The following is a 48,618-nucleotide window of genomic DNA, read 5'->3' on the forward strand; positions in this document are numbered from 1 at the left end:
GTTCCGTCGCGTCGTGCTGCTCGGTCACGTCGTGCTGTTCCGTCGCGTCGTGCTGTTCCGTCGCGTCATGCTGCTCGGAAGCGTCCTGCTTCCCAGCGCTCAGCATATAGTCCCACTGCGACGGAGCAGCCGGGGCGCCGCCATCAACCGGGTCATGCATTTCGTTGGCGTCGTGCGGTTCCTCGGGATCGTGCATTTCCGAGGCGTCGGCGCGGACGGGCTTCAGCGGCGTGACGGCGATTTCGCGCGGCGGGGCCTGATCGCCGGGCATGCCGGGGCGCACGATCTGAAGCGAAACGGCGTGCAGGGCCGGCGCCTTGCGGCCAACCAGGGCCGCCTTTTCATCCTCCGTCAGGCCCGCGAACAGGCTGACATAGGTCTTGGGATCGCGGCGGAAAGCATCGGCAGCACCGGGGTTTCCGGCCATCTGCGAGAGGATGCGGTACAGCGCCTTGGAGGTCTGACGCTCCCGCCCACCCAGCGGCTCGCGGCCAAGACGGGCGATGGCATCCATTTCGAACGGGCCGTAATCGCCGGTCGGGCTGACCGGAAGCGGGTCACCGGTCCGGGTGCGGTCAGCAGGACGTTCGATGCCCAGCTGTTCGGCCATATCCGGATCGATGGGCAGAATGTCCTTGGGCGGCAGATAGAAGCTGCAGGCCTGATGAACCGACGCGCGGACAGCCGGGTCACGATAGGCCTTCAGCGGGCGGCGGATGATCTGGCTGTCCAGGCCGGGGAAGGTGGCGCCGACATAATGATAGGTGGGGTGGTTCTCGCCATAGATCTCGATCAGGCGCTCGAACAGGATGGCGCGCTTGTTGTTCTTGAAGCCCTTCACCGAATAATAGCTGTCACCGACGGAGCCGACCTGCAACAGCACGACATGGCTGGAGGTCACGACAGGCCGGTTGCGCAGCAGCAGGTCACCGGCATCCAGGATCTGGCAGCCATTGACCGACGGATCGATGCGCAGATCGGCAAACAGATAGTCGGTGGAGGAAATGCCGGGCAGCATCTCCGTCCGGTGGCCTTCCTTGCGCGCGATGTTCAGGGCGCGGCGGGCGGGCGACACGAAGAAACCCGGATGGCCGTAGAACACGGCGGTCACGCGCTTACCCTCGCGCACGGCACGCAGGATCAGTTCGGCCATCTGCACATAGGTGATCAGGCGGCGCTTGTCCTCGCCATAATGCAGGGCCAGATTATAGGAATTGGGGTTCAGCTCCCGGATGAAGCTGGCCGTGACACCATCGGGAACACCAAAGAACACGACATCGGCATCACGGATATGGCCGATGGCCTCCTGCGTGAAATGCGAGATCGACCGGATACCCGTGCCGACGACGGTCAGGCTGCCATGGGTCTGGCCGGTCACAATCGGCTTGGACAGATCGAAGGAATTGGGCATCGTCCTTGGTCCCCCTGGGTACGTATCTAAGGTTGGTCAATTTCCAAACGGGCTACGCCGAAGGCGCCATGACCCTAACGCATTCGAGGCATGAATGCATGCCGCAAAATTAGAGCGAGTTGCAATGCGATACATCTCAGATTTGTTACCAGTCATGGGGTTAGACCCCATGTATGCGCGCGCACCAGTAAAAGTCATTCCATGATGAGTAGCATGGTGCAATCAACACACAGCGACCCACCCCCGGTGGCGATCATCCTGGCGGGTGGTCTGTCCAGCCGCATGGGCGGTGGGGACAAGGGGCTGCGGCTGCTGGCGGGTGTCCCGCTGCTGGGCCGGATCACGGGGCATGTCCGGCGGTGGAGTGATATTGTCCTGCTGTCCGCCAATGATGATGCGGGGCGTTTCGACCATGTGCTGGTGTTGGCCCCCCTGACGGTGGTGGCCGACACGGTACCGGACCGGCCGGGGCCGCTGGCAGGATTACTGGCGGCCATGGACTGGACCGCCACTCACAGGCCGGACCGTACCCATATCCTGTGCGTGCCCTGCGACACGCCATTCCTGCCCGCCGATCTTTATCCGGCACTGGCGGCTGCGTTGACCGGCGGCGGGGCAGTGGCCATGGCCGTGGGGCCGGATGGCATCCGACACCCGACTGTCGCCCTGTGGCCCGTCAGCCTGCGCGAGGAGCTGCGCATTGCCCTGCGGGACGAGGGGCTGCGCAAGGTTGGGGTCTTTGCCGCCCGGCATGGGCGGGTCGATGTCCCCTTCCCCGCCGGTCCGGACGGCATCGACCCATTTTTCAACATCAACGGCCCGGACGATCTGGTCCAGGCCGAAGAACTTATACGAATGGCATCGCATTTTCATCGTCATCCCGGCGAAAGCCGGGACCCAGCGTGAGGCGCGGTTAGCGCCGATATGACTCATGTCGCAGCGGACGCCGCTCTACGCTGGGTCCCGGCTTCCGCCGGGATGACGACAGGGTGCTTCCAGTCAACGTAAACCTGATCTAATTATGACCCTGGATATCATTCGTAGCGCAGGGCCTTGACCGGCTTTTCCACGGCCACGCGTGCCGCATGTCCGGCCACGGTGGCCCAGGCGATCACCATGGCCCCCAGGCCAGCAACCAGGAACAGCAGCGGGTCCAGGTCCACACGATAGGCGAAGCCCTGCAGCCAGCGGTTCAGCCCGTACCAGGCGACGGGCCAGGCGATCAGGTTGGCGATCAGCACGGGGCGGGAGAACTGCCACACCAGCAGCCGCACCAATTGCAGGACCGATGCGCCCAGCACCTTGCGGATGCCAATCTCCTTCGTCCGCCGTTCCGCCGTGAAGCTGGCCAGACCGAACAGGCCCAGACAGGCGATGATGACGGCCAGCCCCGCGAAGGCCGCGAACAGCTTGCCCTGGCGGATATCGTCGGCATAGAGCAGTTCCACGCGTTCATCCAGGAAATGACGGCGCGCCGGCACATCGGGCACCATCTCCCGCCACAGGCTGTCGATACGGTTCAAGGTGGCCGACACCTCACCCGGACGGATGCGGACCATCAGCACCCGCGTTTCCAGCGGCTCCGGGTGATAGATGGTAGCAACCGTGCTGTTGCGCGCGGATTTATACTGAAGGTCGGTGACGACGCCGACCACCTGCAAGGTGATGTCGCCTTCATCCTGGGGAAAATTGATGGTGCGACCGATGGCCTCTGCCGGGCTGCCCCAGCCGAACTGCTGTACCGCCGTCGCGGAGATGATGGTGGCGGCGGTCCGCCCCTCCAGCTTGCTGCCTTCGGGCACGAATTTCGCCTCATCGGCGCCGCGCGCCTTGTCGAAGCTGCGGCCCGCCAGCATGGTGGCGCCCAGCGTTTCGAAATAGCCGAAATCCACCGGTTCGGTGCGAACCGTCATCGTCTCGTTCCGGTCGCCGGTAATGACGCCGTAGGTGGAGGTGCGTTCGGACGGGTCGGACGGGGCCCAGGGCGCGCCCGCCACCGACACCACCGCCGGATCGGCCAACAGCCGCGCCTTGAAAGTGTCCAGCTTGGACCGCGCGGCGTCATACTCAAATCCGCGCAGCAGAACGACATTCTCCTTGTCGAAGCCCAGTTCCTGGCTGCTGGCATAGCGGGTCTGTTGCAGCACGACCAGCGTGCCCACCGTCAGGCCGATGGCCACCGCGAACTGTGCCACCACCAGGGCGGCACGCAGCCGCCCGCCGCCGGCACCGGCGGATTTGTTGGAGCGTAGAACCTGTGCCGGACGGAAACCCGATAGGACGAAGGCCGGATAAAGCCCGCCCAGCAGGCCCAGCAGCACCGACAGGCCCAGCGTGATGGCCCCCAGCAGGCCCATGGCATGGAAGGCCGGGTCCATCTTGATGCCCAGGGCCGACTGGAACGGGTCCAGACCCAATTCCACCACGGCCATGGCCAGCAGACCGGCCAGCAGGGTCAACAGCAGGCTTTCGCCCAGGAACTGTAGAATGATCAGGCGGCGGGGTGCGCCCAGCGTCTTGCGCAAGGCCACTTCCCGCGCCCGCATGGTGGCCCGCGCGGTCGCAAGATTGATGAAATTGATGGCCGCGATGGCCATGATCAGCGCGGCCAGGGCGATCAGGCCGGAGATCACCGCCATGCTGGTGCCGATGCCGCCGGGCAGCGGATGGGTGCGGATGTCCAGCAGCGGCTGCAGGCTGAGTTCAGCGCGGTAACCGCCATCATCCTGCGGGTTCGCGCTGGGGCGGACGCGACCCATGAAGCCCTTCAGATCGGTCTTCAACCGCTCCATATCGGCACCGGGCGCCAGCCGCAGATAGACTTGCAGCCAGTTGCTGCCCCAATTTTCCCGCTGCCGTTCCAGGAAGGGCAGCGGCGTGGCGATGGAGACCAGCGCCTCCACCTCATCCGTCACGTTGGAGGGCGGGTCCTTGATGACGCCCGTCACCGTCAGCGTGCGGCCATCGATCAGGGTGACGGTGCGGCCCAGCGCCTCCTGCTCCCCGAATATCTTGGTCGCCAGCGTTTTGGTCAGGACGGTGCTGTTGGGCTGCGACAGGGCCGTGCGCGGATCACCCGACAGGAACGGCCAGTCGAACAGAAGCAGATAATCGACATCCACGGCATGGAAGCTGACATACAGGCTTTCATCCCCCCGGCGCACGATCTCCCGCATGCGGCCAAAGCGGACGACCGTTTCGATCTCCGAGAATTCCTGCTTCAGGGCCGCCGCGGTGGGCATGGACATGGCGGCATAGGTCGCGGGCGCACGGCCCGGCAGATATTCGGTCCGGACAATGCGCAGGGTCTTGTCCGCGTCGGTGAACATGCTGTTGTAAGACAGTTCATGCCACACGAAGACCGTGATCAGCAGGGCCGCCGCCAGACCGGCGGCCAGCCCCAGCACATTGATGCTGGTATAAAGCTTGTGACGCAGCAGGTTGCGCAGCGCCACCATGATCCAGTTCTTCAGCATTCCCCTGCTCCCCCTTATTCATACCGCAAGGCGCGAACCGGCTTTTCCGCCGCCACCCGCGCCGCATGGCCCGCGACCGTGGCCCAGGCAATGATCAAGGCACCCAGCCCCGCCGCCACGAACAGCAGCGGGTCGAGTGCCACACGATAGGCAAACCCCTCCAGCCAGCGGCTGAGCCCGAACCAGGCCAGCGGCCAGGCGACCAGATTGGCGATCAGCACGGGGCGCGAGAATTGCCAGACCAGCAGGCGCACAAGATCCCCGACACTGGCGCCCAGCACCTTGCGGATGCCGATCTCCTTGGTCCGGCGTTCGGCGGTGAAACTGGCCAGACCGAACAGGCCCAGGCAGGCGATGATCACGGCCAGCCCCGCAAAGGCCGCGAACAATTTCCCCTGCCGGACATCCAGCGCGTAAAGCTGCTCGATCCGTTCATCCAGGAACTGCTGGCGCACCGGCACCTCGGGCACCATCTCCCGCCACAGGGCGTCGATGCGGTTCAGCACGGCGGGCGCGGCATCGGGCCTGATCCGCACCATCAGGGTGCCAATCTGGCCCTGGTCGATCTGATAGACAGACGCCACGGTGCGGTCGCGCGCCGTGCGGTATTGCAGATCGTCAACGACGCCGACGATGGTCAAGGTCACGTCGCCCTCATCCTGCGGATACATCAGCGTGTGGCCAATGGCATCCTGCGGGCTGGCCCAGCCCAGCTGCCGCACCGCCGACAGCGAGAGCAGCGCGGACGCGGTGCGGCCCTCCATCTGCTGTCCTGACGGTACATCGGCGGCGGCTTCGGCCCCGTATTTCTCATCAAAGGTGCGACCGGCCAGCAGGCGGGCACCCAGCGCTTCGAAATAGCCGTAATCGACATTGTCGGTGCGGATGGTGACGCTGGCATTCTGGCCGTCATCGGTGCGGCGATAGGCGCTGGTGGTTTCGGCACCGTCGGACGGAACCCAGGGGGCACCCGCCACCGCGATGACACCGGGATCGGCCAGCAGCCGCTGTTTCAGGGCGGCCAGCTTGGGCTTGGCCGCCTTGTTGTCGGCACCGCGCAGCAGCACGACATTATCCTTGTCGAAACCCAGCTGCTGGCTGCTGGCATACCGCGCCTGTTGCAGCACGACCAGGGTGCCGACGGTCAGCGCGATGGCCACCGCGAACTGCGCCACCACCAGAATGGTGCGCAGCCGCCCGCTGCCGGCATTGCCCTTGCTGTTGCCGCGCAGCACATGGGCGGGCCGGAAGCCAGACAGGACCAGGGCCGGATAGAGGCCGCCCAGCACACCCAGCACGAAGGACAGGCCCGCCACGATGATCGCCATGGCCCAAAGCTCACGATAGGCGGGATCGATGGCGACCGACATGGCATCCTGGAACAAAGGCAGCGTCACCTCCACCAGGGCCAGGGCCATCAGGCCCGACAGGAAGGTCAGCAGCAGGCTTTCCCCCAGGAATTGCAGCACCAGCAGCCGGCGCGGCGCGCCCAGCGCCTTGCGCATCGCCACCTCACGCGCCCGCATGCTGGCCCGCGCCGTCGCCAGATTGACGAAATTCACCGCCGCGATGGCCAGGATGACGGCGGCCAGCGCCGTCAGGCCGGAAATGACGGCCATGCTGGTCCCCTCATCATCGGACAGGGGTGCCGTATGGACATCGCGCAGCTTCTGAAGCGTCAGGACATTACGGTCGCCCTGGCCTTCATCCTCCACCGCGTTGGGATTGTTCCGGCGCACGAAGTCGGGCAATGCCGCCGTCAGCCGCGCCACATCGGTGCCGGGGGCCAAGCGGACATAAGTGTCGATCCAGTTCCAGTTCCAATGCTCCCGCGCCCGGTCGATGGAAGGCAGCGGCGTCGATAGGGCGATCAGCGCCTCTGGCCGGTGGGTGACATTGACGGGCGGGTTTTCAATCACACCCGTGACACGCAGGGTGATGCCGGACCCCAGCTCGATGGTCCGGTCCAGGACATTGGTGGTGCCGAACAGCTTTTCCGCCGTCGCCACCGTCAGAACCGCGCTGTTGGGCTGCGTCAGGGCGGATGCCGGGTCGCCGGACAGGAAGCGCCAGTCGAAAATCTCGAAATAGTCGGGGTCCACGGCGGAAAACAGCTGGTAAAGGCTGTCCCCGTCACGGCGCACCACCTCCCGCACGCGGGCCACCCGCACAGCCTGCACCACCTCCGGGAAGCTCTGTTTCAGGGCGGGGGCCAGGGGGATGGCCTGTGACGCCGTCGGCTCCGGCGCCCGACCATTGATCATCAGGATGCGGTTGAGCCGCCAGGTGCTGTCGACAGTGGCGAACCGGTCATTGAACGACAGCTCATGCCGGACGAACACGGCAATCAGCAACGCCGCCGCCAGCCCCGCCGTCAGGCCCAGGACATTGATCGCCGTATAGAGCCTGTGGCGCATGAGGTTGCGCACCGCCACCATCAGCCAGTTCCTCAACATGCCCCAACTCCTATTCATAGCGCAGGGCCCGGACGGGCTTTTCCGCCGCCACCCGCGCCGCATGCCCCGCGACAGTGACCCAGGCAATGACCAGGGCCGCCAGACCGACACCGACGAAAATCAATGGATTGATGGAAACCCGGCTGGCGAACCCTTCCAGCCACAGGCTGACCCCGTACCAGGCCAGTGGCCACGCGATCAGGGTGGCCAGCAGCACGGGCCGTGAGAATTGCCAAACCAGCAGGCGCACGATATCGGCCACGCTGGCGCCCAGCACCTTGCGGATGCCGATCTCCTTCGTCCGCCGCTCCGCCGTGAAGGCGGCCAGACCGTAAAGACCCATGCAGGCAATGATGACGGCCAGACCGGCGAAGGTAGCGATCACTGTCCCCTGACGCGCCTCCGCCTCGTACAGGCGGTCGATCGTCTCGTCCAGGAACCCACGGTAAAGAGGGATGTTCGGCGCCAGTTGCCGCCAGACATCGCCCACCGCTGCCAGGGTCGCCTTCTGATCACCGGGCAGCAGCCGCAGCAGCATCGCCCCGAACTGCGACTGGTCGATCACGAACAGGGCGGCTTCGGCTTCGACGCGCGCGGAGCTGAACCGGAAATCCTCCACCACGCCGATAATCGTCAATATCTGCTGACGCGCGGGGGCACCAACCATACCACCGCGCAACTGCTGCCCCAATGCCGCCGCGGGGTCACGGACACCCAGCTTCGGCAGCATGGCCCGCGTCACGACAATATTGGCCTCTGCCCTTTCGTGCGGTTCATTGGCCAGCCGCATGATGTCAGGCCCATGTGCCCGGTCGAACAGGCGTCCGGCCAGCAGGGTCGCCCCCATGGTTTCCAGATAACCGAAATCAATGGCTTCCGTTCGCAGATGCAGTGTCGCCGTCTGACCCGGCAGCCGGAAGCCCATGCTTGCCTTCGATCCGCCTGCCGGCGCCCAGGCGGAAAGGGCGACCGACTTCACACCGGGAAGACGGCCCAATGCATCCCCCAATGCCTCAAAACGACCGGCCCCGCCGTCGCTGGGCAGCTGGTTGATGATCAGAACATTCTCACGGTCGAAGCCCAATTGCTGCGTCGCTGCAAACCGGGTCTGATGCAGGATAAACAGCGCGCCGATGGCCAGCACGATGGCGATGACGAATTGCGACACGACTAGGGCCGTGCGCAGCCCGCCCCCCGCCGCCGGCGGGCCTTTCGCCCCCGTGGCCACGCCTGTGCGTGACAGGACCAGGGCGGGGTAAAGGCCCGCGACAAGACCCACCAGCGGCGGCAACAGCAGCAGACCGGTCAGCAGCGCCCGATCCGCGAACGGATCGGCTGGCACCTCGATCTTCAGCAGCCGCAGAAACGGCAGGATCAGTTCGGTGGCCGGCAGCGCCAGGACGCCCGCCAGACTGGCCAGCACAGTGGATTCCGTCAGGAACTGCATGGCCAACCCGGCACGTTTGGCACCCAGCGTACGGCGGATGCCAATCTCCCGCAGGCGCAGCCCAGACCGTGCCGTTGTCAGATTGATGAAATTGATCCCGGCGACAAACAGGACCAGCATGCCGGTTAGCAGCGTCCCCTGGATGACCGGCATCGGCGTTCCCGCCTCTCCCGCCACCGGGTTGGTGCGGATGTCGGTCAGGGGCTGCAGCGAAAGGCTGAAAGTGTAGATACCTTTGGCGTCGTCGGGTGACCGGTAGTCAGGCACCAGGGACGGCAACAACGTATCAATCTGCCTTTCCAAAGCCGCCGCATCCACACCGGGACGCAGCAGCAGATAGGTGGCGAGCCAGGAACTGTTCCACTGCCCTTCCCGTTCGCGAAACTCCCGATCCGCCTGATCGCTGACGCTGGTCGTAATCGGGGTCAGGAGGCCGGCCCGCAGGCTGGAATTCATGGGCGGCTCCGCGATGACGCCTGTTACCGTCAAGGTGCGACCGGACTTCAGCGTCAGCACCTGCCCCATCGCCTCGGCATCGCCGAAATATTTCCGGGCGGTGCTTTCGGTCAGGACGGCATCACCGGGCCGGGCCAGCGCCAAGGTCGGATCACCCTTCAAGAAAACCAGATCGAAGACCTGGGGATAGTTCGGATCGACCCGCAAGGCGGCCTGGGTGAACACCTGCCCATCGGCCCGTTCGACAGAGGTCAGGAACGGGATGGTGCGGACAACCTGTTCCACGTCGGGCAGACGCTCCGCCAGGGCGGGACCCACCGGCAAACCGGTGACACTTCCGAACCAGGGGGCCTGCCCGGACATGTATCCGGTGCGGTTCACCCGTACGATGCGGTCGGCCTTTTCGTGATAGCCGTCGAAACTGGTTTCAAACCGGACAAGGGTGCCGATGATCATGCAGACGGACAGGCCCACGGCCAGGCCCACCACGTTGATCGCGGTATAGAGCTTGTGCCGCAGCAGATGACGCCACGCGATCAGAAGCCAGTTCCACAGCATACGCCACCCCCTTCCCGATCCCCGCCAACGTGCCCTTATTCGTGCCGCAGCGCCTTGATGGGGGGGGCCATGGCGGTGGTGGCGGCGTGGCCGGCGACGGTGATCCAGGCGATGATCAGGGCCGTCAGGCCGGCGGCCACGAAATAGGCCGGCGACAGGTCCACGCGCTGTTCGAAACCGTCCAGCCAGCCGCGCAGCAGCCACCAGGCGATGGGCCAGGCGACGAGGTTGGCGATCATGACGGGACGGGAGAATTGCCAGACCAGCAGGGCCACGATCTGCGCGACCGTGGCGCCGAACACCTTGCGCAGGCCGATCTCCTTGGTCCGACGCCGGGCCGCAAAGCCGGACAGGCCATAAAGACCCAGGCAGGCCACCAGGATGGCGAGGCCGGAGAAGGAGGCAAAGACGGTGGCCTGCACCCGCTCCTCATTATACTGGGCGGTGATCATGTCCTCCACGAAGGCGGCATTGAGGGGCCGGTCATTAATCATGCGGGCCCAGAGCGACTGCACCTGCGACAGCAGCGCCGACGGGTCACGCCCGTCGAAACGGATGGACAACGTGTCGAACTGGCGTTCGGCCTGGAACATCACGGTCGGCTGTATCCCGTATTTCAGGGACCGGAACCGGATATCCGGAATGACGCCGACAATGGTCAGATCGAAGGGCGCATTGCCCAGCGTCTTGGTCTTCAAGGTCCGTCCCACCGCCTCGGCATTGGTGGCAAAGCCCAGCAGGCGGGCCGCCGCCTCATTGATCATGGCGGACGCCTGCCCCGTCTCCCCATCCGCCGGCGGGCGGACAAGGTCGGTGCCGAAGGAAGGGTTGAAGGCGCGGCCAGCCACGGGGGCAACCTTGTACAGTTCCATGAACCCGTCACCCAGGCTCTGGTAATTCAACACCTGCCCCTTCTCGCCGGAGCCTTCCAACGTGAAGATCATGTTGTTTTCGTTATTGTCGGTGGGCACGTCGGAGGACAGGGCAACCTCCGTCACGCCGGGCAGGCGGCGCACCTGTTCCATCACGGCATCACGCGTCGACTGGAACCCCGCCCCACCCAGGTTGCGCAAGGCCAGCACATGCTGCCGGTCAAACCCCAGTTCGGCATTGGTCGCGAACAGGGTCTGGCGATAGACGACCAGGGTGATGATCGACAGGCCGATGGCCACTGCGAACTGCATCACCACCAGCAGCTGCCGCAGCCGCGCGCCACCGCCATCGGCGGCATCTTCACCCTTCAGGATGCGGGCCGGCTGGAACCCCGACAGATAGAGCGCCGGATAGGCCCCACCCAGCAGGGTGACCAGCAGCGACAGGCCCAGCAGCGCCGACAGGAACAGCGGGTCCAGCAGCGGGATCGACAAGTCCTTGCCCGTCACGCCATTGAAGGCCGGCAGCGCCAGTTCCATGAGGCCCAGCGCCACCAGGATGGACAGCACGACCATCACCGACCCTTCGGTCAGGAACTGTGCCACCAGGGAGCGGCGGCGCGCACCCAGCACCTTGCGCACCGCCACCTCCCGCCCGCGCAGGGAGGAGCGGGCGATGGCCATGTTGGTGAAATTCACGCAGCCCAGCGCCAGGATCAGCAAGGCCACCATGGACAGGGCCGTCACCAGCCCGGCATCGCCCGCCGGCTTCATATCGCCGATATCGCCGGCCTGCTGCTTGGCATGCAGGCGGATATCGCGGATGGGCATGAAATGCTGGCGCGTGCTGTCGGAGGTGCGGACATTGTTGTTCTTGTTGGGGATCATCCGGTCGATGAAGGCGGCATTGTCATCGGCCAGCCGGGCGATGTCATCGGCGCGGCGCAGCTTCAGATAAGTGAAGACATTGACCGAGGTCCAGGTGTCCAGGATGTTGGGAAAGCCCGCCAGACGCTGCGGCACGACCGGGGCCAGCATCTCCACCTTCAGATGCGTGTTGAGCGGCAGGTCGGCGATGACCGCCGTGACGCGGTGGTCATACCGGTCGGGACCGATACAGCAGATGGTCAGGGTGCGACCGATGGGATCGGCATCGCCGAAATATTTGCGCGCCGCACTTTGCGTCAGCACCAGCGATGACGGGTCCGACAGGGCCGTTGCCGCATCACCTTCCAGGAATGTCAGGCCGAAAATGGCAAGGGCCGCCGGGTCCGTATAGGTCACGGTCTGCGGAATGGCGGTGCCGTCGCGCAGGATGGAGGTATCATAGGGGAACATGCGGGCCGCCACCTCCACCTGTTCGGGATAGGCGGTGATGAGGGCGTCCATCATCCGGCCCGCCGAACGGACAGTGTTGAAGGGCGCGCGTCCCGGGATCTCATAGCTGGTATGGACGCGCACGATGCGGTCGGCATCGGGCACCCAGGCGTCATAGGACAGTTCGTCCCGGACATGCAGCATGATCATCAGGCAACTGGCCAGACCCACGGCCAGACCGGTGACATTGATGGCCGTGTACAGCTTGTGCCGCAGCAGAGTGCGGATGGCCACCAGGACCCAATTCTTCAGCATGATATCCCTCCCCCTCTATCCCTTTAACCGTCACTCGTACCGCAGTGCCTTCACCGGCTTTGCCTGTGCCACGCGGGCCGCATGCACACCGACCGTCACCCAGGCGATGGCGAGCGCCACCGATCCGGCGCCCAGGAACAGCAGCGGGTTCAGGTCGATCCGGTAGGTGAAATCCGACAGCCAGCGATCCATGCAGAACCAGGCCACGGGCCAGGCGATCAGGTTCGCCACCAGCACCGGCTTGGAGAACTGCCAGACCAGCAGGCGGACAATGTCGGGCACGCTGGCGCCCAGCACCTTGCGCAGGCCGATCTCCCTGGTCCGGCGTTCGGCGGTGAAGCTGGCCAGACCATAGAGGCCCAGGCAGGAGATGAAGATCGCCAGACCCGCAAAGGTCGCGAACATCTGCGAGGTCTTCTGTTCGCGCTGATACTGGTTGGCGATGTTCACATCGAAGAAGCTGCGCTCAATCGGACGGTCGGGGATCAGTTCGGCCCAGGTGCGGTCGATCTTGTCCACCACCGCCTGCAACTGCCCGGCCTTGGCCCGTATGGCCATGGCATGGTGACGGCCCTCATCGCTGATATACATCACGGCACGGATGGGCTCATGAACGGAGCGGTAGTGGAAATCCGCCACCACGCCGATGACAGTGCCCATCAGATAGGTGGTCATGTTGTCCATGATCTTCACCTGCTGACCCAGGGCCGCGCCCGTGCTTTCATAGCCCAGGGTCTTGACGGCGGTTTCGTTCAGTACGACGCCGACCGGCAGAAGGATTTCCTTGGTGCCTTCCGGCGGCGGCTTGTTCTCTTTCATCCAGTCGGGACGCTGGACCAGATCGGTGGCACGGGTTCGGTCGAAGGTGCGACCGGCAAGCATGTGCATGCCCAGCGCTTCGAAGAAGCCGGGTCCGACACTGTCCTGACGCATCACATGCTGTTCAGGCTTGGTCCCGGTCAGCGGCTCGATCACGGTGTTGTTTTCCCCGCCATCGCCGGGGATATGGGCCGCCACACCCACACCGGCAACATTGGGATCGGCGCGCAGCATGTCCATGAAGGTCTCGCGCTTTTCCCGCACGCCTTCATCCAGGAAATGGCCGACGATCACGACATTCTCCGTGTCGTAGCCAAGGTTCTTGTGCTGGGCATAGATGAACTGGCCATAGACGACCGAGGTGGCGACCATCAGGGTGATAGAAATGGCGAACTGCACCACCACCAGCACCGTGCGCAGCCGACCGGAACCGCCACTGGTGCCGGACCCGGCACTTTTCATGGTCTGGGCCGGGTTGAAGGATGACAGAAGGAAAGCCGGATAGGCGCCGCCGCCGATACCGACCAGCAGCACCAGCCCCAGCAGCATAGGCAGCAGCAGCGGGTCCTGGCTGAAATCCAGCACCAGTTCCTTGCCCAGGAACGTGCTGAACCCCGGCAGGGAAACTTCCACCAGCGCAATGGCGATCAGCAGGGCGAACAGGGTCATCAGCACGCTTTCGCCCAGGAACTGCGACACCAGCTGTGCCCGGCTAGCGCCCACCACCTTGCGCACGCTGACCTCCCGCGCGCGCTGGGTGGCACGGGCGGTCGCCAGGTTCATGAAATTGATGCAGGCGATGATCAGCACCAGAAAGGCGACCGCCGTGAAGATGGTCAGCTCTGTCTGGCTGATCCCCGGCGTCACATCGCCGCCCATCGGTTCGGTATGGATGCTGGTCAGCGGACGCAGGCCGGGAAAGGCCAGGGCGGACAGATCAATGGGGCCCTGCGGCGTCTGCAACGGCGTGAAAGTGCGCTTGACCCATTCCTGCATGCCGGCGCGCAGCGGCTCCACCGACGCACCCGGCTTCAGCCGCAGATAGGTCTGGCCCTGCGTATTGCCCCAGTTCTTTTCCTGTTCGATCATCCAGGTGCCGGCGGGATGGCCCATGGGCAGCAGCACGCCGAAATCCAGATGCGTGTTGCGCGGCAGGCTGGCCACGACCGCCGTCACCTTCAGTTCATACTTGTGATCCAGCGTCAGGGTCTGGCCCAGGGCCGGCGCATCGCCGAAATATTTCCGGGCCATTTCTTCGGTCAGGACCACGGAATAGGGATCGGTCAGCGCGGTCGCTGCATCACCGGCCAGCAGCGGAAAATCAAAGATCCGCAGGAAGGTGGGATCGACCGTGAAGGTCCATTCATAGAATTGCCGGTCACCGACCGATATGATGGCCCGGCTTTGAAGGAAGCGGGTGAAATCCTCCACCTCCGGATGGGCATTCTTGAAGGCGGGGCCGAAGCCCATCTGGGTATAGGCGTTGCGCTCCGGCTTGCGGCCCGGCACATGCCATTCGATGGTCGCCTGATAGATACGATCCGCATCCGTGAAGAACCGGTCGTAACCGGTCTCATTGCGCACGAACAGCAGGATCAGAAGACAGGCGGCCAGCCCCACGGCCAGGCCCGACAGGTTCAACAGGGCGTGCAGACGGTGGCGCAGCAGGTTCCGCAGGGCCACCATGATCCAGTTACGCAGCATTTCCCCCCCCTCTTGGTAGCCCCATCCCTAAATCAGGAAACCCTTGCGGATCCGGTCCCCACCGGACCCGCAAGGGCCAGTCGCTCACTCGTAGCGCAATGCCGTCACCGGCTTGGCCTGGGCCACGCGGGCCGCATGCAGGCCGACGGTGGCCCAGGCGATCAGCAGCGCCACCGCACCCGCCGACACGAACAGCAGCGGGTTCAGGTCGATGCGGAAGCTGAAGCCGTTCAGCCACTGATCCATGCAGTACCAGGCCACGGGCCAGGCGATCAGGTTGGCGATCAGAACCGGCTTGGAGAACTGCCAGACCAGCAGGCGGACAATGTCCATCACGCTGGCGCCCAGCACCTTGCGCAGGCCGATTTCCTTGGTCCGGCGCTCAGCCGTGAAGCTGGCCAGACCGAACAGGCCCAGGCAGGCAATCAGGATGGCAAGACCCGAGAAGGCGGCGAACATCTGCGAGGTCTTGGCCTCACGGACATACTGGGCCTGGATACGGTCATCCAGGAATTCGCGGTTCAGCGGACGGTTGGGGAACATGTCGCGCCACACCCGCTCGATCTCCACCAGGGTCTTCTGCACGTTGCCGGGCTTCAGACGGACCAGAACGTCAGAGAAGCGTTCACGGTCGATGATGAACATGGCCGGCGGGATCGGGTCATGGATGGAGCGGAAGTGGAAATCCGCCACGACACCGATGACGGTCAGCTTGTTGGTGCCATCATCATTCGCCCCGGCTTCGAACTGCTTGCCAATCGCATCCTCATTGCTGGCGAAGCCCAGACGCTTCACGGCAGCCTCGTTGATCATGACGGCACCGGCATAGGTGCGGGCAGCCGTATCGCCTGCCGGCACCTGGGCCGGGTCGGCCAGGGGTGGCAACTGATCGGCGGGGCGGTTGCGGTCGAACTCACGGCCAGCCACCAGTTGCAGGCCCAGCGCCTTCACAAAGTCCCAATCCACACCACCCTGACGCAGGACCAGCATCTGATCCGGGTTTGCACCCGGCAGGCGAACATTGGTGTTGTTCTCGCTGCCATCACCTGGGGTGCTGCTGCTGCCGGCGGCGGCGGACACGCCGTCCAGCTTGGACAGTGCCTCCACCAGCGTCTGCTGGCGGGCCTGATCGACGGAACGCGGGAAGCCGCGCAGCACCAGGGTGTTTTCCTTCTCAAAGCCCAGATTCTTGTTCTGGGCATAGAGAAGCTGACCATAGACCACGGAGGTGGCGACCATCAGGGAGATGGAGATGGCGAACTGCACCACCACCAGCGCCATGCGCAGCCGGCCCGAACCGCCGCCCACACCCGACGACGCCCCCTTCAGCACACGGGCCGGATTGAAGCCCGACAGGAAGAAGGCCGGATAGGCGCCGCCCGCCACACCCACCACCAGCGCCAGCCCCAGCAGGGCCGGACCCAGCAGCGGATCGGTGAACAGGTTGAAGCTCAGCTTCTTGTCCAGGAAGGCGGAATAGGCCGGCAGGGCCAGTTCGACCAGGGCGATGGACAGGACAAGGCCGATCACGGTCAGCAGCAGCGATTCACCGATGAACTGCATGATGATCTGGCCACGGCTGGCCCCCACCACCTTGCGCACGCTGACCTCACGGGCGCGCTGGGTGGCGCGGGCCGTGGCCAGGTTCATGAAGTTGATCGAGGCAATCGCCAGAACCAGGGCCGCCACCGCCGCAAACGTAATGATCTCCGCATAAGACGTCGCCGGACGCATGGAGGTCATCACCGGGTCGGTATGGATGTCCTTCAGGTTGCGCAGGCGCGGCGTGAAGATCTCACCCAGCACGACATTGCCGGTGGGGGAATTCAGCGTCGGGGCAACATTCTTGAACCAGGCAGGCATCCGGTCGCTCAAGCCCTTGCCATCCACGCCCGGCTTCAGCCGGACATAGGTTTCGCAGCAGACGGCGCCCCAGTTGGTCTCGATGCCGCGCATGGCCTGGGCCACCGCCGCATAGGGACGGATGATTTCCAGGTCGAAATGCGTGTTGGACGGCATGTCAGGGATGACACCCGTCACCTTGGCCGGTGCCGAACCGTCAATATCCAGGGTCTGGCCCAGCGCGTCCTGATCCTTGAAATATTTGCGCGCCATGCTTTCGGTCAGGACGATGCTGTTGGGATTATCCAGGGCCGTCATGCGGTCCCCGCGCAGGAACGCGAAATCGAAAATCCGGAAAAAGTCGGGATCGACGGCACGGGCGGTTTCAGAGAAGCTTTCGCTGCCCTGCTTGATGACCACGTTATTCTGTATCACCCGGACCGTCATCTCCACCTCCGGCAGCCCTTCCTTCATGGCGGCGGCCAGGGGCAGCATGGAGGCGGCGAAATGATCCACCTGACGGCCCGGCAGCTGCGCCTTGAAGGCCACCTGATAGATGCGGTCATTGTCGGTGAAGAAACGGTCGTAGGACGTCTCGTTGCGCACGAACAGCAGGATCAGGACGCAGGTCGCCAGACCCACGGCCAGACCCGTGACGTTGATCGCCGAATAAAGCTTGTGTTTCAGAAGGTTGCGCAGGGCAACCATCAGGTAGTTCTTCAACATGGCAGATCCCCCCGGATGCCGTGGGACGCGATCATCAGGCAGCGCGCAGGTTCTCGGCCACGACCTGTCCATCGAACAGGTTGATGATGCGCGTCGCATACTGGGCGTGCGGCATGGAGTGGGTGACCATGACGATGGTGGTGCCTTCGGCATTCAGTTCGGTCAGCATGCGCATGACCTCGTCGCCATTGGCGCTGTCCAGGTTACCGGTCGGCTCGTCGGCCAGCAGCATCTTGGGCTTGGCAACGACGGCGCGGGCGATGGCCACGCGCTGCTGCTGACCACCCGACAGCTGCTGCGGCAGGTGGCTTTCGCGGTGCCCGATATTCACCTTCGCCAGGGCGGCCTTGACGCGTTCCTTGCGTTCACGCGCCGGGATGTCGTGATAAAGCAGGGCCAGTTCGACATTCTCGAACACGGTCAGCTCGTCGATCAGGTTGAAGCTCTGGAAGATGAAACCGATATTCTTCTTGCGGATATCGGCCAGCTTGCGCTCCCCGTATTTCGACACTTCCTCGCCATTAAACCAGTATTGGCCGCTGCTGGGCGTATCCAGCATGCCGACAATGTTCAGCAGCGAGGACTTGCCGCAGCCCGAGGGGCCCATGATGGCGACGAATTCGCCGTCACGGACATGGATGTTCACCGAATTCAGCGCCGTGGTTTCGACTTCCTCGGTGCGGTAGGCCTTGACCAGATCAACCAGCTTCAACATTCGACTGTTCCTTCCTGCTGTTGGTATCGTAGGTCGGGTCGAGCCACAGGCGAGCCCCGACATTTATTTTGGCAACCGCCACTTGTCGGGGCTCGCTTTGCTCGACCCGACCTACGGCCTCATCCCTCAATTCAACTGGATACGGTCCATGCGGATCATGTCGCCATAGGCCGAGGTGACCACCCGTTCACCCTTGTCCAGACCACTTTTCACCTCGATCACCTGGGCATTGCGGCGGCCCAGCTGGACCGAGCGCTTGGTGGCATATTTGCCGTCAGAGCCGACGACGAACAGCCATGCCCCGCCCGTATCCTGATAGAAGGCGCCGTTGGGGATCAGCAGCGCCGTGGTCGTGTCACCCAGCTTCAGACGCAGTTGCAGGCTCTGGCCAGGACGGATGTCCTTGGGCGCCTCGCTGGCGAATTCCAGTTCGACCTTGAACTGGCCATCGCGCACCTGCGGGAATATCTTGGCGACGCGCAGCATGTAAGTGCCGGACCCGATGGCGGCTTCCGCCGTCTGGCCCGTGGCCAGACGCGGCAGGTAGAATTCATCCACCTGCGCCACCACCTTGAACCCGTCCATCCGGTCGATACGGCCCAGACGCTCACCGCGCGTCTTGTTCTGGCCAACCTCGGCTTCCAGCGAGGTCAACTGACCATCGACCGGGGCCTTGACGATCAGATTGTCCAGGTTGCGGCGGGCAAATTCCAGGTTCTCCTGCAATTTGCCCGTGCTCTCCTTCAGCTTGCCGAACTGTTCGTCGCGCAGGCGGTCTGTGACGGTCTGCGTGTCCTTCAGGACGTCGCGGCGGCGCTGGAGATAGGTGTATTCGTCCTGGGCCTCGTCATACTGCGCCTGACTGATGGCCTTGGTCTTGATCAGTTCGGCACGGCGGTCCAGCGTGCGCTTCAGCTGCACCAGCTTGTACTCCACCTCCACTAGGTTCTGGCGGTTGTTCAGGCGTGTGACCTCCAGGTTCAGCTCCACCGTGCGCAGCTGGTTCAGCTGTTCGATCACCTGCGCTTCACGGCTGATCACCTCCAGCTGCAAGTCGGTATTGGTCAGTTCCAGCAGGGGCTGGCCCGCCTTCACGAACTGCCCCGCCTCGGCGAAGCGGCGTTCCACACGCCCCCCCTCGACACTGTCCAGGAAGATGCTGGTCAGCGGTTCAACCGAACCACGCACGGGGATGAAATCCTCGAACTGGCCCTGATTGACGGTGGAAACGATCAGACGGTCCTCCGCCATGCGCACCGTCTGCCCACCGGTACCGCCGAACGCCATGTAAAGGCCGCCGGCCCCCACCAGCAGGGCGATGGCCGCCCCGGCAATGGCCTTCTTGTGCTTCTGGAAACCCGTCTTCTCGATCCGGCGATCCATCGCCATGATGCCCACTCCCTACCCTTGTTTGGTGCCGGTCAGGCCAGCCAGTTGATCAGCACGGCCAGCATCAGGCCGGCGAGCCAGAGGTCCGGATGGACATTGAGGACGGCGTCCTCCACCCGGTCCATCAGGTCCGTTCCTTCGGTGATCATTTCCAACTGCTGCTGCGCCTGACGCATGATCAATCCCCATCCCTTGCCGTCGGTCCCGTCGCCGGCGTTCCGGGTCTCTACTGGCAAGGGGCGTGCCAATAGGAATTTCATTTGTTTTCAAAGCATTGGTCTCTTGGCGCGATTGTTCGGAAACGAACAGTGTCCGATTTCGGACAGGGCGCGGCCCAAAGGCGGACACTGGACGAATTACTACTTTTTAGGTAAGACTATGTGGTTAACGTCGATGGGAAAAAGTCTCACGCCGTTGACACCGGTTTTCAGCACCAATGAAGGCCGGAGGGGCAAAAAGTCGGCCAAAGGCGGGCACGGAAGATGGGGCAAATGTCGGTCAATCTGCCGGCATCTTTGCGCAGCACGACATCGATGCTGCGAACCCTTACGGCTGACCGTGAAACGGCCCTTTCCCGCCTGACCAGCGGACTTAAAATCAACACCGCCATCCAGGGGCCGCAGCAGTTTTTCGCCTCGCGCGGGCTCACGCAACGCGCGGGCGATCTGGACGGGCTGAAATCCGGAATGGCGCAGGCCATTTCCACCGTGCAGGCGGCCAGTGCCGGCGTCGCCTCCGTCAAGGGTCTGCTGGATCAGGCGCGGGGCCTGACCACGGTGACGCTGGCCACCCTGGATAACACCCCGTCCGCCATATCCATGCGCCGGGAACTGGCCCAGCAGTTTGACGGCATCCTGCGGCAGATCGACAAGTTCGTCTCCGACAGTTCCTATGGCGGCAAAAACCTGCTGATGTCCCGCCCCCCCAGCTTTGCCGCAACCGACAAGAGCGTGCGCAATGTCGGCGACATTACCGGCATTGATAAGGCCGCGATCAGCAGCGTCACATCCGCCGACAGCTATCGCGTGGCCGTCACCGGCAATGGCGCGATTTCCACTGATGCGACGGACCTGTTGCGGGCGCAGGACACACTGGGTCTGGCGCAGTTGAATCTCAGCGGGTTCAACAGTTCGACCCAAGGCCGATTTGACGACATCAAGTTCGAACTGCACGGCAAGCCCGGACGGGATGCAAAGCTGGTCGTGCTGGACGGGGACGAAAGCTGGACAACCAGTTACAGCCAGTCTGAACTGAAGGCTCTGGCAGTTTCCGGCGATAAACTGGCCGTCAGCCACAGCTTCAATTCCGGGGCGCAGATCAACCTTCAGATTGACGGCAGGTTGATGGCGGAGGCGCTGGATACAAGCGGGGTCGTAAAGGCCAGTCTTGCCCGCGATGTCAACCTGACCATCAGCGTCACCAACAACCAGGGTGTGACGCAGGAACGCAGCGCCGCGACACAGGACACCTCGATCCGTCTTCAGGAGGGGGAGAACAGCTTTCGGTTTCCGGCCGGCACCGTGCGACTTGAGGTCGATCCGAAGACCATCCAGGGTGCGGCAGAAACAGCAGGCGGGATCACCGGTGATCTGGGATCCTTGACCGGTGCCATCATGCCGGGCCGCCCCACAACCGAAGATCTGGCGGACACCGCCGTCAAGCTGGAGGTAGCACGATCGGGCTTTGGCGCCGGCGCCGTGGTTTTGAACCAATATGCCGGCATCAGCGGCGGCGATCAGGTCTGGTCGCAGATCAATGGCAATCAAAGCCTTGGGTCGATCGGGGGCAATAATCCGCTGACCAGCAAAGGCGAAATCATCATCACGCCCAGCGCCCTGGCCGGAAAGACATCGAATGCGGTGTTTCTTTATAATCGCAGCGCCGGCGGCGGGGGCCTGACCACCGTCGCCGATGGCGATTTCGACGCTGGAGAGTTCGCCAACCCCTACACCCAGGGATGGCAGCAAAGTGCCCAACTATCCCTGACCTACGGCGCGGTATCGAATGGACGCCGGACGGTCAGCATCAGCGACGGGCTGGGCGGCAGCTTCAACGGCTCTGTGGAGGACAAGGGCGATGGTCAGCCCGTGACTATCCGCCTCAGTGGCGGCGTCAATGACGGCGCCACCATCGGCCTGTTCCATAAAGATGGCAGCGCCGGCAGCCGTACGATTGATGTCCATCTGGGACTGGACAGCTACGCCGTCGCCGATGATGCCGCCACCGCCGCTGCCAGCAGCTTCATCAGCCTGGAAGGATGGTCGGGGATCAGCACCGACAGCAATATCAGCGTTGCCATCGGTGCCAGCAACAGTGCAGGCCTGGGCCTGCGGACCGTCTCAGTCACCCATACCGCCATGGATGGCAGTATTGGCGTGACCGACAATCTGACCATGGGCAATGCGGCGGGGCCGACCGGCTTCACATTGTCGAGCGGTGCCCAAATCCAGTTCGATGCCGCTGCTGGTGCCAACAATTATTCCTGGCGTGTCGCCGCCATGAGCAGCACGGCCAGTCGCGCCGCAGAGTTGACGGTCCGAAGCACGTCCTTGGGGGAGAAAGCCACCATGACGACAGATCAGGTCAGTGTTGGCACCGCGGAGAACGATCTTACGGTCAACCTGAACGCCAATGGCAGCAGCGCGTTGGAAATCAAGGCCGTCAATCTTGGCAGCGGGCCGCTGGGTCTGGGTATCGACAATGCGGCCAATGGCTGGCGTGATCGCAGTGACGTGAACCTGGCCATCGACGACCTGGAACGCGCCAATATCCGTCTGATGTCTTCCTTGCGCAGCCTGGATGTGAACATGGACATCCTGAACACCCGGGCCGACTTCACCAGTGAGTTTTCCGAGGTGCTGCGGGATGGGTCCCGAAAGCTGGTCGTTGCCGATGAGAATAATGAAAGCGTTAAAGTCCTGACCGCAGACGTCCGCCTCCAACTGGCTACGACCATGGTCAGCCTGATGACGCAGCAGCAGCAACGAATCCTCAGCTTGTTCTGATATCACACAGCCGCCAGGGTTACGGCGGGTTTCCCGGATCAGCCGACGGGGTGGTCAGGACGGCGGGAGGCGGGCCAAGGCTCCCCCTGGTCCTCGATCCGGCACTCGATTGCGCCACCCTCCAGCCGGATATCGGCGCCCCCCGACAGGCGCAGCAAAACCGCCCCCTCCAACGGCTCCAGGGCCAGCAGCGACAGGAATTGTCCGCGCCGGGTCAGGTCCACGCCGCGCCGTTTCACCTTCTCAACGCCCGTAAAGCGCACGGCGCAGCGGATGCGCGTCGGCCCCTCCCCACCTTCATCGGGCGTGGGGCCGCCATCGGGCGCCGGGCCTTCCCATTGGTACCGGCTGGCCAGCAGGATGAACAGCCGGTCATCGGGCAGAAAGGCCAGATCGGCGATGGGGATGATCGCGTCCTGCAACAGGGCGGAAACCACCCGCAGATCGTCCGCATCCACCGCCCGAAGCCGTACCGCCGCGTTCATCATCATCTCTCCACCAGCATCAGCCGACAAAATACGGGGGTACCGGGCGCTTGCCAAGGACAAGCCCTTGATGATGGTCCCGGCTTTTGTCAGAATCCCCATCGCCGCCCACCCATGCGCGCAACAGGGACCGCCCAGGCTGGCGACGGGGGCGGGATATTGGTAGTTTCCCGCGCATGTTCGGGCGTGCGGCCCGGACGCCCCTTTCATCGCCCGTCAGGACCCGCTCCCATGAAGTTCTTCGTCGATACCGCCGACCTCGCCGAAATCCGCGATCTGGCCGATACCGGCCTGCTGGATGGCGTCACCACCAACCCGTCGCTGGTCGCCAAGGCCGGTCGCAACTTCGTGGAACTGATCGCCGAGATCTGCGACGTCGTCGAAGGCCCGGTCAGCGCCGAAGTGGCCGCCACCGATTTCGACACGATGCTGAAGGAAGGCCGCTATCTGGCCCAGATCGCCCCGAATGTGGCCGTCAAGGTGCCGCTGACCCCCGCCGGCCTGAAGGTCTGCCGCACGCTGGCCAATGAAGGCACCATGGTCAATGTGACCCTGTGCTTCTCCGCCGCGCAGGCCATCCTGGCCGCCAAGGCCGGTGCCGCCTTCATCTCCCCCTTCGTGGGCCGGCTGGATGATATCGGCCAGAACGGCCTGAACCTGATCCAGGAAATCGTCGAGATCTATTCCAACTATTCGGCCTTCACGACGGAAGTGCTGGTCGCGTCGGTGCGCAACCCGATCCATGTCGTGGAATCGGCCCGCATGGGCGCCCATGTCGCCACCATGCCGCCCAGCGTCATCCGTCAGCTGGGCAACCATGTGCTGACCGACAAGGGTCTGGCCACCTTCGTGTCCGACTGGGCCAAGACCGGCCAGTCCATCCTGGACCAGCCCCTGCCCAAGCGCGGCTGATCCGGCACGCAAGGTCGGGCTTCGACAATAATAATAAGAATGGAGGAAAGGCCGCATGACCACCGGACCCGGACAGATCACCACCAACCCGATGGATGAACTGACGGCCGAGGATGTGGCGGCCTTTCTGATGGACCATCCTGATTTCCTGGCGCGGCGGCCCGACCTGCTGCGCCATCTGCTGGCCCCCACCGCCCCGGAATTGGGCCAGGGTATCGTCGATATCCGCGAACGCATCCTGGAAAAGCTACGGGGTGAGGTGGGGCGGCTTTCTGATCAGCAGCAATTGCTGGTCGATACGACCCGCGCCAACATGATGAACCTGCGGCGCGTCCATGCCGCCGTCCTGCACCTGCTGTCCTGCCGGGGGCTGGAGGCGATGGTGCAGGCCATCACCAGCGATCTGGCGGTCCTGCTGGACCTGGATGGGGCGGCCCTGGTGGTGGAACAGCCCGAAGGCCCCATCGCCAGCATCGGCCCCGCAGGCCTGGGCATGGCCCATCATGGCACCATCACCCGCGTCATGGGCCGCGCCGATGTGGCCCTGCAATCCGATATCCTTGGTTCGGTCGAAGTCTGGGGCCATCAGGCCGGCCTGATCCGCAGCCAGGCCCTGGTCCGCCTGCGCCTGGGCGACGGGGAAGAAGCCACCCCCGCCCTGCTGGCCTTCGGCTCCGCCGAACCGGAAACCTTCCATCCCGGACAGGCGACCGACCTGCTGCTGTTCCTGTCGGGCGTGGTGGAACGCGTCATCGCAGCCTATCTGGACCCGGCACCGGCATGGTGAGCGTCAGCCTGGGCTTTGCGGCGCAGGCCGATCTGCAGGATGCCATAGCACGGTGGCAGCGCTGGCTGAGCACGGAAAAGGGCGCCAGCCCGGCGACCATCCGCGCCTATAATACCGACCTTGCCGAGTTTCTGGCCTTCATGGCCGATTATCGGGAACGCAAGCCGGGCCTGAATGATCTGGGCAATATCTCCTTGATGGAATTCCGCGCCTGGCTATCCGCGCGCGCCATGGAAGGGGCGCAGGCCGTCACACGGGCACGCGGCATCTCCGGCGTGCGCAATCTTTTCAAATGGCTGGACCGTCACGGCATCGTCCACAATCCCCATATCGGGGCGCTGAAGGCGCCGAAGCTGAAATCATCGCTGCCCCGCCCGCTGCATGAGAAGGATATGGGGGCTTTGCTGGATGAGGCGGCCAGCCTGCCCGATGCCCCCTGGGTCGGGTTGCGCGACCGGGCCTTGTTCACCCTGCTCTATGGCTGCGGCCTGCGTATTTCAGAGGCGCTGGCTCTGAACCGCAACGACCTGCCGCCGGGGGCGGCCACGGTGCGCGTGCTGGGCAAAGGGTCAAAGGAACGGCAGGTGCCGGTGCTGCCCGCCGTGAATGAGGCCGTGGCAACCTATCTGGAGGCCTGCCCCTGGCAGGGAACGGACGCCATCTTCGTGGGCAGCCGGGGCGACCGGTTGAACGCGTCGGTGGCGCGCAAGCAGATGCAGGCCCTGCGTGGTGCCCTGCAATTGCCCGACAGCGCCACGCCCCACGCGCTGCGCCACAGTTTCGCGACCCATCTGCTGGGCGGTGGTGCCGACCTGCGCGCCATTCAGGATTTGCTGGGCCATGCCAGCCTGTCCACCACCCAGCGCTATACCGATGTCGATACGGAAAAGCTGCTGGCCGTCTATGCCGACGCGCATCCACGGGCGCGGGGGTGAAGAAGTCATAGGCTCTGCATCAAACTTACAAACTGTGCCATATTCAGGGGACACCAGAGCGGGGTGCAGCCATGAGCACGGAACCGATCGATCTTGTCCTGGAAATGCTGCGCGCGATGCGTGGCGACATCACGGCGATCCGGCAGACGCAGGGCGAACATGGTCAGCGGCTGAATGAACTGGCGCGCGGCATTGCGATTATCCGGCGGGATCAGGGGGGCGACGCCGAAACCGTCGCCCATCTTCAGGCGCAGGTGGACCGTCTGCGCGAACAGATTGACCGCATCAACCGCCGCCTTGATCTGGTGGATTAACCCATCGCCCAGTCCGCAATCGCCGCCGCATGGATGGCGGTCGTATCGAACAAGGGCAGGTCGGTATCTGGCGGCCCGATCAGCATCGTGATCTCGGTACAGCCCAGGATCACCCCCCGCGCGCCCGCCGCCCGCAGTCCCGTGATGATGCGTCTGTAGCTGTCGCGGGAACTGTCCTTCACCTCGCCCCGGCACAGTTCCTCATAAATGACGCGGTGAACCTCCGCCCGGTCGGCCTCGTCCGGGGTCAGGATATTCAGGCCGCCGGCGGACAGGCGGGCGCGGTAGAAATCCTGTTCCATGGTGAAACGGGTGGCCAGCAGCGCCACGCGTGACAGGCCGGCGGCGCGGATGGAAGCCGCCGTCACGTCGGCAATGTGGATCAGGGGCAGGCCGGTGGCAGCCACCACCTCTTCCGCCATCTTGTGCATGGTGTTGGTGGCGATGGCCAGCGCCTCTGCCCCCGCCGCCTTCAGGTCGCGGGCGGCGCCCACCATCATGGCGGTCAGGCCCTGCCAGTCGCCCGCCGCCTGCATGGCCGCGACGGGAGCGAAATCAACCGAATGGATCAGCAGCGGGGCCGAGGACAGGCCACCCTGTACCGCGCGCACCCGTTCATTGATCAGCCGATAGTAAAGCTGGGTGGATTCCCAGCTCATGCCGCCGATAATACCGATGCGCCGCATGGGGACTGCCTTGCAGAAAGGATGGATAGCTTCTGCTTGGCCTGGATACGCCCCCGCCGCAATGGCGAACTTGTCCTGACGACAAGCTCAATCCAGATCCATTTCCAGGGTCAGGGGCTTGTCGGTGACCTCCACCTTGGCGTCCTCAAAGACGGGCGGCCCCATGCGGCCCTTGGCATCCCGGCTGACGGCCCAGGGTTCGCTGGGTGCGCCGAACATGCCCCGGTCCAGCTTGGCATTGTCGTTCACGTCCTGAAAGGCCGTGGCGGCATAGGCACCCGGCGGCACATCCTTGAAGACGAAGCGGACGGTATCGTCCTTCGCCGCCGCCTTGTCGCGCAGGGTGCAGCGTTTCAGGAATTCCTCCTGCGTGCAGAGCTGCACGAAGACGCCACGGCCATTGGGCTCCGCGTCGGTGACAATGACCGTAACATCGGCTGCCATCGCCGCCGGGGCCGTGGCGGCAGCGAGAAGGGAAAGGGCGAAAGCGGAAAGCACGACGCAGCGCATCTGTGAAGGTCCCGTGGCTGGTATGGATGGACATCCCATCCCCCAGCCGAAGGTGACCGGTAAACAGAGGCTTCGTGCAACCGGCGACGCGTTTCGTGAAATCCGTTTCGCGAAGCGTGAAATGCGCGCGGGTCAGGCGGCGCGCGGCAATCCCGCCGGTTCCAGCATCATGGTCAGGGCCGACCCGCCCCGGTCCATCGCCTCCAGCGCCAGGGAGAAGGCGTCGGCGGGCGCCAGCTGGAAGTCGCAATGCACCTCCCCGCCATCGAAGCTGACCAGGGCCGAGAGGCGGCCCGCGATGCGCAGCATGCGGTGATTATTGCCCAGGCAGTAGAATTCCACCCCGCGCAGGGCCCGGTTGCGGGCCATGGTGAAGGCCCGGCGGACCAGCATGCCGCCCAGGCCGTGATTCTGCCAGTCAGCCTCGATGGAGATGGCCAGTTCGGTACGGCTGCCGCCATGGCGCAGTTCCACGGCCCCCCGTATCTCCCCCCCCACGATGGCGGCAAGCACGATGGCCTTGTGCCAGTCGATCCGGCCCACATGCGCTCGCACGGCATCATCGCTCAACCCGCCCATGAAACGGGCGCGGCGGTCGGATGCGGACAGGCGCAGCAGATGGGCGGTGTAACGGGCGGCCTCGGCGGGCAGCAGGGGGCGAAATAATGTCATGACGGAACAAACCTCGGGACAAACGGCCAATGCGCCCCTTCCGCGTCCCCTCCCCCTGGGATCCGTCCCCCGCCAACCCTATGAGGGGCGGGATTGTTCTTGTGCAGCGCAATATAGGGGGTGAATACGCGGCTGTGAAGATTTGGGCTGCTATGCCAGAATTGCAGCACCGGCGCTGGTGGCACCAACATCGTTGCATCCTTTCCCGCCGCCGCTATCCTGCGGACGGACATCGGCGACAGGCGGATATCATGAGCATCTGGGGCAAAATCATCGGTGGGGCGGCGGGTTTCGCGATGGGGGGGCCGCTGGGCGGCCTGCTCGGTGCCCTGGCCGGCCACGCCGTGGACGGGTTCCGGGGTGCCGAACAGACGCCGCGCGGCAGCGATGATCAGGGCCGCCCGGATCAGACGCAGACCATCGCCTTCACCGTCGGCGTCATCGTCCTGTCGGCCAAGATGGCCAAGGCCGATGGCGTGGTTCACCGGGTGGAGATCGAGGCGTTCAAACGCATCTTCCATGTGCCCGACCATGAGCTGCGCAATGTCGGCCGGCTGTTCGACGCGGCCAAGCGCGACAGCGCCGGGTTCGAGACCTACGCCAAACAGTTGGCGCAGATGTTCCAGGACAGGCCGGAGGTTCTGGAGGAGTTGCTGGCCGGCCTGTTCCACATCGCGGTGGCCGACGATATCGTGCATCTGGCCGAACTGGCCTTTCTGCGCCGCGTGGCCGAGATATTCGGCTTTCCGCCCGACGAGTTCGAACAGGTCTGGCGCCAGCATGGCACCCGCATCGAGGGGGCAAACGCCCCGGAGGATGATCCCCATGCCATCCTGGGCGTGGCGCGGGACGCGGATTTCGACACGATCAAGGCAGCCTATCGCAAGCTGATGCGCGAAAACCACCCCGACGCGCTGATCGCCAAGGGCATGCCCCAGGAATTTATCGATCTGGCGCATGAAAAAACGGCGGCGCTGAACACCGCCTATGAAAAGCTGGAGCGGGAGATGCGGGGGAAGTGATCCCCCGGCCCTTCACCATTGTCCATACCAAGGGTCATTTCCCATGACCCTTGGAGGCCAGCGACCGCTGGCCCGCGCACACGTGTGCGCGAAAGCCAAGCTGCCGGAGGCAGCGCCCGGCGCTTGAGGAAACAGGTGAAGACCAAGAGCCCTGATCCAGGGCTCTTGGTATCAGTCGCGAAAATTAATATATTGCAGCGGCTGTTCGATCTTCAGCCCCTTGACCAGGGCGATGCAGGCCTGCAGGTCGTCGATCTTTTTGCCCTGCACGCGCAACTCATCACCCTGGATGGAGGCCTGGACCTTCATCTTGGCATCCTTGATGGCCTTGTTGATCTGCTTGGCCAGGGTCTGGTCAATACCCTGCTTGACCTTCACGGTCTGACGCAGGGTGCCGCCGGCGGCGTTTTCTTCCTTGCCCCAATCCAGGCAGCCGGGGTCCAGCTTGCGCCGCACGAAATAGCCTTTCAGCATTTCCGTCAGCTGCGCCAGCTTGGTGCTGTCCTCGGTATGGATGTGGATTTCATTCTCCTTCTCCTTCAGCTCCATCGTGGATTTGGAGCCTTTGAAGTCGAAACGCGTCTGCAATTCGCGCAGCACACCCTGCACGGCATTGTTCACTTCGTCGATGTCGGTCTTGGAGACGATATCAAAGGTGGGCATGGGTAAAGGGTCCCGGGTACGGTTTGAAAAGCTGCCCGCACTTTAGCACCAGCCATCCGCACCCGTCACCCTTCCCGGAAAACGGGTCAGCCCTTCGCTATACCGACCTGATTATGCGCCATGGTCGCCCCATCGCCGGCATGGGCCTGTTCCCCGGCGGACATGGCCGCCACCACGAACAGACCGGCCAGGACCAGGGCTTGCAGGACCATGGCGGCACGCTGCTTAAAATTCGTCGCTTCACGCATTACGGCCTCCCTTAAAGGCTGGATGTTGATCCTGGGCATCGCCCCGATACCCGATAAGCTGACTATATAAGCGACTCTTTAACATGCAAATGTTTAATATTGTCACGGACAGGTTTCGCATCGGTAACGCCTGTCCTCTGTTGCACGAAGGGCACAGGCACGGGCTGTCGCGGGACCGCTTTGGGCCTTTGCGGGCCGGGATGCGGGTGCTAGATGTCTGATGTCGCCGGTCAAAATTCTTGACCGGCGACATCCGCGCCGACGGGCGCGGCGGCGGCCCATGCCGCCGAAGCTTGAAATGCTGACTTGTCGGCATTTCAAGCCGCTCGCATGAGAACAGGCCCGTTAAGGGCAGCTGACAGGAACAAGTGATGACCAAGCCGTCCTTCGACCAAGATGCAGCCAACCTGCTGGACGACCTGATCCAGCGTGCCCGCCGCGCCGGGGCCGATGCCGCCGATGCGCTGCTGGTGGACGGGGCGTCGCTGTCGCTGTCCACGCGCCTGGGCAAGCCGGAGGGGCTGGAACGGTCGGAAGCGGGCGATCTGGGCCTGCGCGTCCTTGTGGGCCGGCGGATGGCGGTGGTTTCCTCCACCGACCGTGGCCCGCGCATGATCGCCGAACTGGCGGAGCGGGCCGTGGCCATGGCCCGCGCAGTGCCGGAAGATCCGTTCTGCGGTATCGCCGAACCGGGCCAGATCACCCAATCCTGGATCGACCTGGACCTGAACGATCCGGACGAACCCAGCGCCGATGCCCTGATTGAAGCCGCGAAGGCCACGGAGGATGCGGCCCGCGCAGTGGCCGGCGTCACCAATTCCGACGGTGCGGATGCCAGCTGGAGCCGCAGCGCCGTCACCCTGGTGGCCAGCAATGGCTTTGCCGGTGGTTACGGCGTGTCGCGCCGGTCGCTGTCCGTCTCCGTCCTGGCCGGTGAAGGCACCGGCATGGAACGCGACTATGCCTATCACTCCACGGTCTATGGCAGTGACCTGGAAAGCCCGGCGGAGATCGGCGCGCGCGCGGGCCGCAAGGCGGTGGCCAAGCTGAATCCCCGCAAGGTGAAAAGCCAGACGGTGCCCGTGATCTTCGATCCGCGCCTGTCGGGCGGGTTCCTGGGCAATCTCTGCGGGGCCATTTCCGGCGCCGCCATCGCGCGCGGCACCAGCTTCCTGAAGGACAGGCTGGGCCAGGCGGTGTTCGCGCCCGGCATCCAGGTGGTGGAGGACCCGCATGTGCGGCGCGGCCTGCGGTCAAAGCCGTTCGACGCAGAAGGTCTGCCCAACCATCGCCGCAACCTGATCGAGGATGGGGTGCTGACCACCTGGATCCTGGACCTGCGCTCATCGCGCCAGCTGGGCCTGACGCCCACGGGCCATGCCACGCGCGGCACCAGCGGCCCGCCATCGCCCAGCCCCACCAATGTCTATCTGGCCCCCGGCCCCCTGTCGCCCACCGAACTGATGGCCGATATCAAGGATGGGCTGTATGTCACGGAATTGATGGGCCAGGGCGTGAACGGGGTCACCGGCGATTATTCGCGGGGGGCCGCCGGTTTCTGGATCGAGAATGGTCAGATCGCCTATCCCGTCAGCGAGATCACCATCGCCGGCAATCTGAAGGATATGTTCCGCCGCATCGTGCCGGCCAGCGACCTGCGCCTGCGCTATGGCATCGACGCGCCCACCATCCGTATTGATGGGATGACGGTCGCCGGCATGTGAGACAGGGCAACATGTGCCAATAAAAAAGCCCGGCGGGATGATCCCGCCGGGCTTTTTTATTGGAACCGTATCACGCGCATTCGGCGCGGAAGCCGGTGCGGGCGGCCAGGATGGCGATCTGGGTGCGGTTGCGGGCACCCAGCTTCTGCATCATGGCGCGGACATGCACCTTCACGGTGCCTTCCAGAACGCCCAGCTGACGGGCGATTTCCTTGTTGGAACAGCCGGACAGCAGCAGGCGGAAAATATCGCGCTGACGGTTGGTCAGGCGGGAAACCGAGGCGAAATCGGCGCGATCCTCTGCTGCGGGCACGGCAACGGCGGTGGTCAGCATGCCATAAGGCATCTGGACATAGCCTTCGCGCGTCAGGGCCAGCGACACCGCTTCGGCCAAAACAGCGCTGGGATCGCTTTTCAGCAGGCAGGCGACGGCACCCGCCGTCAGCAGCGTGCGGGTTTCCGCCGGGGTGAAGGCAGAGGACATGATGATGGCAGGGACACCCTGCACCTTGGCCAGGAAATCGGCGATGGCGGTCATCCGTTCCGGCCCGAGCCCATCCGCATCCATCAGAACAACGTCGGGAATGTTGGAAGCCTGCGACAGCAGACCCAGCGCTTCCGCCGGGGTGCCGGCCTGCCATGTCTGCGCCCCGTCATGCAGGGAGGCCAGCGTCAGCGCCAGACCGTGACGGACCAGGGCCTGCGGATCAATGATCAGGAAACAGCGGCGGCGCACACCGGAAACGCCATCAACCCCGGTGGGTCGGGCGTAGGAGTCCGTGGTCACAACACGCAACGGGCTGCCGCCCCGGCGCACGGCGATGGTCATCACGACCTCCAGAAAAGGGGCATCCAGCCCGGTGTTAACCTCTCGTACATATTCATACGGATTAAGTCTTCTCGCAACCTCCTTCTGTTCAATTCCATGAGAATCTGTTTATATTATTCTCAGGAACCGAGTTGTGATGAAATTAGATCGAAATTCGAAGCTTTTATCCTTGGCAGTTACTTCGCCTCTCGATCTATCGATTGTATTTTAACTAAACTTTCAGCGACAGGCCCAAAAGGCTTGGAATCATGGGAAAAATTCCCGTCGGATGCGACATGCGCTTGGTTCAGCGGCGATGGGAATTGGCTGGATCACAAGGGGTACGGGGGCATGACATCTGGATCGGTGATGCTGGTTGACCATGATCAGCTGTTCAGCGCGGCATTGGCCGCCTTGCTGGAAGAAGAAGGGATGGCGGTGGAGTCCCCCCTGCCCTCATTATCCGCCGCCGAACAGGCCCTCACCGGCGGGGCCAGGCCCGCCTTGATCATTACCGACCCTTCCGGCCTGGACCGCGTCGATGATGGCGACCCGCTGACGCGGCTGCGTGCCCTGGCGCCGGATACGCGGCTGCTGGTCCTGTCCGCCGATCTGGCGCCACCGGCGCTGAACCGCAGCCTGTCTGCCGGCGCACACGGCCATGTCTCAAAGGGGGCGTCGTTCAACGCCGTGCTGCGGGCCGTACGCCTTATCCTCATGGGACAGGCCGTCTATCCCGCCACCGCCACCCAGGGCATGGGGCAGACCCAGGCGCAGTCCCCCACGCAGGCTGAACCGGGCGCCGACACGGCCAGCAGCGCCGACCTGTCACCCCGCGAAACCCAGATTCTGGCCTGTGTCATCAGCGGCCATTCCAACAAGGCCATCGCCCGGCGCCTGTCGATCACCGAAAGCACCGTGAAGATGCATTTCAAGAATGCCATGCGGAAGATCAACGCCGGCAATCGCACCCAGGCCGCCATCTGGGCCATGGAACATGGCATCGCCCCCATGGCCTGAAACGCGAAAACAAAAACGAATTCTCGTAAAAAGCAATATAATCCAAATAAAAAGGGCCGCTGCGAACAGCGGCCCTTTTTCGTACCGTCTGCCGGCCCCGAAGGGCCGGCAGGTGTCACAAGATCAGATGATCAGGGGAACACGATGACGGCGCGGCGGTTCGACGGCTCCCGCACGCCATCGGCGGTCGGGACCAGCAGGTCCGTCTCACCCTTGGCTTCCACGGAAACCTGATTGGCCGGCAGACCCTGGCTCACCAGATACTCCCGCACAGCCTCGGCACGGCTCTGCGACAGCTTCTGGTTATAGTCGGTCGGACCGGACGTGTCGGCATGGCCGGCCACGTTGATCTGCACGATCTTGCCAGCCTTGGCGTCGCGGGCGACGTTCTGCAGAACCTGCTGCGCATCAGCCGACAGCACCGAACGATCCCAGTCGAAGAAGACCGTGAAGTTGCGGGTGATGGTCGGAGCGGCAACCGGAGCCGGGGCCGGTGCGGGTGCCGGCGGCGGCGGGGGGGGAGCAACCACGGTCGTGGCCTGCACCGGCTGGGCCGGGGCGGAACCGAACACGGTGCGCACGCCGATCAGCACGGAGTGGGAATTGTAGTTGCTCTTGTAGCGGGGGTTCTCGCTCTTGAACTTCAGGTCATCGATACCCTGGTAGCGATAGCCGAAGGTCAGATCCAGATCCGGGGTCAGCGCATAGGCAACGCCCACGCCCAACTGATAGGCGAAGTTGTCCTGCGCGGCGTTGGAATAATAGCCGTTGGAGAACACCGGACCGACATTGTCCGTGTCCACCCAGCCCCAGCCCAGACCGGCGCTGACATAGGGACGGAACGGCGAGCCGACGTCGAATTCCTTCTGCACCACACCCATCAGGGTGAAGGTGGTGGTGTCACCGATCGGGTTACCCGCCGGGCCGCCCTTGATGGTGTCGACCTGATGAATGGAATAACCGCCTTCAACGCCAAGGCGCAGGCCATCGCCGAACTGATAGCCGGTTTCGAACACGGCGGCGATGGTCTCCTTGTTGTTCACCTTGTTGGTGGCGGTGGCGGTCTTCAGATCAAGATCCTGCAGCCAGCTCACGCCGATCTGGGACCCGATATACGGCCCTTCCGGCAGGGTCTGCGCCGTGGCGGCCACGGGCAGGACGAGAGCCAGTGCAGTTCCCATCAGCAAATGGTGCAGTTTCATCTTTCATTCTCCTTATGGGCCCTTGGGCGATCACCTTGACGAACGGGACCCGGTTGATAAGGCGAGGGTCCCGGTGGCGACCTGTTCTCTCACGGGGCGGCCAAGCAAAAGCCAGCGCAGCCCGGTCACACCAGACTTACAGAAATTGTGCGCCCGACTCAAGGTGGCAACTTGCTGGACAAACATACTAGCCCATAAGGCTAAACAATGGTGAGCCAGAATTTGCGTTTGTTCTACGCCGCGCTGCGAAAGGCTTTTACGGCCTCCCGCCTTGCGGATATGCCGTTGGCAAAGCGCTTGCCATGCAGCCGTTGCACGGCTGGATGGACGGCATGAAACACGAACTCCTCCTCCATAAGCACCAGAAGTCCAAGCGGTTCCTCTTCAATCTCAACGATTGTGCCTGTTTGCGCATGCATGGGTACAGACTCCGGCCTTGATATCCCGACACGCCAATACATCGGTAAAGATGACGGTTTCCACCACGCGCGGGGTGACAATGCGGTGCGGCATGGCAAAGATCGGCGACATGTCCTATGTCTTTTGATTGCAGCATGACGCGATATCATTCTTTTGAAGAAAGGTCCGCCACCCGTGACCAACCCGGACCCGACCACGCCGCAGCCGCAGGCCCTGCAAATCACCCAGGTGGCACCCGGACTCCACGGGCTGCGTCTGCCCCTGCCGTTTCAGTTGAACCACATCAATGTCTGGATTCTGGAAGACCGGATGCCCGATGGCAGCCCGGCCTGGACCCTGATCGACACGGGCGTGGCCAGCAGCCTGACGCGCGGCATCTGGGAACAGGTGGCGGGCGAGTTCCTGCAGGGATGGCCGGTACGGCAGGTGATCGTCACCCATTTCCATCCCGACCATATCGGCCTTGCCGACTGGCTGTGCCGGCGGTTCGATGCGCCGTTGCGCATGACCCGGACGGAATGGCTGCTGGCCCGGATGCTGAGCCTGGACAGTTCGGATGAGATCGCGGAGGCGGGCCGCCGCTTCTATGGCGCCATGGGGCTGGATGACGAGATGCTGGCGGCCCTGACAGTGCGCGGTAATGCCTATGCGCGCGGCGTCCCCATGGTGCCCGCCACCTTCGACCGGCTGGCGGATGGCGTCACCCTGCGCATCGGCAACCGCGAATGGACAATTATCACGTCGGGCGGGCATTCACCTGAACATGCCTGTCTCTACAGTGCTGATGACGGGGTGCTGATCGCGGGTGACATGGTGCTGCCGCGTATCAGCCCGAATGTCAGCGTCTGGCCCGCCGAACCGTTTGCCGATCCGCTGGCGGAATTTCTGGGCGGGCTGGCCCGGCTGCGGACCCTGCGCGCCGATACGCTGGTCCTGCCGTCCCATGGCAGCCCGTTCAGCAGCCTGCAGGGACGCATCGATGAACTGACCCACCACCATGCAGAGCGGTTGGATGAGGCGGTCGGATTCTGTGCTGAGGGGCCGCGCACCATCGCGGAGATCACGCGGATGATGTTCAACCGCGCACTCGACACCCATCAGATGAGCTTTGCCGCCGGCGAAGCCCTGGCCCATCTCAACCATCTGGAACGCCAGGGCCGCCTGTCGCGGCAGCGCCGGGAGGACGGGGTCTGGCTGTTCAGCCGCAGCTGAACCCGACCCCGGCCATCGCATTTACTCCGCCTTCGACTTGACCTTCGGCTTGGCACCGGCGGCGGCACCGGAGACGCCGGCGGACGGCGCGCGCGGCGGGGCGGCATTGGCCGCAGCCGCGGCATCAGCCATCAACACGGTGGGGGCCGGCTTGTCACAGCGCGGGGCATTGGCCATGCGCACACCCGCCGCGTCCGGCGACAGACCGTTTTCAATGTCGGCAAGGCTGGCAGCCATGGCCTGGGCCACCAGGGGGGCATGGGTGCCACAGAAGACCGGGGTGGTCAGGGCGATGGCGCGCTGCGAGGTTTCATTGGCCAGACGCGTGCGGAAACTGTCAAAACTGCGGGTCGCGTTGCCCTTGGTCGTCCGCTTGAAATAGCCGACCAGGGCCTTTTCCCATTCCTGGATGCGGGTCTGGTGCTTCAAGGTAAACTGCTTGTACTGGTTGAACAGGCTGACCTGCCCCGGCGCATCCAGATGCTGGCAGGTCAGGCCGATGACCATCAGTTCGGTATGCAGACGGATGCCCTGTTCGGCGGCAAATTCCGGCACCGTGTAGCAAGGCCCCTTTGACGCAGGCGCTGCGGCCAGCACGGGCGAGGCCGCAATCAGGGAAGCAAGGGCGGAAGCGCCGATGGCGCGGGCGGCCTGACGGAAGAAGGACATGCGGATAGGGTCCGGCTGTAACGGGTTTGGATGGTCGCGACTGTGCCCCAAGCCGCAACACCCCGCAAGTGGGGCCGGCCCTGCCGCCCTGTGATTTCATTACCAATCCGATCCGGTCCCGGCCGCCGGCCATGACGACATGGGCCCCATGCCGCGATTTTTTGCAGCAGGGTCGCAGTTTCTCTTTCAATTCTCTGACAATTCCCCCATATCTGGGTTCACAAATCCTGGCAGTCCCCTTGCGATTGGCATGCCGTGGCCCCCTTTGGCCCCTGCAAAAGCTTTTTACATGCGGCGGGTCTGTCCCAGACTGTGAACCCGCTGCATGACGCAAGAGCCTCTCTGGCAACCGAGTGATATCTTGAACGCCGAAAATGAAGGTGATGCGGACTCCCCGAAGCGTCGGGGCAGAATTCCGCAATCCGCTTGGCCACGAATTCTTGAGCGCTACAAGGCGGGGGCAACCCTTTCCGCCATCGCGCGTGAATTCGACTGCACGCCCAGCGCCATTTCCTACATCGTCCGCAAGGCGGAGGCCGCTGGCCTGACCGCTGACGGCGATGAGGGAACGGTGGAAGCAGCACCGGCCCCCGCACAACCGGTGGCGGTCGCCGCCGCGCCGGCAGCGGAGATCGCTGCCCCTGTCGCGGCGGAACCGGTCCCCCGTGCACGCCGCGCCACCCGGGCTGCCGCACCGGTCGTCGCCGAAGAGGTGGCACAGGCCGTGGCACCCGCCCCTGTGGTTGAGGCGCCGCCGGCACCGGTCGCTGCCCCCGCTGAGGCATCGGTTGCTGCCGAGGCATCGGGTGAGCCGAGTCGTGAATCGCCATTCCATCACGATAGCGGGCGTGCAGGCGAAGTCGCCCCCCGCCGGTTCGAGGGCCGTGACAACCGTGCGCCGCGCGATGGTCGTGAAGGCCGCCCCGAGCGGGGTGAGCGTACGGATCGTCCCGAACGCGGTGAGCGTTTCCCGCAGGAAGGCCGTGAGGGCCGCCCTGACCGGGGTGAATTCCGGGGCGAGCCGCGCCAGGATCGTGGTGACCGTTTGCAGGATCGCGGCGACCGTGGTCAGGACCGCAACCAGAATGGCGACCGCCGCCAGGGCCATGTGCCCCGCTTCCCGCAGGGTGGCCAGCCCGGCCCCCAGCGGGAGCGGTTTGGGGGTGAGCGTCTGGGCCGCGACCGTCTGGAAGCCCGTCCGCCGCGTGACTTCGACCGTCCGCAGGGCGGCGAGGGCCGGGTGGAACGCGCACCTGTCGACGTGGTGGCCCCCAACGAAGGGCCGATGGACGTCGTCTATCCCTATCGCCAGCAACAGCGCAACCCGGCCCGGCTGGAAGCGGCGGAAACGCCGACCACGCCCGCTGATGAGCGTATGGATGCGGCGGCCAAGGCCTGCGCCGAAGCCTATAAGGCCTGGAAAGGCCAGACAGGCGGCGGCGTGCAGGGCCTGACCGATGCGCTGCATGAGCTGCGCAAGGTCATTGCCCGCATGGAGATCGAGATTTCAGCCAGCCGCAAGGAAGAGTTGCGTCCGATCCCCTTCCCCACCTATCGCACCAACCTACCCCCTCCGCAACAGTCGCGCGGCTGATCCGGGTAGTTCCGGTTAGTGATCAGAAAGCAAAGGCCCCGTCATATTGGCGGGGCCTTTTGTTTGCACCGACGCTGATTTGTCCATGACATCGCTGGTTGCATGCCTATACTGATATCGACCGGATAACCGGTCGAAGATGCTGGCGGTGGGCATGACGACACAGCAATTTTTCACGCTGTCCACACTGATCGGGGCTGTCGCCCTGATCAACAGCATTGCCATCATTATCGTCTGGCGCATTCATTCCGGGATGCCCGGCCTTCGCTTCTGGGTGGCATCGCAATCAGCGTTCATGCTGGCCTGGCTGCCCAGCCTGTTTGTGAATATGGGCGTCCTGAACGATCCTTTCTTCACGGCCTATAATAACAGTGTGAATTTGGGCGGCATGCTTCTGCTGTTGGAGGGGACGCTCCGGTTCCGGGGGATCGGCCAGGGACGGGCGCGCCTGCCCTGGATGCTGCTGGTCATGGCCATCATCATGACCCTGTCATATGTGAACCGCAGCAATGACACCGCCCGCTATCTGTTCCATGACGCGGTTGCCGCCCTGCTGCTGTCGGGCACGGCGGCGGGCATGCTGTGGCGCATGGCGCCGCATCAGCGGTTGGCCCACAGCATGGCCGCCTTTTATCTGCTGGCGGAGGCCGCGATCTATCTGGCCCGCTGGGGACTGGCCGGGGCCATCACCCAGGGCTGGACAGAGATGGGCAGCCGGTCGTTCAATTTCGCGCTTTTCGGTGGCGTGGCCATGTGCTGCCTGGGCACACTCTATGGCCTGATCCTGTCGATCAATGCCGAGGCGAAACGGCAGGTGATCCTGACAGGGCTGATCGACCCCCTGACGGGCCTGGATAATCGCCGCGCCCTGGAACAGGAACTAAACCGCGCCCTGGCACAGCGGTCACGGACCGGTGGTCTGCTGGGACTGGTCTATTTCGACCTGGACCGGTTCAAGCCGATCAATGACCGCTGGGGTCACGCGGTCGGCGATACCGTCCTGATGGCGGTGGCCGACCGGTTGCGGCAGGACATGCGGACGCAGGATCTGGCGGCCCGCATCGGCGGGGACGAGTTTGTGGTGCTGCTGCCGGGGCTGGAGCAGCCGGCAGCATTGGAAACCGTGGCGCGCCGTCTGCACAAGGCTGTGGAGGGGCCGCTGCTGCTGGACCAGGGCACCGTAGATATCAGGGTCAGCATGGGAACCGCGCTGGCGCCGTTGCATGGAGAGATCGCGGAGGACCTGCTGCGCCGGGCCGACAACATGATGTACGAGCATAAGCGCGCACGGCAGGCCCCGGAATTGTTGTCCCCCATGCTGACAACGGAACTGACAACGGAATTGCAGGACCCCACCCCATCCTGACGGATAGGGAAAGCCGCTTGGCGGCGGACCCTATGCACAATATGGTTAACACGGGGCAATTGTATACAGGCGGGCGGGGCGATGCCTGGGCTTGATTTCTTCACCATGTCAACGGTGGTGGCGGCGCTTGCCGTCATCAATGCGCTTGCGCTGGTTCTGGTCTGGCGGATCAATCCGGGCGTGGATGGTCTGGATGTCTGGAGCCTGTCGCAGACGCTGCATGTCGGTGCCTGGGTACTGTCCGTGATGGTCATCCAGCAGGTGATGACAGGTCCGTTCTATACGGTGCTTAACAACTCGCTCAACCTGGCCTCCATGATCTTGATGCTGGAAGGTGCCTTACGGTTCCGGGGGTTCGGGCGGGCGGACACCCGCCGGCTGCTGGTGCTGGCGGCGGTGCTGACCGTTGTCGCCATCTCTCTTATGAACCGGGAGGTCGTGACGCGCCGGTATCTCTGGCACGATGCGATCTGTGTCCTGTGCCTGACGGGCACGGCCCTGGTCATGATGTGGCGGACCGCCCCGCATGAAAGGCTGGTCCATGGAATGGCGGCCGGCTTCATGCTGCTGATGGCGGCGGCGGCTGGTTGGCGCTGGGTCGTGGCGCTGACACTGGAAGAGGGGGAGAAATTCCCCTATCTCGCCGTCAACAGCATGATCTTCATCATTGTTGCCCTGTGCGGCCTTGGCTGGGTCTTTGGCTTGATGCTGTCCGTGAATATGCGGGTGCGCCAGCAGGTGCAGGCCGTCAGCCAGATCGACCCGCTGACCGAGCTGGCCAACCGCCGGCATCTGGAGGCGGTGCTGGGCCGTGCCCTTGCCCGGCTGTCGCGGGGTGGCCCCGGCTTCGGGCTGGCCTTCTTCGATCTGGATCAGTTCAAGTCGATCAATGACCGCTATGGCCATGGCGGCGGCGATGCCATGTTGTGCACCGTCGCCGACCGTCTGCGCGATGGGCTGCGCAGCAGCGATGAGGCCGCGCGCATCGGCGGGGACGAGTTCGTGGTGCTGTTCAGCAATCTGGATAATGGCGAGGGGCTGGACACGGCCTGCCTGCGCCTGCGCCAGATGGTCGAGGGACCCATCGTGCTGGGCGATGATGTCGAGCCGGTGCGTATCAGCCTGGGCGCCGCCCTGGCCCCACGGGATGGGCGGGACATTGACAGCCTGCTGCGCCATGCCGATCAGGCCATGTATGCCGATAAGCGGCAGCGACAGGAGGGCCGTCACCCGCCCACCGGCAACAGCCGCATCATTCCCTTCCCCATCGACGAAAAAGGCCGCCCACGGGGGGCGGCCTTCAACTGACGTCAGTGACGTTTGACTGGGATCAGCCCTTCTTGGGCGTAACCTTGGCCAGAACGCCCTGCAGCTCTTCGATGCTTTCCTTGACGCGCTTGGACAGCACTTCGGCAGCTTCGCTGTTGGACTTGGCCACCAGTTCGGACAGTTCCTTCAGATTGGCGGAGGCCTTCTCGAACGAAGCCTTCACCAGGGCGGCTTGCTTGGCCACCTTGTCTTCCGGGGTACCGGGGGTCATCAGCTCGCTGATGATGGTCGAGGTCTCTTCCAGGGACTGGCGGATGATCTCGGCCTGACGGCGGGCAACAGCCTGATAGCCTTCGACGGCCAGCTGATTGGCGGCGACGATGGCTTCCACATTGCGGCGCTGGGCAGCAACCACACCCTCGAAATCGGGGCTGGGCAGCTTGAATTCGGTGAAGGCCTTCTGGAAGTCGGTCAGACGGTTCATGTCGAAGAACTTCGTCGGATCGAAGTCCAGAAACGGATTCTTGGTGGCCATGGCTTTCCCCAATGTGTCTGTCGTCAGTGTCGCCGGATCGTCGCGCAGCCTGGAGCACCCTGCTGCGTCGCAACATATCCAGCCGTAATAATGCCCTTTGCCGCTTTTTTCGTCAACTTCTTTGTTGCAGCGCACAAAATGACTGGCAAATCAAGCATCTGGCTGTTTCGGCCCGATATGTTGGCGTGTGAACATGGCTGCCATCCCCGACCGGTGATGGCAAAGGGCTTCGGCGCCAGATTTGGGTGCACATTCCCAGCAACAGGATGATAAGGCGGGGCGCAAAGAACGCGATCCGCAGGACAGGGCACCGGTCTTACGTAGGGGCCGGATGGGGACAGGCGCCAACCGTAAACGAAGTCTTAACGCCGCTGGACGGGTGGCCGTTCCCAGAGCAGGACGAATTGCGTCCCACCGCTTGCGTTCATGGTCCTAGATTTTTTACACAGGCAGACAACAGGCCGCGCTACAAACCGATTCTTGGTGCTGTCAAGCCCCGGAATAGCCTTCATGACAGTTGGGTGTCTGCTTGACTTCCAAAAAACCCAATAAAATCAATGCAATGATTTTTTATGCCTATTTTTTGGGCAATACGATGGAACCCGCAGAACCCCTGGCTTCACACCACCCTCCCCGTCACTTGTCCATAGACTTATCCACAGGTTTCGTGGAAATCATCTCCAGCTGTCCCCACCCATCATCGGCTGACCGGATGGGTGGCTTGGCCCGGTTACCGGTACCGCTTCCGGATATGCTCTATGACCTCCGGCAGGGGCAGAGGGATGCAGGCACTGCGGCTCAGCGGGTGATTGACCGGCGGGGCCGGATGCGCCACATGCTGGACCATGATCGACGATGCCGACCACAATCCGCCCGCCCCCCTGCCCCCCGCCGATGCCCCCGTGCCTGCGCCGGGCAAGCGCAAACGCGCCGTGGCGGATCTGAACCGGGGGGTGGAGATCATCAAGGGCTATCTGCGCACCCTGCCCGACCGGCCGGGCGTGTACCGGATGCTGAATGATGAGGGGGATGCGCTTTATGTCGGCAAGGCGCGCAGCCTGAAAAAGCGCGTCACCAACTATACGATGCCGGTAAAGCTGCCGATCCGGCTGCAGCGCATGATCGCCGAGACCACGCAGATGGAGTTCGTCACCACCCATACGGAGGTGGAGGCGCTGCTGCTGGAATCGAATCTGATCAAGAAGCTGATGCCGCGCTATAATGTGCTGCTGCGCGACGACAAGACGTTTCCGCATATCCTGATCACCGGCGGGCAGGATTTTCCGCAGCTGACCAAGCATCGCGGCACACGTACGGAGGCCGGGTCCTATTACGGCCCGTTCGCCTCCGCCGGGGCCGTGAGCCGCGTCCTGACGGCCTTGCAGCGGGCATTTCAGCTGCGCAGCTGCGCCGACACGATCTTCAACAGCCGCACCCGCCCCTGCCTGCAATTCCAGATCAAGCGCTGCACCGCGCCTTGTGTGGAGAAGGTGACGGCGTTCGAATATGCCGATCAGGTCAAGGAGGCCAGACAGTTCCTGGAAGGGCGCAGCCGTGACATCCAGACGGCCCTGGCCACCGACATGCAGGCAGCGGCGGAGGCCCTGGATTTCGAGCGCGCGGCCAAGCTGCGCGACCGTATCCGCGCCCTGACGGCCATCCAGGCGCATCAGGATATCAATGTCGAAGGCGTGGATGATGCCGACATCATTGCCGCCTATCAGGAAGGCGGCAGCACCTGCATCCAGGTCTTCTTCTTCCGGGGTGGACGCAATTACGGCAACCGCGCCTATTTCCCCAGCCATGACAAGGTGTTGGAGGTGGAGGAGGTCCTGGCCTCCTTCATCGCCCAGTTCTATGACAACAAGGCCGCGCCGTCCCTGATCCTGATCAGCCATGATCTGGCCGAAGAGGCGCTGTTGCAGGAGGCGCTGAGCGTCCGCGCCGGGTCGAAGGTGGAACTGCACGCACCCAAGCGGGGCGACAAGAAGCGGCTGCTCGATCATGCCATCACCAATGCCCGCGACGCCCATGGCCGGCGTCTGGCCGAAACGGGCAGTCAGGCCAAGCTGCTGGCCGGTGTCGCGGAGGCCTTTGGCCTTTCCGATCCGCCCAAGCGCATCGAAGTCTATGACAACAGCCACATCCAGGGTGCCCATGCCATCGGCGGCATGATCGTGGCGGGGCCGGACGGGTTCATCAAGAACGCCTATCGCAAATTCAACATCAAGGCACCTGAAGCTGCCGGCGACGATTTCGCCATGATGCGCGAGGTGTTCACCCGCCGATTCGAACGCGCCCTGAAGGAAGACCCGGAACGGGCGGGCGAAACCTGGCCCGATCTGGTGCTGATCGACGGTGGCGAGGGGCAGTTGGGCGTGGTCATGGAGGTGATGGCCGAACTGGGCATCGAAGACGTCCCTCTGGTCGCCATTGCCAAGGGGCCGGACCGTGACGCGGGGCGGGAACGTTTCTTCATGCCGGGCCGCCCGCCCTTTGGCATGGAGCATAAAAGCCCTGTCCTCTATTACCTGCAGCGGCTGCGCGATGAGGCGCACCGCTTCGCCATCGGCACGCACCGGGCCAAGCGGGAAAAGGCCATCAGCGCCTCGCCCCTGGACGAAATTCAGGGAATCGGGCCCCGCCGCAAGAAGGCCTTGCTGCTGCATTTCGGTTCCGCCCGCGCTGTATCGCGTGCCGGTCTGGCCGATCTGCAGGCCGTGGAGGGGATCAGCGAGGCTGTCGCCAGAATCATCTATGATCACTTCCACGGGGAAGGATAGGATGCGCGCCACCGGCCCTCCCCTGGCGCCGGCCCCTTCACAATCCTGACTTGGCACCCATGCTGACCAGCCTGCCCAATATCCTGACCCTGTCGCGCATCGCCGTGATCCCCGTGATCGTGGCCCTGCTGTTCTTTCCGGGGAAATGGAGCGCCTGGACGGCGCTGGGCCTTTATGCGGCGGCCTGCATCACCGACTGGTTCGACGGCTATCTGGCCCGCATCTGGCGGGAGGAAAGCCTCATTGGCAAGTTCCTGGACCCGATCGCCGACAAGCTGCTGGTGGCCGCCGTGCTGATGATGCTGGCGGCGGTGGGCAAGATCGCGGGGCTGGCCGTGATACCGGCCATCATCATCCTGCTGCGTGAGGTGATGGTGTCGGGCCTGCGCGAATTCCTGGCCGGCCTGCGAATCTCCCTGCCCGTCAGCCAGCTTGCCAAATGGAAGACGGGTATCCAGATGGGGGCCATCGGCTGGTTGATCGTGGGTGCCGACGGTCCAGAGGGCTGGCCCGTCACCCTGATCGGGGAGGTGGGCCTGTGGCTGGCCGCCGCCCTGACCCTGCTGACCGGATGGGATTACCTGCGCGCCGGCCTGCGCCATATGCTGAACCCACAGGGGTGATCTTATGCTGAAGCTGCTCTATTTCGCCTGGCTGCGCACCAAGATCGGCATCGCTGAAGAACGGGTTGCTGTGCCTGAGGGCGTGACGGATGTCGCGGGCCTGATCGGCTGGCTGCGCGGACGCGGCGATGGCTATGCCGAGGCGCTGGCCAATCTGGATGTCGTCAAGGTGGCCGTGAATCAGGAATATGTGCCCCTCACCCACCCCGTCGCGGCGGGTGACGAGGTGGCCCTGTTCCCGCCGGTGACGGGCGGCTGATGACCGTCAGGGTCCAGCGGGATGATTTCGACATCGGGGCCGAACTGGCGGCTTTGTCCGATGGCGATACCGGGATCGGCGGCGTGTGCAGCTTCACCGGTCTGGTCCGTGACCTGCACCCGCAGGCGGGTGAAGGGCCGGGCACCGTCCGCGCCCTGACGCTGGAACATTATCCCGGCATGACCGAACGGCAGCTGGAAGCCATCGAGACGCAGGCGCGGGAACGCTGGCCCCTGTCGGCCTGCCTGATCATCCATCGCTATGGCCGCATGGAACCGGGAGAACGCATCGTCCTGGTTGCCTGCGCGTCTGCCCATCGCGAGGCGGCGTTCGATGCCTGCCGCTTCATCATGGACTGGCTGAAGACCAAGGCCCCCTTCTGGAAGCTGGAAGAGACGGGTGATGCCGGCCAGCGCTGGGTCGATGCCCGTCACAGCGACCAGAACGCCGCCGACCGCTGGTCTGAACTTTCGAGGTAACACCTACCAGCAATTCGCATCGCCCATGCGGCGGAGGCGGCAAGGTTGCAAGCGACAAGCGGGACCACCTGTGCCAAATATTAGGAACAGTGAAACCTTGCCCGCATTGACATGCATGTAAAGGACGATCCCGCCACGATCCTGGTCGTTGGCGGGGAAAAATCCAGCTACCCGGCACCGGCCGCGCTGAAACGGCTGTCACCCCCGGTCGATCTGCGCTTCCTGAAGTCGGAGGAGGAGCTGCTGGCCAATTGCAGGTCGCGGCGACCGGGTCTGCTTGTGCTTGACCTGGACGGGGTTGGCACGCCGCTGGGCCTTATTGCCAATGTCAGGGCGGCGGAACTGCCTGTGGAACCGACCATCATCATGATCGGGGACGATGTTCTGCCGCATCAGCGGACGGCCGCCGTGGAACTGGGCGTGCTGGAGGTGATGGAACGGCCAGAAACGCTGGCGGAGCTGCAAACCCGCCTGCTGGCCCATCTGCGGCTGCGCGACCGGGTGATCAAGGCGGAACTGGCCGCAACAGAGCGTAACCAGCGCCTGACCGAGGCCATGGAATTGCTGAAGATCGCCGAGCGCCGGTTGCTGGAGCAAAGGCCGGCGCCGCGTGACAGCCGGCCCACGACGGAAATGATCGCCAATGCCTCGCATGAGCTGCGGACACCGCTGCATGCCATCATCGGCTTTTCCGAACTGATCCGCGATGCCGCACACGGGGCCCATACAGACCCGCGCTATCCCGAATATGCCGTCGATATCCATCAGGCCGCGACCCATATGCTGGCCATTGTCGATGGCACCCTGGATTTGGCGCGGGCAGAGGCCGGGGCTGATCCGCTGGATATCCGCGACATCGATATCGGACGCACCGTCCAGGACAGCGCGCGCATGCTGCGGCAACTGGCGGAAGGCACCGGCATCACCCTGGATATCAAGGTGCCGGAGGTGCCGCTGCGCATCCGCACCGATCCGGAAAAAGTCCGCCAGATCGTCATCAACCTCGCCTCCAACGCCATCAAGTTCACCCCGCGCGGTGGGCGTGTCACGGTGGAGGTGGCGGGTCTGGATGATGGTGGCGCCATCATCCTGGTGATCCGCGACACCGGCATCGGTATCGCCAACCAGGATATCGCAACGGCCATGAGGCCCTTTGGTCAGGTGCGCCAACCCGACAAGCCGCACCCCAAAGGCAGCGGCCTGGGCCTGCCTTTGACCCGCCGTTTCGTGGAGATGCTGGGCGGGGCGCTGGACATCTCGTCGGTTCCCGGCAAGGGAACAGTCGTCAGTGTGCGCCTGCCCCCGGAAGCCCCGGCTTCGGCACACCAATAAAGCCGTGCAGATGTAATGTTATTTTCAGCCGCCTTCCGCAGGCGGCCCCACAGGCTTGCGCGTAACGGATAGGTCCGCTTTGACGCCATGCGGATATTTATCCGACAGCCGGATATGCGCGCCAAAGATGGGATAATGTCAGCAATCATCTCCGAACCCGCTGAATTGATTGGTCAAAGCGCTTACGCATGCAGGAGCGTTGATTGAATTTTAATTTCTTTATCGTTAACTTTAATAAGCTTTCGCCATATCCCTGTGAATCTTTCAAACCGTCGAACCGGAGAGCAATAATGTTTAAAAATTTGTCGATCAAACTCCGCGTTCTCGCGGCGTTTGGGATCATTCTCGCCCTGACCGTGGCTCTTGGCGCGGTTTCACTGGTACGGATGAATGAAATGTCGAGCGATGGGATGGTGATTGGCACCAACGCTCTACCTTCAGTGAAATTTGCCGGCGACATTTATACAGCGGCTGTCCGGGCCCGCATGAACCAGTACCAGCATATCCTGGCCACCAACGATGAGCAGCGTAAGACGCTTGAAACACGTATGGAGGGTGCGCTGAAGGATCTGGAAACAGCCAAATCCAGCTATGCAGCGCTGATCAACGACAGTGATGAAAGGGCGATTTTCGACCGGGTCAGCGCCCTGTGGAATGAGAATATCCAGCTCTGGGCGAAGGTCAGCGCCCTGTCGGCGGCTGAAAAGGATGTAGAGGCCGGCGATATGATGCGCGACGTGCTGACCCCGAAATTCCAGGAGATGCAGGTTGAGATCAACAAGCTGATCCAACTGAACGAACGCAATTCCGAGGAACTGGTCAGGGACCTGGACCGGAATGCAAGCACCTCGCTGCTGCTGATCGGCGTGATGCTGGCCTTGGCCATGGCGACGGCCATCGCCGCCGGCTGGTCGTTGATCAGCAGCGTCGTGAAGCCGGTGCGCGGGATGACCGACACCATGAACCGTCTGGCCCGGCATGAGTTGACGGTGGCCGTGGAGGGTGGCGACCGGGGGGATGAGATCGGGGACATGGCCCGCGCCGTCCAGGTCTTCAAGGATGGGCTGATCGAGGCCGACCGTCTGGCCGAGGCGCAGCGCCAGGAACAGGCCGCCAAGGAGGCCCGTGCCGTCCGCGTCAACGACCTGATCAAGGCGTTTGATGAGCAATCCTCCGCGGTACTGCGCACCGTCAGCTCCGCCGCCACCGAACTGGATGCCACGGCGCAAAGCATGAGCGCCATTGCCGAGGAAACCAACCGGCAGGCCGCAGCAGCAGCAGCCGCCGCTGAACAGACCACGGCCAATGTCCAGACGGTCGCCGCCGCCGCGGAGGAAATGGCCGCCTCCATCACCGAGATCAATACGCAGGTGAACCGGTCCAAGACCATTTCCGACCGCGCCTATACCGAGGTTCGCCAGACCGATAACACTGTCGCGGGTCTGGCCGAGGCGGCGGGCAAGATCGGGGCCGTGGTGCAGTTGATCCAGGACATTGCCGGCCAGACCAACCTCCTGGCGCTCAACGCCACCATCGAGGCGGCGCGGGCGGGAGAGGCCGGCAAGGGCTTTGCCGTGGTCG

At 63.8% G+C, this 48,618-nt stretch carries 40 protein-coding genes; 19 read left to right on the top strand and 21 right to left on the bottom strand.

What is annotated here, in order from left to right; all coding sequences use genetic code 11:
• A partial coding sequence (locus ACODSP_RS25145; protein WP_488968271.1) for an SAM-dependent methyltransferase occupies positions 1-1,411 on the bottom strand: 1,411 nt, incomplete at its 3' end.
• 213 nt (positions 1,412-1,624) lie between these two features.
• Here ACODSP_RS25145 and mobA point away from each other — a divergent pair.
• Entirely contained in the window at positions 1,625-2,317 is a 693-nt protein-coding gene (gene mobA, locus ACODSP_RS25150; protein ID WP_488968272.1) for a molybdenum cofactor guanylyltransferase MobA, read from the top strand.
• 128 nt (positions 2,318-2,445) lie between these two features.
• On the opposite strand, the gene ACODSP_RS25155 is transcribed toward mobA, so the two are convergent.
• The 9 genes from ACODSP_RS25155 to ACODSP_RS25195 all read right to left on the bottom strand — a co-directional run bounded on the left by ACODSP_RS25155 (position 2,446) and on the right by ACODSP_RS25195 (position 19,739).
• Positions 2,446-4,887, bottom strand: coding sequence for an ABC transporter permease (locus tag ACODSP_RS25155; protein ID WP_488968273.1), 2,442 nt, complete (start codon positions 4,885-4,887; stop codon positions 2,446-2,448).
• Between the two features lie 14 nt (positions 4,888-4,901).
• The gene (locus tag ACODSP_RS25160) at positions 4,902-7,343 is read right to left on the bottom strand and encodes an ABC transporter permease (RefSeq protein WP_488968274.1); all 2,442 of its coding nucleotides are present in this window, start codon (positions 7,341-7,343) and stop codon (positions 4,902-4,904) included.
• Positions 7,344-7,353: 10 nt separating this feature from the next.
• Positions 7,354-9,804 (bottom strand): ABC transporter permease, encoded by a 2,451-nt coding sequence (locus ACODSP_RS25165; RefSeq protein WP_488968275.1) that lies wholly within the window; start codon positions 9,802-9,804, stop codon positions 7,354-7,356.
• A gap of 35 nt (positions 9,805-9,839) precedes the next feature.
• The gene (locus ACODSP_RS25170; protein WP_488968276.1) at positions 9,840-12,308 is read right to left on the bottom strand and encodes an ABC transporter permease; all 2,469 of its coding nucleotides are present in this window, start codon (positions 12,306-12,308) and stop codon (positions 9,840-9,842) included.
• A gap of 30 nt (positions 12,309-12,338) precedes the next feature.
• Entirely contained in the window at positions 12,339-14,831 is a 2,493-nt protein-coding gene (locus ACODSP_RS25175) for an ABC transporter permease (RefSeq protein WP_488968277.1), read from the bottom strand.
• Positions 14,832-14,915: 84 nt separating this feature from the next.
• The gene (locus tag ACODSP_RS25180) at positions 14,916-17,399 is read right to left on the bottom strand and encodes an ABC transporter permease (RefSeq protein ID WP_488968278.1); all 2,484 of its coding nucleotides are present in this window, start codon (positions 17,397-17,399) and stop codon (positions 14,916-14,918) included.
• A 34-nt stretch (positions 17,400-17,433) separates the two neighbouring features.
• Positions 17,434-18,114, bottom strand: coding sequence for an ABC transporter ATP-binding protein (locus ACODSP_RS25185; protein ID WP_488968279.1), 681 nt, complete (start codon positions 18,112-18,114; stop codon positions 17,434-17,436).
• Positions 18,115-18,240: 126 nt separating this feature from the next.
• Complete coding sequence (locus tag ACODSP_RS25190) at positions 18,241-19,503, bottom strand: efflux RND transporter periplasmic adaptor subunit (RefSeq protein ID WP_488968280.1); 1,263 nt, start codon at positions 19,501-19,503, stop codon at positions 18,241-18,243.
• A 32-nt stretch (positions 19,504-19,535) separates the two neighbouring features.
• Positions 19,536-19,739: a hypothetical protein gene (locus ACODSP_RS25195; protein ID WP_488968281.1), complete on the bottom strand. Its 204-nt coding sequence runs from the start codon at positions 19,737-19,739 to the stop codon at positions 19,536-19,538.
• Between the two features lie 255 nt (positions 19,740-19,994).
• Here ACODSP_RS25195 and ACODSP_RS25200 point away from each other — a divergent pair, with 255 nt between their 5' ends.
• The gene (locus tag ACODSP_RS25200; protein WP_488968282.1) at positions 19,995-22,508 is read left to right on the top strand and encodes a flagellin N-terminal helical domain-containing protein; all 2,514 of its coding nucleotides are present in this window, start codon (positions 19,995-19,997) and stop codon (positions 22,506-22,508) included.
• 38 nt (positions 22,509-22,546) lie between these two features.
• On the opposite strand, the gene ACODSP_RS25205 is transcribed toward ACODSP_RS25200, so the two are convergent.
• Positions 22,547-22,999: a DUF2948 family protein gene (locus tag ACODSP_RS25205; RefSeq protein WP_488968283.1), complete on the bottom strand. Its 453-nt coding sequence runs from the start codon at positions 22,997-22,999 to the stop codon at positions 22,547-22,549.
• 225 nt (positions 23,000-23,224) lie between these two features.
• Between ACODSP_RS25205 and fsa the strand changes: the two genes are divergently transcribed.
• From fsa to ACODSP_RS25225, 4 genes are all read left to right on the top strand, one after another.
• Positions 23,225-23,905: a fructose-6-phosphate aldolase gene (gene fsa / locus ACODSP_RS25210; RefSeq protein WP_054166035.1), complete on the top strand. Its 681-nt coding sequence runs from the start codon at positions 23,225-23,227 to the stop codon at positions 23,903-23,905.
• Between the two features lie 55 nt (positions 23,906-23,960).
• On the top strand, positions 23,961-24,692 hold the full coding sequence (locus ACODSP_RS25215; RefSeq protein WP_488968284.1) for a DUF484 family protein: 732 nt from the start codon (positions 23,961-23,963) through the stop codon (positions 24,690-24,692).
• The gene (locus ACODSP_RS25220) at positions 24,686-25,627 is read left to right on the top strand and encodes a tyrosine recombinase XerC (protein ID WP_488968285.1); all 942 of its coding nucleotides are present in this window, start codon (positions 24,686-24,688) and stop codon (positions 25,625-25,627) included. Before ACODSP_RS25215 ends, ACODSP_RS25220 begins: the two co-directional genes overlap by 7 nt.
• Positions 25,628-25,698: 71 nt before the next feature.
• A complete protein-coding gene (locus ACODSP_RS25225; protein ID WP_488968286.1) occupies positions 25,699-25,941 on the top strand; it encodes a hypothetical protein in 243 nt (80 codons plus the stop codon).
• Here the strand turns inward: ACODSP_RS25225 and ACODSP_RS25230 are convergent.
• From ACODSP_RS25230 to ACODSP_RS25240, 3 genes are all read right to left on the bottom strand, one after another.
• Complete coding sequence (locus ACODSP_RS25230; RefSeq protein WP_488968287.1) at positions 25,938-26,627, bottom strand: aspartate/glutamate racemase family protein; 690 nt, start codon at positions 26,625-26,627, stop codon at positions 25,938-25,940. The two genes, ACODSP_RS25225 and ACODSP_RS25230, sit on opposite strands and share 4 nt — an antisense overlap.
• An 87-nt stretch (positions 26,628-26,714) precedes the next feature.
• Positions 26,715-27,137: a DUF2141 domain-containing protein gene (locus tag ACODSP_RS25235; protein ID WP_488968288.1), complete on the bottom strand. Its 423-nt coding sequence runs from the start codon at positions 27,135-27,137 to the stop codon at positions 26,715-26,717.
• Positions 27,138-27,269: 132 nt separating this feature from the next.
• Positions 27,270-27,809 (bottom strand): GNAT family N-acetyltransferase, encoded by a 540-nt coding sequence (locus ACODSP_RS25240; protein WP_488968289.1) that lies wholly within the window; start codon positions 27,807-27,809, stop codon positions 27,270-27,272.
• Between the two features lie 251 nt (positions 27,810-28,060).
• Here ACODSP_RS25240 and ACODSP_RS25245 point away from each other — a divergent pair, with 251 nt between their 5' ends.
• Positions 28,061-28,831 (top strand): TerB family tellurite resistance protein, encoded by a 771-nt coding sequence (locus tag ACODSP_RS25245; RefSeq protein ID WP_488968290.1) that lies wholly within the window; start codon positions 28,061-28,063, stop codon positions 28,829-28,831.
• A 171-nt stretch (positions 28,832-29,002) separates the two neighbouring features.
• Here the strand turns inward: ACODSP_RS25245 and ACODSP_RS25250 are convergent, their stop codons facing one another.
• Both ACODSP_RS25250 and ACODSP_RS25255 read right to left on the bottom strand, forming a co-directional pair.
• Positions 29,003-29,494 (bottom strand): YajQ family cyclic di-GMP-binding protein, encoded by a 492-nt coding sequence (locus tag ACODSP_RS25250; RefSeq protein ID WP_488968291.1) that lies wholly within the window; start codon positions 29,492-29,494, stop codon positions 29,003-29,005.
• Between the two features lie 86 nt (positions 29,495-29,580).
• Positions 29,581-29,742 (bottom strand): hypothetical protein, encoded by a 162-nt coding sequence (locus ACODSP_RS25255; protein WP_488968292.1) that lies wholly within the window; start codon positions 29,740-29,742, stop codon positions 29,581-29,583.
• A 371-nt stretch (positions 29,743-30,113) separates the two neighbouring features.
• Between ACODSP_RS25255 and ACODSP_RS25260 the strand changes: the two genes are divergently transcribed.
• Positions 30,114-31,466: a TldD/PmbA family protein gene (locus ACODSP_RS25260; protein WP_488968293.1), complete on the top strand. Its 1,353-nt coding sequence runs from the start codon at positions 30,114-30,116 to the stop codon at positions 31,464-31,466.
• A 70-nt stretch (positions 31,467-31,536) separates the two neighbouring features.
• On the opposite strand, the gene ACODSP_RS25265 is transcribed toward ACODSP_RS25260, so the two are convergent.
• Positions 31,537-32,295, bottom strand: a complete 759-nt coding sequence (locus ACODSP_RS25265) for a response regulator transcription factor (RefSeq protein WP_488968294.1) — start codon at positions 32,293-32,295, stop codon at positions 31,537-31,539.
• Positions 32,296-32,625: 330 nt separating this feature from the next.
• Here ACODSP_RS25265 and ACODSP_RS25270 point away from each other — a divergent pair, with 330 nt between their 5' ends.
• Entirely contained in the window at positions 32,626-33,294 is a 669-nt protein-coding gene (locus ACODSP_RS25270) for a LuxR C-terminal-related transcriptional regulator (protein WP_488968295.1), read from the top strand.
• A gap of 131 nt (positions 33,295-33,425) precedes the next feature.
• Here the strand turns inward: ACODSP_RS25270 and ACODSP_RS25275 are convergent, their stop codons facing one another.
• Both ACODSP_RS25275 and ACODSP_RS25280 read right to left on the bottom strand, forming a co-directional pair.
• Positions 33,426-34,496, bottom strand: coding sequence for an OmpA family protein (locus ACODSP_RS25275; protein WP_488968296.1), 1,071 nt, complete (start codon positions 34,494-34,496; stop codon positions 33,426-33,428).
• A gap of 233 nt (positions 34,497-34,729) precedes the next feature.
• On the bottom strand, positions 34,730-34,915 hold the full coding sequence (locus ACODSP_RS25280) for a hypothetical protein (protein WP_488968297.1): 186 nt from the start codon (positions 34,913-34,915) through the stop codon (positions 34,730-34,732).
• A gap of 175 nt (positions 34,916-35,090) precedes the next feature.
• On the opposite strand from ACODSP_RS25280, the gene ACODSP_RS25285 reads away from it, so the two are divergent.
• Complete coding sequence (locus tag ACODSP_RS25285) at positions 35,091-36,128, top strand: MBL fold metallo-hydrolase (RefSeq protein ID WP_488968298.1); 1,038 nt, start codon at positions 35,091-35,093, stop codon at positions 36,126-36,128.
• A 21-nt stretch (positions 36,129-36,149) separates the two neighbouring features.
• Here ACODSP_RS25285 and ACODSP_RS25290 read toward each other — a convergent pair whose 3' ends face one another.
• Positions 36,150-36,797, bottom strand: coding sequence for a hypothetical protein (locus ACODSP_RS25290; RefSeq protein WP_488968299.1), 648 nt, complete (start codon positions 36,795-36,797; stop codon positions 36,150-36,152).
• 361 nt (positions 36,798-37,158) lie between these two features.
• Between ACODSP_RS25290 and ACODSP_RS25295 the strand changes: the two genes are divergently transcribed.
• The 3 genes from ACODSP_RS25295 to ACODSP_RS25305 all read left to right on the top strand — a co-directional run bounded on the left by ACODSP_RS25295 (position 37,159) and on the right by ACODSP_RS25305 (position 41,065).
• On the top strand, positions 37,159-38,391 hold the full coding sequence (locus ACODSP_RS25295) for a hypothetical protein (protein WP_488968300.1): 1,233 nt from the start codon (positions 37,159-37,161) through the stop codon (positions 38,389-38,391).
• 154 nt (positions 38,392-38,545) lie between these two features.
• A complete protein-coding gene (locus ACODSP_RS25300) occupies positions 38,546-39,757 on the top strand; it encodes a GGDEF domain-containing protein (RefSeq protein WP_488968301.1) in 1,212 nt (403 codons plus the stop codon).
• An 81-nt stretch (positions 39,758-39,838) separates the two neighbouring features.
• Complete coding sequence (locus ACODSP_RS25305) at positions 39,839-41,065, top strand: GGDEF domain-containing protein (RefSeq protein ID WP_488968302.1); 1,227 nt, start codon at positions 39,839-39,841, stop codon at positions 41,063-41,065.
• A gap of 22 nt (positions 41,066-41,087) precedes the next feature.
• Here the strand turns inward: ACODSP_RS25305 and ACODSP_RS25310 are convergent, their stop codons facing one another.
• On the bottom strand, positions 41,088-41,561 hold the full coding sequence (locus ACODSP_RS25310) for a phasin family protein (protein ID WP_102110935.1): 474 nt from the start codon (positions 41,559-41,561) through the stop codon (positions 41,088-41,090).
• Positions 41,562-42,406: 845 nt separating this feature from the next.
• On the opposite strand from ACODSP_RS25310, the gene uvrC reads away from it, so the two are divergent.
• The 6 genes from uvrC to ACODSP_RS25340 form a co-directional block, all read left to right on the top strand.
• The gene (uvrC, locus tag ACODSP_RS25315; RefSeq protein ID WP_488968303.1) at positions 42,407-44,344 is read left to right on the top strand and encodes an excinuclease ABC subunit UvrC; all 1,938 of its coding nucleotides are present in this window, start codon (positions 42,407-42,409) and stop codon (positions 44,342-44,344) included.
• Positions 44,345-44,403: 59 nt separating this feature from the next.
• On the top strand, positions 44,404-44,967 hold the full coding sequence (gene pgsA, locus ACODSP_RS25320) for a CDP-diacylglycerol--glycerol-3-phosphate 3-phosphatidyltransferase (RefSeq protein ID WP_054166053.1): 564 nt from the start codon (positions 44,404-44,406) through the stop codon (positions 44,965-44,967).
• A gap of 7 nt (positions 44,968-44,974) precedes the next feature.
• On the top strand, positions 44,975-45,226 hold the full coding sequence (gene moaD / locus ACODSP_RS25325) for a molybdopterin converting factor subunit 1 (protein ID WP_488968307.1): 252 nt from the start codon (positions 44,975-44,977) through the stop codon (positions 45,224-45,226).
• The gene (locus ACODSP_RS25330; RefSeq protein WP_488968304.1) at positions 45,226-45,705 is read left to right on the top strand and encodes a molybdenum cofactor biosynthesis protein MoaE; all 480 of its coding nucleotides are present in this window, start codon (positions 45,226-45,228) and stop codon (positions 45,703-45,705) included. The genes moaD and ACODSP_RS25330 overlap by 1 nt, the downstream gene beginning before the upstream one ends.
• Before the next feature lie 111 nt (positions 45,706-45,816).
• Positions 45,817-47,037, top strand: coding sequence for a sensor histidine kinase (locus ACODSP_RS25335; RefSeq protein ID WP_488968305.1), 1,221 nt, complete (start codon positions 45,817-45,819; stop codon positions 47,035-47,037).
• Positions 47,038-47,327: 290 nt separating this feature from the next.
• The coding region (locus tag ACODSP_RS25340) for a methyl-accepting chemotaxis protein (protein WP_488968306.1) at positions 47,328-48,618 on the top strand (1,291 nt) is incomplete at its 3' end.

The sequence above is a fragment of the Niveispirillum sp. FG156 genome (genome assembly GCF_057809555.1).

What these genes read in the sequence shown, in the direction of transcription:
- mobA (WP_488968272.1), top strand. Translation starts at nt 1,625, where the DNA reads ATGGTGCAATCAACACACAGCGACCCACCCCCGGTGGCGATCATCCTG.
- ACODSP_RS25155 (WP_488968273.1), bottom strand. Translation starts at nt 4,887, where the DNA reads ATGCTGAAGAACTGGATCATGGTGGCGCTGCGCAACCTGCTGCGTCAC.
- ACODSP_RS25160 (WP_488968274.1), bottom strand. Translation starts at nt 7,343, where the DNA reads ATGTTGAGGAACTGGCTGATGGTGGCGGTGCGCAACCTCATGCGCCAC.
- ACODSP_RS25165 (WP_488968275.1), bottom strand. Translation starts at nt 9,804, where the DNA reads ATGCTGTGGAACTGGCTTCTGATCGCGTGGCGTCATCTGCTGCGGCAC.
- ACODSP_RS25170 (WP_488968276.1), bottom strand. Translation starts at nt 12,308, where the DNA reads ATGCTGAAGAATTGGGTCCTGGTGGCCATCCGCACTCTGCTGCGGCAC.
- ACODSP_RS25175 (WP_488968277.1), bottom strand. Translation starts at nt 14,831, where the DNA reads ATGCTGCGTAACTGGATCATGGTGGCCCTGCGGAACCTGCTGCGCCAC.
- ACODSP_RS25180 (WP_488968278.1), bottom strand. Translation starts at nt 17,399, where the DNA reads ATGTTGAAGAACTACCTGATGGTTGCCCTGCGCAACCTTCTGAAACAC.
- ACODSP_RS25185 (WP_488968279.1), bottom strand. Translation starts at nt 18,114, where the DNA reads ATGTTGAAGCTGGTTGATCTGGTCAAGGCCTACCGCACCGAGGAAGTC.
- ACODSP_RS25190 (WP_488968280.1), bottom strand. Translation starts at nt 19,503, where the DNA reads ATGGCGATGGATCGCCGGATCGAGAAGACGGGTTTCCAGAAGCACAAG.
- ACODSP_RS25200 (WP_488968282.1), top strand. Translation starts at nt 19,995, where the DNA reads ATGTCGGTCAATCTGCCGGCATCTTTGCGCAGCACGACATCGATGCTG.
- ACODSP_RS25205 (WP_488968283.1), bottom strand. Translation starts at nt 22,999, where the DNA reads ATGATGATGAACGCGGCGGTACGGCTTCGGGCGGTGGATGCGGACGAT.
- fsa (WP_054166035.1), top strand. Translation starts at nt 23,225, where the DNA reads ATGAAGTTCTTCGTCGATACCGCCGACCTCGCCGAAATCCGCGATCTG.
- ACODSP_RS25215 (WP_488968284.1), top strand. Translation starts at nt 23,961, where the DNA reads ATGACCACCGGACCCGGACAGATCACCACCAACCCGATGGATGAACTG.
- ACODSP_RS25220 (WP_488968285.1), top strand. Translation starts at nt 24,686, where the DNA reads ATGGTGAGCGTCAGCCTGGGCTTTGCGGCGCAGGCCGATCTGCAGGAT.
- ACODSP_RS25225 (WP_488968286.1), top strand. Translation starts at nt 25,699, where the DNA reads ATGAGCACGGAACCGATCGATCTTGTCCTGGAAATGCTGCGCGCGATG.
- ACODSP_RS25230 (WP_488968287.1), bottom strand. Translation starts at nt 26,627, where the DNA reads ATGCGGCGCATCGGTATTATCGGCGGCATGAGCTGGGAATCCACCCAG.
- ACODSP_RS25235 (WP_488968288.1), bottom strand. Translation starts at nt 27,137, where the DNA reads ATGCGCTGCGTCGTGCTTTCCGCTTTCGCCCTTTCCCTTCTCGCTGCC.
- ACODSP_RS25240 (WP_488968289.1), bottom strand. Translation starts at nt 27,809, where the DNA reads ATGACATTATTTCGCCCCCTGCTGCCCGCCGAGGCCGCCCGTTACACC.
- ACODSP_RS25245 (WP_488968290.1), top strand. Translation starts at nt 28,061, where the DNA reads ATGAGCATCTGGGGCAAAATCATCGGTGGGGCGGCGGGTTTCGCGATG.
- ACODSP_RS25250 (WP_488968291.1), bottom strand. Translation starts at nt 29,494, where the DNA reads ATGCCCACCTTTGATATCGTCTCCAAGACCGACATCGACGAAGTGAAC.
- ACODSP_RS25255 (WP_488968292.1), bottom strand. Translation starts at nt 29,742, where the DNA reads ATGCGTGAAGCGACGAATTTTAAGCAGCGTGCCGCCATGGTCCTGCAA.
- ACODSP_RS25260 (WP_488968293.1), top strand. Translation starts at nt 30,114, where the DNA reads ATGACCAAGCCGTCCTTCGACCAAGATGCAGCCAACCTGCTGGACGAC.
- ACODSP_RS25265 (WP_488968294.1), bottom strand. Translation starts at nt 32,295, where the DNA reads ATGACCATCGCCGTGCGCCGGGGCGGCAGCCCGTTGCGTGTTGTGACC.
- ACODSP_RS25270 (WP_488968295.1), top strand. Translation starts at nt 32,626, where the DNA reads ATGACATCTGGATCGGTGATGCTGGTTGACCATGATCAGCTGTTCAGC.
- ACODSP_RS25275 (WP_488968296.1), bottom strand. Translation starts at nt 34,496, where the DNA reads ATGAAACTGCACCATTTGCTGATGGGAACTGCACTGGCTCTCGTCCTG.
- ACODSP_RS25280 (WP_488968297.1), bottom strand. Translation starts at nt 34,915, where the DNA reads ATGCATGCGCAAACAGGCACAATCGTTGAGATTGAAGAGGAACCGCTT.
- ACODSP_RS25290 (WP_488968299.1), bottom strand. Translation starts at nt 36,797, where the DNA reads ATGTCCTTCTTCCGTCAGGCCGCCCGCGCCATCGGCGCTTCCGCCCTT.
- ACODSP_RS25300 (WP_488968301.1), top strand. Translation starts at nt 38,546, where the DNA reads ATGACGACACAGCAATTTTTCACGCTGTCCACACTGATCGGGGCTGTC.
- ACODSP_RS25305 (WP_488968302.1), top strand. Translation starts at nt 39,839, where the DNA reads ATGCCTGGGCTTGATTTCTTCACCATGTCAACGGTGGTGGCGGCGCTT.
- ACODSP_RS25310 (WP_102110935.1), bottom strand. Translation starts at nt 41,561, where the DNA reads ATGGCCACCAAGAATCCGTTTCTGGACTTCGATCCGACGAAGTTCTTC.
- uvrC (WP_488968303.1), top strand. Translation starts at nt 42,407, where the DNA reads ATGATCGACGATGCCGACCACAATCCGCCCGCCCCCCTGCCCCCCGCC.
- pgsA (WP_054166053.1), top strand. Translation starts at nt 44,404, where the DNA reads ATGCTGACCAGCCTGCCCAATATCCTGACCCTGTCGCGCATCGCCGTG.
- ACODSP_RS25330 (WP_488968304.1), top strand. Translation starts at nt 45,226, where the DNA reads ATGACCGTCAGGGTCCAGCGGGATGATTTCGACATCGGGGCCGAACTG.
- ACODSP_RS25335 (WP_488968305.1), top strand. Translation starts at nt 45,817, where the DNA reads ATGCATGTAAAGGACGATCCCGCCACGATCCTGGTCGTTGGCGGGGAA.